Origin of the sequence: Pseudomonas sp. T8 (genome assembly GCF_024610635.1) — a bacterium.
Lineage (GTDB): Bacteria > Pseudomonadota > Gammaproteobacteria > Pseudomonadales > Pseudomonadaceae > Aquipseudomonas > Aquipseudomonas chlororaphis_I.
On sequence record NZ_CP102374.1, the window covers coordinates 2,046,560 to 2,102,319 of the forward strand.

General features: G+C 57.3%; 59 protein-coding genes (2 of these 59 running past the window's edge). 26 read left to right on the forward strand and 33 right to left on the reverse strand.

Annotated features, from left to right (window positions below; translation table 11 throughout):
• From NRG23_RS09070 to NRG23_RS09080, 3 genes are all read right to left on the reverse strand, one after another.
• On the reverse strand, window positions 1–1,601 hold the 5' portion of the coding sequence (locus tag NRG23_RS09070) for a DUF3732 domain-containing protein (protein WP_257374420.1). Its footprint begins 376 nt before the window's first position; 1,601 of the gene's 1,977 nt are visible here — the first part of the coding sequence; it begins with the start codon at window positions 1,599–1,601; its stop codon lies beyond the left edge, outside the window.
• A complete protein-coding gene (locus NRG23_RS09075; protein WP_257374421.1) occupies window positions 1,601–2,125 on the reverse strand; it encodes a three component ABC system middle component in 525 nt (174 codons plus the stop codon). The genes NRG23_RS09070 and NRG23_RS09075 overlap by 1 nt, the downstream gene beginning before the upstream one ends.
• Before the next feature lie 99 nt (window positions 2,126–2,224).
• A complete protein-coding gene (locus NRG23_RS09080) occupies window positions 2,225–3,376 on the reverse strand; it encodes an ABC-three component system protein (protein WP_257374422.1) in 1,152 nt (383 codons plus the stop codon).
• 626 nt (window positions 3,377–4,002) lie between these two features.
• Here NRG23_RS09080 and NRG23_RS09085 point away from each other — a divergent pair.
• Entirely contained in the window at window positions 4,003–4,395 is a 393-nt protein-coding gene (locus NRG23_RS09085; protein WP_257374423.1) for a hypothetical protein, read from the forward strand.
• Window positions 4,396–4,452: 57 nt separating this feature from the next.
• Window positions 4,453–4,698 (forward strand): hypothetical protein, encoded by a 246-nt coding sequence (locus tag NRG23_RS09090; RefSeq protein WP_257374424.1) that lies wholly within the window; start codon window positions 4,453–4,455, stop codon window positions 4,696–4,698.
• A gap of 159 nt (window positions 4,699–4,857) precedes the next feature.
• Here NRG23_RS09090 and NRG23_RS09095 read toward each other — a convergent pair whose 3' ends face one another.
• The 4 genes from NRG23_RS09095 to NRG23_RS09110 form a co-directional block, all read right to left on the reverse strand.
• On the reverse strand, window positions 4,858–5,241 hold the full coding sequence (locus NRG23_RS09095) for a hypothetical protein (protein WP_257374425.1): 384 nt from the start codon (window positions 5,239–5,241) through the stop codon (window positions 4,858–4,860).
• Between the two features lie 113 nt (window positions 5,242–5,354).
• Window positions 5,355–5,777: a hypothetical protein gene (locus tag NRG23_RS09100; RefSeq protein WP_257374426.1), complete on the reverse strand. Its 423-nt coding sequence runs from the start codon at window positions 5,775–5,777 to the stop codon at window positions 5,355–5,357.
• Between the two features lie 89 nt (window positions 5,778–5,866).
• The gene (locus NRG23_RS09105; RefSeq protein WP_257374427.1) at window positions 5,867–6,427 is read right to left on the reverse strand and encodes a hypothetical protein; all 561 of its coding nucleotides are present in this window, start codon (window positions 6,425–6,427) and stop codon (window positions 5,867–5,869) included.
• Between the two features lie 165 nt (window positions 6,428–6,592).
• Complete coding sequence (locus tag NRG23_RS09110; protein ID WP_257374428.1) at window positions 6,593–6,988, reverse strand: hypothetical protein; 396 nt, start codon at window positions 6,986–6,988, stop codon at window positions 6,593–6,595.
• Window positions 6,989–7,158: 170 nt separating this feature from the next.
• On the opposite strand from NRG23_RS09110, the gene NRG23_RS09115 reads away from it, so the two are divergent.
• Complete coding sequence (locus NRG23_RS09115) at window positions 7,159–7,620, forward strand: helix-turn-helix domain-containing protein (RefSeq protein WP_257374429.1); 462 nt, start codon at window positions 7,159–7,161, stop codon at window positions 7,618–7,620.
• 391 nt (window positions 7,621–8,011) lie between these two features.
• On the opposite strand, the gene NRG23_RS09120 is transcribed toward NRG23_RS09115, so the two are convergent.
• Window positions 8,012–8,527: a hypothetical protein gene (locus NRG23_RS09120; RefSeq protein WP_306674804.1), complete on the reverse strand. Its 516-nt coding sequence runs from the start codon at window positions 8,525–8,527 to the stop codon at window positions 8,012–8,014.
• Window positions 8,528–8,638: 111 nt separating this feature from the next.
• Here NRG23_RS09120 and NRG23_RS09125 point away from each other — a divergent pair, with 111 nt between their 5' ends.
• Window positions 8,639–9,019 carry a hypothetical protein gene (locus NRG23_RS09125; protein ID WP_257374430.1) on the forward strand — a complete coding sequence of 127 codons (381 nt, stop codon included), beginning with the start codon at window positions 8,639–8,641 and terminating at the stop codon, window positions 9,017–9,019.
• Window positions 9,020–9,022: 3 nt separating this feature from the next.
• On the forward strand, window positions 9,023–9,352 hold the full coding sequence (locus NRG23_RS09130) for a hypothetical protein (protein ID WP_257374431.1): 330 nt from the start codon (window positions 9,023–9,025) through the stop codon (window positions 9,350–9,352).
• A gap of 188 nt (window positions 9,353–9,540) precedes the next feature.
• Here the strand turns inward: NRG23_RS09130 and NRG23_RS09135 are convergent.
• A protein-coding gene (locus NRG23_RS09135) for an IS3 family transposase (RefSeq protein ID WP_257374432.1) occupies window positions 9,541–10,703 on the reverse strand; the annotation gives its coding sequence in 2 pieces (ribosomal slippage) (window positions 9,541–10,448 and window positions 10,448–10,703; 1,164 coding nt in all).
• Window positions 10,704–10,842: 139 nt separating this feature from the next.
• Here NRG23_RS09135 and NRG23_RS09140 point away from each other — a divergent pair.
• Together NRG23_RS09140 and NRG23_RS09145 are read left to right on the forward strand one after the other, a co-directional pair.
• On the forward strand, window positions 10,843–11,520 hold the full coding sequence (locus NRG23_RS09140; RefSeq protein ID WP_257374433.1) for a DUF4238 domain-containing protein: 678 nt from the start codon (window positions 10,843–10,845) through the stop codon (window positions 11,518–11,520).
• Between the two features lie 241 nt (window positions 11,521–11,761).
• Window positions 11,762–11,989, forward strand: coding sequence for a hypothetical protein (locus tag NRG23_RS09145; RefSeq protein WP_257374434.1), 228 nt, complete (start codon window positions 11,762–11,764; stop codon window positions 11,987–11,989).
• A gap of 255 nt (window positions 11,990–12,244) precedes the next feature.
• Here the strand turns inward: NRG23_RS09145 and NRG23_RS09150 are convergent, their stop codons facing one another.
• From NRG23_RS09150 to NRG23_RS09165, 4 genes are all read right to left on the reverse strand, one after another.
• Window positions 12,245–12,841, reverse strand: a complete 597-nt coding sequence (locus NRG23_RS09150; RefSeq protein WP_257374435.1) for a hypothetical protein — start codon at window positions 12,839–12,841, stop codon at window positions 12,245–12,247.
• A gap of 515 nt (window positions 12,842–13,356) precedes the next feature.
• Complete coding sequence (locus tag NRG23_RS09155) at window positions 13,357–14,175, reverse strand: hypothetical protein (protein WP_257375135.1); 819 nt, start codon at window positions 14,173–14,175, stop codon at window positions 13,357–13,359.
• Window positions 14,175–14,582 (reverse strand): hypothetical protein, encoded by a 408-nt coding sequence (locus NRG23_RS09160; protein ID WP_257374436.1) that lies wholly within the window; start codon window positions 14,580–14,582, stop codon window positions 14,175–14,177. Before NRG23_RS09160 ends, NRG23_RS09155 begins: the two co-directional genes overlap by 1 nt.
• 55 nt (window positions 14,583–14,637) lie before the next feature.
• Window positions 14,638–15,003 (reverse strand): histone-like nucleoid-structuring protein, MvaT/MvaU family, encoded by a 366-nt coding sequence (locus NRG23_RS09165; protein WP_257374437.1) that lies wholly within the window; start codon window positions 15,001–15,003, stop codon window positions 14,638–14,640.
• A gap of 152 nt (window positions 15,004–15,155) precedes the next feature.
• Here NRG23_RS09165 and bamE point away from each other — a divergent pair, with 152 nt between their 5' ends.
• Window positions 15,156–15,542 carry an outer membrane protein assembly factor BamE gene (bamE, locus tag NRG23_RS09170; RefSeq protein ID WP_257374438.1) on the forward strand — a complete coding sequence of 129 codons (387 nt, stop codon included), beginning with the start codon at window positions 15,156–15,158 and terminating at the stop codon, window positions 15,540–15,542.
• 128 nt (window positions 15,543–15,670) lie between these two features.
• Here bamE and NRG23_RS09175 read toward each other — a convergent pair whose 3' ends face one another.
• Window positions 15,671–16,069 carry a hypothetical protein gene (locus NRG23_RS09175; protein WP_257374439.1) on the reverse strand — a complete coding sequence of 133 codons (399 nt, stop codon included), beginning with the start codon at window positions 16,067–16,069 and terminating at the stop codon, window positions 15,671–15,673.
• 191 nt (window positions 16,070–16,260) lie between these two features.
• A complete protein-coding gene (locus NRG23_RS09180) occupies window positions 16,261–18,582 on the reverse strand; it encodes a replication protein RepA (RefSeq protein ID WP_257374440.1) in 2,322 nt (773 codons plus the stop codon).
• 493 nt (window positions 18,583–19,075) lie between these two features.
• On the opposite strand from NRG23_RS09180, the gene NRG23_RS09185 reads away from it, so the two are divergent.
• The 3 genes from NRG23_RS09185 (at window position 19,076) to NRG23_RS09195 (ending at window position 21,113) form a co-directional block, all read left to right on the forward strand.
• Window positions 19,076–20,338: a hypothetical protein gene (locus tag NRG23_RS09185; RefSeq protein WP_257374441.1), complete on the forward strand. Its 1,263-nt coding sequence runs from the start codon at window positions 19,076–19,078 to the stop codon at window positions 20,336–20,338.
• A gap of 318 nt (window positions 20,339–20,656) precedes the next feature.
• Window positions 20,657–20,878 carry a helix-turn-helix domain-containing protein gene (locus NRG23_RS09190; RefSeq protein ID WP_257374442.1) on the forward strand — a complete coding sequence of 74 codons (222 nt, stop codon included), beginning with the start codon at window positions 20,657–20,659 and terminating at the stop codon, window positions 20,876–20,878.
• A gap of 1 nt (window position 20,879) precedes the next feature.
• Window positions 20,880–21,113 (forward strand): helix-turn-helix domain-containing protein, encoded by a 234-nt coding sequence (locus NRG23_RS09195; RefSeq protein ID WP_257374443.1) that lies wholly within the window; start codon window positions 20,880–20,882, stop codon window positions 21,111–21,113.
• 37 nt (window positions 21,114–21,150) lie between these two features.
• Here the strand turns inward: NRG23_RS09195 and NRG23_RS09200 are convergent, their stop codons facing one another.
• Window positions 21,151–22,182: a site-specific integrase gene (locus tag NRG23_RS09200; protein WP_257374444.1), complete on the reverse strand. Its 1,032-nt coding sequence runs from the start codon at window positions 22,180–22,182 to the stop codon at window positions 21,151–21,153.
• Window positions 22,183–22,439: 257 nt separating this feature from the next.
• On the opposite strand from NRG23_RS09200, the gene dusA reads away from it, so the two are divergent.
• The gene (gene dusA, locus NRG23_RS09205; protein WP_257374446.1) at window positions 22,440–23,405 is read left to right on the forward strand and encodes a tRNA dihydrouridine(20/20a) synthase DusA; all 966 of its coding nucleotides are present in this window, start codon (window positions 22,440–22,442) and stop codon (window positions 23,403–23,405) included.
• A 189-nt stretch (window positions 23,406–23,594) separates the two neighbouring features.
• Complete coding sequence (gene tal / locus NRG23_RS09210) at window positions 23,595–24,521, forward strand: transaldolase (protein ID WP_028682986.1); 927 nt, start codon at window positions 23,595–23,597, stop codon at window positions 24,519–24,521.
• A gap of 74 nt (window positions 24,522–24,595) precedes the next feature.
• On the opposite strand, the gene rssC is transcribed toward tal, so the two are convergent.
• Complete coding sequence (gene rssC, locus NRG23_RS09215) at window positions 24,596–25,078, reverse strand: anti-sigma factor antagonist RssC (protein ID WP_007926970.1); 483 nt, start codon at window positions 25,076–25,078, stop codon at window positions 24,596–24,598.
• Window positions 25,078–26,259 carry a two-component system response regulator RssB gene (gene rssB, locus NRG23_RS09220; protein WP_007926968.1) on the reverse strand — a complete coding sequence of 394 codons (1,182 nt, stop codon included), beginning with the start codon at window positions 26,257–26,259 and terminating at the stop codon, window positions 25,078–25,080. Before rssB ends, rssC begins: the two co-directional genes overlap by 1 nt.
• A gap of 277 nt (window positions 26,260–26,536) precedes the next feature.
• Here rssB and NRG23_RS09225 point away from each other — a divergent pair, with 277 nt between their 5' ends.
• Window positions 26,537–26,836, forward strand: a complete 300-nt coding sequence (locus NRG23_RS09225; protein ID WP_016704930.1) for a PilZ domain-containing protein — start codon at window positions 26,537–26,539, stop codon at window positions 26,834–26,836.
• 60 nt (window positions 26,837–26,896) lie between these two features.
• On the opposite strand, the gene NRG23_RS09230 is transcribed toward NRG23_RS09225, so the two are convergent.
• Complete coding sequence (locus NRG23_RS09230; protein ID WP_009047984.1) at window positions 26,897–27,580, reverse strand: VacJ family lipoprotein; 684 nt, start codon at window positions 27,578–27,580, stop codon at window positions 26,897–26,899.
• A gap of 202 nt (window positions 27,581–27,782) precedes the next feature.
• Between NRG23_RS09230 and NRG23_RS09235 the strand changes: the two genes are divergently transcribed.
• On the forward strand, window positions 27,783–28,403 hold the full coding sequence (locus tag NRG23_RS09235) for a hypothetical protein (protein WP_009047983.1): 621 nt from the start codon (window positions 27,783–27,785) through the stop codon (window positions 28,401–28,403).
• Between the two features lie 113 nt (window positions 28,404–28,516).
• Window positions 28,517–28,780: a DUF4404 family protein gene (locus NRG23_RS09240; RefSeq protein ID WP_007926964.1), complete on the forward strand. Its 264-nt coding sequence runs from the start codon at window positions 28,517–28,519 to the stop codon at window positions 28,778–28,780.
• Between the two features lie 48 nt (window positions 28,781–28,828).
• Here NRG23_RS09240 and queF read toward each other — a convergent pair whose 3' ends face one another.
• Together queF and NRG23_RS09250 are read right to left on the reverse strand one after the other, a co-directional pair.
• Window positions 28,829–29,659, reverse strand: coding sequence for an NADPH-dependent 7-cyano-7-deazaguanine reductase QueF (gene queF, locus NRG23_RS09245; RefSeq protein ID WP_257374454.1), 831 nt, complete (start codon window positions 29,657–29,659; stop codon window positions 28,829–28,831).
• Between the two features lie 68 nt (window positions 29,660–29,727).
• Window positions 29,728–30,282, reverse strand: coding sequence for a plastocyanin/azurin family copper-binding protein (locus NRG23_RS09250; protein ID WP_016704932.1), 555 nt, complete (start codon window positions 30,280–30,282; stop codon window positions 29,728–29,730).
• Between the two features lie 155 nt (window positions 30,283–30,437).
• On the opposite strand from NRG23_RS09250, the gene NRG23_RS09255 reads away from it, so the two are divergent.
• Together NRG23_RS09255 and NRG23_RS09260 are read left to right on the forward strand one after the other, a co-directional pair.
• Window positions 30,438–31,118, forward strand: a complete 681-nt coding sequence (locus tag NRG23_RS09255; RefSeq protein ID WP_007926961.1) for a heavy metal response regulator transcription factor — start codon at window positions 30,438–30,440, stop codon at window positions 31,116–31,118.
• Complete coding sequence (locus NRG23_RS09260) at window positions 31,118–32,479, forward strand: heavy metal sensor histidine kinase (protein WP_110177232.1); 1,362 nt, start codon at window positions 31,118–31,120, stop codon at window positions 32,477–32,479. Before NRG23_RS09255 ends, NRG23_RS09260 begins: the two co-directional genes overlap by 1 nt.
• 62 nt (window positions 32,480–32,541) lie before the next feature.
• Here NRG23_RS09260 and NRG23_RS09265 read toward each other — a convergent pair whose 3' ends face one another.
• From NRG23_RS09265 to NRG23_RS09275, 3 genes are all read right to left on the reverse strand, one after another.
• A complete protein-coding gene (locus NRG23_RS09265; RefSeq protein WP_009047979.1) occupies window positions 32,542–33,786 on the reverse strand; it encodes a lipoprotein-releasing ABC transporter permease subunit in 1,245 nt (414 codons plus the stop codon).
• Window positions 33,787–33,850: 64 nt separating this feature from the next.
• Window positions 33,851–34,534, reverse strand: a complete 684-nt coding sequence (lolD, locus tag NRG23_RS09270; protein WP_164485193.1) for a lipoprotein-releasing ABC transporter ATP-binding protein LolD — start codon at window positions 34,532–34,534, stop codon at window positions 33,851–33,853.
• A gap of 7 nt (window positions 34,535–34,541) precedes the next feature.
• Window positions 34,542–35,792 carry a lipoprotein-releasing ABC transporter permease subunit gene (locus tag NRG23_RS09275; protein ID WP_016704934.1) on the reverse strand — a complete coding sequence of 417 codons (1,251 nt, stop codon included), beginning with the start codon at window positions 35,790–35,792 and terminating at the stop codon, window positions 34,542–34,544.
• A gap of 94 nt (window positions 35,793–35,886) precedes the next feature.
• On the opposite strand from NRG23_RS09275, the gene NRG23_RS09280 reads away from it, so the two are divergent.
• Together NRG23_RS09280 and NRG23_RS09285 are read left to right on the forward strand one after the other, a co-directional pair.
• Complete coding sequence (locus NRG23_RS09280) at window positions 35,887–36,474, forward strand: PilZ domain-containing protein (RefSeq protein WP_009047976.1); 588 nt, start codon at window positions 35,887–35,889, stop codon at window positions 36,472–36,474.
• Window positions 36,475–36,535: 61 nt separating this feature from the next.
• The gene (locus tag NRG23_RS09285) at window positions 36,536–37,258 is read left to right on the forward strand and encodes a glycerophosphodiester phosphodiesterase (RefSeq protein ID WP_016704935.1); all 723 of its coding nucleotides are present in this window, start codon (window positions 36,536–36,538) and stop codon (window positions 37,256–37,258) included.
• A gap of 42 nt (window positions 37,259–37,300) precedes the next feature.
• Here the strand turns inward: NRG23_RS09285 and sthA are convergent, their stop codons facing one another.
• Together sthA and NRG23_RS09295 are read right to left on the reverse strand one after the other, a co-directional pair.
• The gene (gene sthA / locus NRG23_RS09290; RefSeq protein WP_007926939.1) at window positions 37,301–38,695 is read right to left on the reverse strand and encodes a Si-specific NAD(P)(+) transhydrogenase; all 1,395 of its coding nucleotides are present in this window, start codon (window positions 38,693–38,695) and stop codon (window positions 37,301–37,303) included.
• Window positions 38,696–38,896: 201 nt separating this feature from the next.
• Complete coding sequence (locus NRG23_RS09295; RefSeq protein ID WP_009047974.1) at window positions 38,897–39,874, reverse strand: FAD:protein FMN transferase; 978 nt, start codon at window positions 39,872–39,874, stop codon at window positions 38,897–38,899.
• 373 nt (window positions 39,875–40,247) lie between these two features.
• On the opposite strand from NRG23_RS09295, the gene NRG23_RS09300 reads away from it, so the two are divergent.
• Window positions 40,248–41,546, forward strand: a complete 1,299-nt coding sequence (locus tag NRG23_RS09300) for an MFS transporter (RefSeq protein WP_009047973.1) — start codon at window positions 40,248–40,250, stop codon at window positions 41,544–41,546.
• A gap of 147 nt (window positions 41,547–41,693) precedes the next feature.
• Here the strand turns inward: NRG23_RS09300 and NRG23_RS09305 are convergent, their stop codons facing one another.
• The gene (locus tag NRG23_RS09305; protein WP_016704937.1) at window positions 41,694–43,157 is read right to left on the reverse strand and encodes a glyceraldehyde-3-phosphate dehydrogenase; all 1,464 of its coding nucleotides are present in this window, start codon (window positions 43,155–43,157) and stop codon (window positions 41,694–41,696) included.
• A 350-nt stretch (window positions 43,158–43,507) separates the two neighbouring features.
• Here NRG23_RS09305 and mfd point away from each other — a divergent pair, with 350 nt between their 5' ends.
• From mfd to NRG23_RS09320, 3 genes are read left to right on the forward strand one after another with little or no spacing between them, the layout of a single operon-like run.
• The gene (gene mfd, locus NRG23_RS09310) at window positions 43,508–46,957 is read left to right on the forward strand and encodes a transcription-repair coupling factor (RefSeq protein WP_257374465.1); all 3,450 of its coding nucleotides are present in this window, start codon (window positions 43,508–43,510) and stop codon (window positions 46,955–46,957) included.
• Between the two features lie 10 nt (window positions 46,958–46,967).
• Window positions 46,968–47,531, forward strand: a complete 564-nt coding sequence (locus tag NRG23_RS09315) for a CsiV family protein (protein ID WP_009047970.1) — start codon at window positions 46,968–46,970, stop codon at window positions 47,529–47,531.
• Window positions 47,532–47,542: 11 nt separating this feature from the next.
• Window positions 47,543–50,236, forward strand: a complete 2,694-nt coding sequence (locus tag NRG23_RS09320) for a DEAD/DEAH box helicase (RefSeq protein ID WP_028682990.1) — start codon at window positions 47,543–47,545, stop codon at window positions 50,234–50,236.
• A 104-nt stretch (window positions 50,237–50,340) separates the two neighbouring features.
• On the opposite strand, the gene NRG23_RS09325 is transcribed toward NRG23_RS09320, so the two are convergent.
• The 3 genes from NRG23_RS09325 to NRG23_RS09335 all read right to left on the reverse strand — a co-directional run bounded on the left by NRG23_RS09325 (window position 50,341) and on the right by NRG23_RS09335 (window position 53,006).
• Window positions 50,341–51,084 (reverse strand): S-methyl-5'-thioinosine phosphorylase, encoded by a 744-nt coding sequence (locus NRG23_RS09325; RefSeq protein ID WP_028682991.1) that lies wholly within the window; start codon window positions 51,082–51,084, stop codon window positions 50,341–50,343.
• 11 nt (window positions 51,085–51,095) lie between these two features.
• A complete protein-coding gene (nagZ, locus tag NRG23_RS09330; RefSeq protein WP_169915215.1) occupies window positions 51,096–52,094 on the reverse strand; it encodes a beta-N-acetylhexosaminidase in 999 nt (332 codons plus the stop codon).
• A gap of 204 nt (window positions 52,095–52,298) precedes the next feature.
• Window positions 52,299–53,006, reverse strand: coding sequence for a TetR/AcrR family transcriptional regulator (locus NRG23_RS09335; RefSeq protein ID WP_009047966.1), 708 nt, complete (start codon window positions 53,004–53,006; stop codon window positions 52,299–52,301).
• Between the two features lie 252 nt (window positions 53,007–53,258).
• Between NRG23_RS09335 and lexA the strand changes: the two genes are divergently transcribed.
• Window positions 53,259–53,867, forward strand: a complete 609-nt coding sequence (lexA, locus tag NRG23_RS09340; protein ID WP_007921301.1) for a transcriptional repressor LexA — start codon at window positions 53,259–53,261, stop codon at window positions 53,865–53,867.
• Window positions 53,868–53,877: 10 nt separating this feature from the next.
• A complete protein-coding gene (gene sulA, locus NRG23_RS09345; protein ID WP_007921302.1) occupies window positions 53,878–54,351 on the forward strand; it encodes an SOS-induced cell division inhibitor SulA in 474 nt (157 codons plus the stop codon).
• Between the two features lie 104 nt (window positions 54,352–54,455).
• On the opposite strand, the gene NRG23_RS09350 is transcribed toward sulA, so the two are convergent.
• From NRG23_RS09350 to topA, 3 genes are all read right to left on the reverse strand, one after another.
• On the reverse strand, window positions 54,456–54,689 hold the full coding sequence (locus NRG23_RS09350; RefSeq protein WP_009042980.1) for a hypothetical protein: 234 nt from the start codon (window positions 54,687–54,689) through the stop codon (window positions 54,456–54,458).
• Window positions 54,690–54,961: 272 nt separating this feature from the next.
• Complete coding sequence (locus NRG23_RS09355; protein ID WP_009047965.1) at window positions 54,962–55,486, reverse strand: DUF6586 family protein; 525 nt, start codon at window positions 55,484–55,486, stop codon at window positions 54,962–54,964.
• Window positions 55,487–55,628: 142 nt separating this feature from the next.
• Window positions 55,629–55,760, reverse strand: the 3' end of a protein-coding gene (gene topA / locus NRG23_RS09360; RefSeq protein WP_257374472.1) for a type I DNA topoisomerase. Its footprint extends 2,481 nt past the window's final position; only the last 132 of its 2,613 coding nucleotides appear in the window; the start codon falls outside the window, past its right edge — the gene reads right to left on this strand; its stop codon occupies window positions 55,629–55,631.

The following is a 55,760-nucleotide window of genomic DNA, read 5'->3' on the forward strand; positions in this document are numbered from 1 at the left end:
CCCACCTCCCAGAGGAAATCATCTCGGCCATCATGACGAACCTTGATGGCAAGGTCGGTGATCGACAGACCAATACGGGCGTCTTTCCATTCGGCATCAAGATCGGGGGTGATCTTGGCGCAGTAGTCACTGAGTGAGTTCAAGATCTTGCGGGTTTTCTCTCGTACCTGATCTATCGAAACCATCGGCGCAAGGGCAGCAATTTTGTCCTCAACTTCTTTAAGCTTTCCAGTCAAGCCGTCGTCTACCTGCGCAGCTTGGTAGTTCTTAACGGCCTCCTGAAGCCGACCGAGGTATCGGTCAACGTCAGACTGCCGGAGGGCCAGGCCTTTAGCTTGAGTATCTAGAGCCTCGATTGCTTTGATTTCCGACCTGATTGCATCGAGTTCTTCAGCATCGGTACGCACTGCATTACGTAACCTAACCAGCTCACTCTCCACAGATGCCGAGACAACCGGGGTTTGCTGGGCAAGAGTCTCGATACCATGAAGCGCCTCGCATAGCGCACTCAGCTCAGCTGACGCTGTGAGTGAATGAGACCCGAGCAGATTAGCCTTCGAAGAGATGTCATCACTCACAAGCCCCTTCAACCAGGTCGATAACGACAGCCTCTCTGTCAGGGTGTCCAGCGAACCTAAATATGCATCGGCCTCACGTTGTACTCGGGACAGCTCATTGAGCTTCTGCCGTCCGGCGAACAGGTTGGTCGCGATAACTTGCTCGCGCTTCTTCAATTCGCCGATGGTATTGATTGAGGTCTGGATTGCCTCGAATTTAGGCACAGAATCTCGCGAGCTTTTCTCCAGGATTTGATGAAGCTGTGTCAACGCCACGGCCCAGTCATCGGACAGCGATGCATCCACGGGTACCAGCCCGTACTCGCGCGCCTGGTAAAACCAGCTACGTGCCTCGGAGCGCAGTCGAGCAGAGGCATCGAAAAGTGTCTTTATCTCTGACTGCAGCTGCTTTTGCTGACGCTCGAGCTCTTTCATTTCCCAAGTGGCGATCAGGGTTTGGGAGGTCACCGCGCCGAGGATGAAGGGGAAAATGTCCTTGAGCTTTTCTCTATGTCCCGCTGTATCAGCTTTGTAGAACAGGACGTCCGGGTTGGCCACGATGTTCTGAGGCTGGAACGTGAAAGCCATGAGATCCCGAAAGCTTGGGCGTGTCTTGAATCCATAGCGCACGCCTTCTTCAAAGCCGATGTTGGGCAGACCCGAAAGCCTATTCAAAATGTCCTTTACACCGGCACGATTTGAATTTTTTTGCTCGATTCTGGTAGGAATCTCGATTTGTTCCCCTTCCAGCACAAACATGTCATCGGTAGATTTTTGGTTCCCAGGCTCCGCGCGAGCAAAAAGCTTCAAGCCTTCATCGGTATCCACCAAAAGCCCGAACCACGCACACGTATTGCGAATCGTACCTACTGGGATAGCGCATTTTTCTGAAGCCAGGCAGTAGTCAATGATTGGAATTACCGCCGACTTACCTGCTTTGGAAGAACCACTGATGACGTTGACTGCCCCCGGAGTGAATTCAACATCTCGGTATTTTCGGCCGTTCTTGGGCCACAAAATCAGTCTGAGCATTTGTAATTTCATTAGAAACCAATCCGTAGTGCAGTCTGGACTTCCTGAATGGTGAGCGAACTGCACCAAGCACCGAGTTTGTCAGCCTGCTTGGCGAGCGACCTGATTCCTTCCCGGGTTCCTCGGGGAAAGGGTTTTGAGTTGAAATCGACCAGCGCATTTGAATGATCAAGAGCGAGGAGCCCCCCTTCGATCGCGATGGATAGGCTGGATAGTGATGTGTCGCGCAACATGAGCATCCGCCGTTGGATAGCCAGCAAGGTTTCCTGACGTTGGGAGAACTTGGCTACAAACAATCGCATCCCGGAAGTGAGAAAGGTCTTGTCCAACACCGAGCGCAGGGATTCATTGAAAATCACCGGCAACACGAGAAACAAAAGTGGCATTGAGGGCAGTTTTCCACCACTAGCACGCTTATATCCCTCGACAAACTTCCACATCAAAATCGCACCCAACGCGGGGTTTTGCACCAAGTAGACTTCGTCAATGGTTTGAGATGTTGGTCTTCCGGGGCTGGAAGAATTGGGGGCGTCCATGCTTACTTACCTTTGATCTATTAGCGTTTATTGACAGCTTTATCGAAGCACCGAAATTGATTATTCAACCAGCCGGATCATTCCCAATACAACCAGCCCTTAATCATCAAGAAGCTCACGATAACGAGGATGCCAACCAACGTCTTTTGAGTTAGAACAATCTTGATAAGTACCCCTAATAAAAAACTCTGGCGAATCCACGTCGTTAAGCTTGGCGTCTACCGTCATACATTTGAGGTGCAAAAGCTGCCCTCTATCAAGCTCAGGACTAGATATAAACTGCATGCGAATTTCTTTATTCAGAAGCGACCACTTAGTCAGTAGACGTTTCTTAAAATCTTCAAACTCATTACCGTAAACCAACCCTTGCTCTGCCCAGCGTATTTTATTGGTTTTAGCTTGGAGATAGTCTGACATAGCCTCGGAGAATTTGTCCTCCTCTACTTCGATCAACTCAAGTTGCTTCATCATCGTGAGGACTTCAGATCGACTATCTTCCATCTCATCATTTGAAGGAGCTGGCAACGTGTACTTAAGGAGATAGTTGAACGAAAATCTATTATTAAAATTGGACATCCAGTCACTGAATTGGGATCGAGGTATGGCTGGATATTGCTTAGACTTGATGAGCTCATCGGAGGTGTTTTTTACCCATCCGATAGCAGCATGGCATGCGTCATCCAGAAGTATATCCGGGACGGATATCGATAAGTAATCTTTGATCCCATCGATCAGTTTATCGTTGCCAGTTTCAAGTTCAAAGGCGATGACGAGCTTAACGAGCTTGTCGGGGTCATATGCGAGGAATTTTTCAATATATTCCTTACAGCCCTCAGGCTTCTCTTTGAAGTACGCATTACGAATTTCCTCTACCGCTTCTCTAACCTTCGCCTCGGTGTGAGCGTAACTTAGATTATGTGCGTACTCGCCCTCCTTCTTTTGGAGAACATACAGGCGAAACCGAGTTTTTGACAGATCGATGGCCCCGGATTCGATAGCATCGATCCAGTTTGAAAAGGTTTTCCACAAGTCTTTGGCAAAATTCGCAATGGGATTGCTGACGAGTCCGCTTTTGGACTGTTCCACCACCGCAAAGCCATCCGGGTGTGCTACGTCTACATCGTCTAGCACTTCAAGGGCGACGACGGAGCCTCTGGGCGCCTGGCAAAGGTGCAGACACATTCTAGTGGACTGTAAGGAGTAGCCCAGGTATGAACCCGGTGCACTGGATTTTACTGGTTTGTTCTGCATCCCTGCCTCTACTCCTCGCGATCCATATGCCACATGTCCGTGTTCGATGACTTATCAAGCTCAATACTCCTTTTGACAGAAGCGGCTTGGCAAGTTTGGATATGACTGACGATCAGTTGCAAATTGCCATCATCGTAACGCAATAGATGTGCCTAGGGAATAACGATGCTACGGAAGGCTTCGGGTCTGCGCCAAATTGGCCGGTACTCCCGGTACTGCCAAGGGGGAGCAGAAAATGGTAGCGCTCATGATCGATGTCTAAAACCATAAAACTGTATATTCATACAGCAGCCACTAACAACGTCTTACGGTCGACCTCCGACGATGGATTTTCGATAGGGGGGATGGAGAGCAGATCTGATTTTGGCAGAATTTTTTGCCGAAACTGGAAGCTTGGGTACAGGCTAAATCAAATATGAATCTCAATACGTGCAGGACACTTTTCATAAAAAGCCGAAGGATTGACCAGCACTCCTCGCTTGGGCTTATAAATTTTTTAACTATTTTTTCTGCTCGAAGTTGACTTTCTGTCAACTCGCCTCTCACGCAACCCCCAAGTTATACGGAGTTATGTAAATTTAGCTGACCATACGTACAGTACGGCGCATATACAAAAATATCCATGAATGCGCTTCAGTAAATTTTCTTCAATTCTGCGCCTTGATTTTCTCATTTCATCTGTTAACAATTGGCAAATTGACGTGCTGATCCAATCAAATTATTTGAGAGCAAAGAAGCGCATGAGATACGACATTTTTTATACGTTGGTTGATACCACGGTTGATGCTTATTCAATGGCCCATCCGGACAACTTCTGTGGAATCGACTCCGCTTTTGTTGATACCGAAAATCATCCGCTGTATGCCCACTGTCGGAACATACGAGAAGTAGAAGTAGCATTTGAGCGATACCGTAATTTCCCTACAAGCGATGACGTGGTTCAGTGGCCAACCATGAAAATTAAAGTCCTCCGAGTAGACCACGCACCGGACATCAAACGAACGTCACCAACCGTATAACGAAATATCCCCATCAGCGCATGATGCCCACGATGAGTATGGAGATCTGGGCCTCATATGAAATTTTTGATCAGCTACTTGTATGTTGATACAGCTATTAGCGACAGTGAATTGCTGAGCGCGCTGGCTGATAGTCCTATCCAGCATGATGTCATTGATGCGACTGAACCTTTATATCGTCAGTGCGCGGGCCTGAAAGAGATTGAGGCTCACTATGAAGGAATTCGCAACTACCCGGATGAGGACGACGAAAGCACCTGGCCGACATTGAGGATGAAGGTACTGAAAGTGATACCGCTGTAGCTGATGAAGATACGTGAATATGGTACAGGCGCTCTTGATTGAGGATTTTGATCCGCCTTCTCAAGCGCTTGTGCCGGCTTCGTTCAGGATATCGAGTTTCACCGGTGAGCCTAAGTAGCTTCCCCGAAACGGAACCTGCCCAATCAGATGCACATCGCTCTACTGCACCGCAGGGGCCGTAAAGACATAGCGGCCCTGCCTAGCTCGCAGGAATGTCCTGAGGCTAGCCCTACCATAACCGCGCTTAAAGGATGCCACAACGTAACGCGAGTTCATCGTGGTGAGCACCCAGAACTTCCCCTCTTTTCTCGCAAAACAAATTTCTGATGTCCGCACAAAATGCCCGTCTGCAAACCGCCCAAGCTCCTCGCGCTTTTTATGGCCAAAGACCACACCGATTGCTGTACAAGAAGAAACGAACACGTCGCTCAGATAAGCTGTAACGGGCTCATCGAATGACTGAGCATCTGCTAGGACAATGCGCTTCAGATGAAAATCTGTCAGGCGTTTACCATGCAGCTCTACGTTGATCGTATTCAGCATTTATCCGCTCCCAAGTGCATATTCATTGGGGTGTAACTCGATTTATGAAACGTAACATTGGCAATGTTACAGTGGGAAAATCGTGTTACACCTTTGGGAAACCTTACTTTTTTTCAGTAAATCTTCCGAAGGTTTGTCAGAGTGCTGGCATCGAAGGTTGGATCGTGAACGTCGACGTACACTGCGCCGCTCTCAACCTCCAGTCGGGACACTGGGATCTCGTTTTTGTCATAGCCAACAGAAACCGACGTGAGCCTTTCCATCCGCCAGCTGCCGCTTTTATTGATCCAGGGCGGAGTGACGACCTGGAGCTCATCTATGACGAGGTCAGGGCCTTGCACCGAGATGAGTTCGAACAATTTGGTCTCATCATTAAGCATCTCCACCAAGGAGATAAATCGATCCTCGTAACGCTGTTTAATGCTGACGTGATACCAGTGCGTCGCCAAGCTCCGAGACACAGCGTGCCAGTGCGCAAGGCCTTCTCCGAACATTCCTGGAAGTCCCGCCATTTCATGTGTGTGAGTTCTGAACATATCGTGTCTCGGATTCAAACCATCGTCGAAGCAATGCCTAGGTATCAAGGCAGTACATAGGTTATTCAGTAAGGGTATGCCACTCCTGCTTACTTATGGAGCTTGCTAAATCGACTTGAGAGTTCAGCCGCATCGACGGTTTTCCAAGATTCTGGATCAGATGTCTTTTTCAACATATTCCAGCCAGCCCACAAAAAAAACAGCGCGGCCAGAGCTGCCTCTACCAAGGCCACGACACTTGTGTACTCCATTATCATCGGATGCTGCCCACCAATGAAGTTCATCATGGGTACAATAGAAACTAGCCAACCCAATGGAAATACTACACAGAAAGCCAAAACCGCATAAAAAACCATCAAAAGCGGAACTGTCAGCCGGATATGACTCGCGAACGTCTTTGCGCCGTTTTCTTTCTGCATGCCGTACACGATGCCAGAATTCTTTTCCTTGTGCGCAGAGTTTTTGAATAGACCGTATAGTGTTACGGTCTCTCTAGCCTCCATTTCTTCGTACATTTTTTTCGAAAGAGTTAGGTTTGGAAGAACCTGGCCGTCAATGCTTATGACGACTTTGTAGCTATCTCCGTGATCAGAGTTAACTTTGATGTAGTCGACCTTTCCCGTCACTTTTACACAATCGAATTTGAACACAAAAAACTCCTAGTTTTCGTTATGAGCGTCCTAACTCTAGACCGACAAAGATCTTAAAATTCAGACAAAGAGGCGCCATTAAGCTCGCGTGACTGCGGGCCTTGTCGATATCAATGTTGTCGCGGGTACTAATATGCCTAGTGGTTTCTCAGCCCATTGCCTCGATTAGAAAAAAGAGAAGATTGTTTTTAAGCTTGCCACCCTCTCATGGCCGTCTCCCATGAGCACGTACACAGAGTTCTTGGTTTCAAACATCACACCGTCATACGAGATAGCCATGCTGCTGCGTACCCAATCGCCGGATCGAAAGCGGCCTCGACTGTCCTCAACCACTTTGTGGGCAAACACAAAAAGCGGGAGGTGGCCGGCAGCATTGACTTTCGCAAGCTCGTCTTGGTTCAGTGCTGCTCTAAAGACTATCCAATCCTCTACCAGGCAATACGCTTTGTTCGGGAAGCGTTGAGCTACTAGGCGGAAAACGGCGTCGCGGGAAGGCGATTTTTCAAGGCTGGATGTGGGAGTTTCACTCCAGATCCCGCCATCAACAGTCCCCTCATTCATCCGCTACCTCATCCTGCGAATATTCGTTGTATCGACAGAGCACAACCTATAGCGATGAGTCGCTACGCGAAGCAGGCACATCGGACTAATTACTCACTTAAATCAATATATAGATTTGAGTGAATCTACGCAAACGCGGCATACCGTCTCCTTTTGTGGGGATACTCGAAATGTCGCTGCGTAGGCCCTATGCGGCAGTCCTCCAGCTGCTGCGCATCCGGCAAGGTCTCTCTCAGCAAGAAATTGCTGGAAAGGTTGCGCAATCTCATGTGAGTCAGCTTGAGACTCTCAAGACCACCGCTACTGTGGACGTTACAAATGAGCTGGCCTCGGCCCTCAATGTCGAAGCCACGACTTTTTTCGCATTAGTGATTGCGGCAAATCGTCAGCGGTCGGCCAGGCACGTACTGCTATCAGCTCTCGCTGAGCTCGAGGAGTTGGGGCTCGCCGATGAGATTTTGCCTCAGGAGCCTCGACAGCTCGAACCGCCTCGGGTGACTGCGGCAAGAGAGAAGTGGCAAGCGATCCAAGAGCTGAAAAGCAAGGGATATAGTCAAAGCCAAGTTGTCCTCGAACTCGGCTACTCCAAAGCTACGGTATGGCGTCTGTGGAGCAATGAGCCCGGTGTGTAACGCAGGCGGCGGGATGGGTCAGTTTTGCATCGGTACTGACAGCTAGCAGCGATTCAAGCACGCTAGCCAGGCACCTAGCGATGAACAGGGTAGCCGAGAACAGGCTGCTGGGGCGATGCCCAAAAACCATCCAAAAGCTTGATGAGTTTGTTAAGGCTCAATGAAAGCATCGACATATCCTTTCGTGAGTATCTGATAGCTGCATTGGAGAGACACGAACTTGTTGTCACATTTGACGCCTGTGCTCATGACTTCACCGGGGACGATCTGCTCAGACAGTCAACGTCGACGAATGCAGAAAAACTTTCAATATCGAAGACAGCTAGGTTCACAAGAAACACCTCTGATCCACCAGTCTCGTCTATTTCATTTGCGATGCCGACGGGAAGTATCACATCCAGTCAGCCACTAAGCCCCGCCTGACCTCAGCTAGCCTGGTCGCGCAGCCAGGCTCCCACTTTGTCGAGCCTCCCAGTTCCTGAAGCCCTGGCGTTCCTGACGCCAATAGGTCAAGAAATCGCTGCCTGTCAGGCGCTGCTGGGAACCACTCTGCGATCTCGACATTGCAGTGCTGCGAATCGCTCAAGGCCCACCTAACAACCATATCTGCAGCGGCTCTGAAGTGATCCGCCATATAAATCGTCAGGCCTTCCACTGGCCAGCCTCTCTTAACCAGGGATGGGGTGGCATCAAAGATCCCTGCATCAGCAAAAAAAACCATGGTGTCCGGATAATGGATGCCTGCAACCGACAGCTTCAGCACCCCGGAGTCACGATCAAAGTAGGCAATCGAATGCCACCCGCCTGTAGTACCACCTGATGAAGGAAAGTTGATCGCTGCTTTGCCTGTAATGTAGTGCTCACGGGTAACACGCGAAAGGTCGTGGCCGAACTGTGGCTTATTCATCAAGGCAACGTATCACCGCACGCTAGGGCCTCGCAACGTCGTTTGACTCCAAGCCTACCCCCCGCCAAGATAGCCATTGGCATAGCGCTAGCACGGGATCTGGAGGTAAGGATGCAAGACGTCGAGAGCTTTTTCCGGATAGCCATCAAGCGCGCTGGATATGCAGCCGTTGTTGATCTTCTCGGCGACTCCGTGCAGGAGATGGAGCTCGACGAGAATCACAAGGGTCTCTGGCTGAGTTTCAAGAAAGAACGCATTGTCGTTAGGCACGATTCCTCCGGCTTTGTCTGTTTCAAAGTCGATCTTGCCAAAGAGCGGCTTGCACCATTGCTTCATGAAGCCCAGATACCAACGCATTTCGTCGACTTTGAGGCTTCTGTAATCGCCCCTGATAGCTACCCTTTAGAAGTCGCTGTCGTCTTCCCTGGCGGTGAGTATCAAGCTCTCATCAAGCCTGCGAGCTACTGGGATCACTGGAGCTACGATGCTTAAGACATGCATTGCCTGAGCCGTGAGCAGTTGATCAATGAAGGCCAACCACCTTTAGCAGTCTCGCAAGGGATGAACCGCCTCTTTGACGGCAAAATCCTGTGCTCCGACAACCCAGCGGACTGCTACTGGCTGGACGTGCTGTACGAAGCTGCTGGTATTGAGCCGACCTTTACGATTCAGCCCATTGAGTCGTTTGTGGGTCGTGAAGTTGCCGGTGAGATATACAGTCGACTGCCGGTAAGGAAAGGACACCGAGCGCTTCAAGACACGCAGTCCTTTTCAGCCTCCGTTGCAGCGTACTTTTTAGATGTAGGCCAAGGCGAACAGAAATGAAAAAGGACATCCAAAGCAAGAATCACTATGTCTGGGCGCACTACCTTCGTGGCTGGTCTCACGACAGGCAAAATATCTTCTATCGCACGAAGAAGGGAAACATCCGATCTGATAGCACCACAGGGTTAGGGAGAGCCGACAAGTTCTATAAAATTACTCCTCTCAACGATTTGGACGTTGTGTGGTGGTCAACTAATCCCGGACACGACGTTAAGTTTTTCTTCGGCCCGAGCTGGCGCCAGCCCACCGTTGAATTGATGGGGTCGAATCCAGTTGTACCGATGCATCAAGAATTGGCTGATATCACGCTGGGCTTCTTGAGCCGTTCTGTAGCCCGTGGTCGGTATCCATTCTGTTTTCAAGCTGCGGAACACGCGCTCCATTGGCGCGTTGTCCCAGCAATTTCCCCGCCGGCTCATGCTCTGACGCATGCGATAACGCCACAGCCGCTGGCGAAATAAACGACTCGTATACTGCGACCCTTGATCCGAGTGAAACAGCAGGCCCTGAGGTTTGCCTCGTTGCTCGTAAGCCATATCCAGCGCCTTGATAACCAGATCGGCGTCCGGCTTTTCCGACAACGCCCAGCCCACTACCCGGCGTGTGCAAAGATCCAGCACGACAGCCAGGTAATGCCATTTCCCCTGGGCCCAGATGTAGGTGATGTCGCCGCACCACACCTGGTTGGGTGCCGGAACATCGAACTCCCGATTCAAGATGTTCGGGATATCCAACCGTTCAACTGTCGCTCGTTTATAGGCATGTGATCCGGGCTGTTTACTGACGAGGTCAAGCTCGCGCATCAGGCTGCGCACTTTGAATCGACCGAGCTGCTCACCGTCGTCACGCATCAGCGACAGGATGCTGCGGCTGCCCGCAGCACTGCGACTTTGCGAGAACAGCTGGCTCACCCGGCTGCGCAACCGAAGCCGTTCGACATCAGGTGTTCGGCGCCTAAGGCGCTGGGCGTAGTAGCACGAACGGGTGACTTCAAACACCTTGCACAGCCAATCAATCGGCTCATGGACGCTCAGCTGATTGATCAGCGCGTACGCTCGTGATCTTCCGACATCAAGAGCGCGGTAGCCTTTTTTAATATCGATTTTTCCCGTTCAAGGCGGGCGATCCGGGCTTCCAGCTCCTGGATTTTCTGCTGTTCCGGGGTCAGCGCTTTGCTCTGCGGAGTGACGCCTTGGCGCTCCTGCTGAACCTGATCAACCCAGCGGCGCAGGGCCGATTCGCCGACGCCGAGTGAACGGCTGGCTTCGATGTAGCTGTAGTTTTGCTTGAGCACGAGGTCGGCAGCCTCGCGTTTGAATTCAGCAGAACATGAACGGCGTTGTTTGGTCATCTGACACCTCGATCTGGCGAGTATTCTCACCTAAATGGGTGTCCGGTTTCATTAGACCACTACAGTTGAGTTCATCAAGTTATGGATATCCATTTGCGATCCTGCTGCGCAGAGGATTCATTATGGCTTTCTGGAAAAGATGATTATCTACTCGCGTCTGTTAAATGCACTAGACCCGGTCAAAGATAAGGCGGAATGTGACCAGATCACCTTCAATACAATTGAGCAGCTCCATACAGGTATCGAAAGCGATGTCCGGCCAGTAATAGACGCTCTCCGACAAGGTGATTTCGAATCCCTAAGGAAAGAAAATGCTCTTAACAACCTAATCAGCTATATGGGACACCAGTTCTCAAGGACGAAAGTCTTTCGCGCCATCCTTGATTCATCAGCCCAAACAAATAATGAGGCGATGAACAATCTGATTCAGAAGAACAACTGGTTTATGGCCATCCTCGTCGGCGTCAATATGGGCTACAGCACGGCCATGTACTACGAGACGAAGAATGTAGTTTGGCTGATCAACAACACTGATACTCGATTCATTACGAGTGACAATCCGGTGATCAACGTTCATCCATCAGTGCTCAATCGCAAGCCTAACGGCATACCTCCGTTACATACTGATCTATATTTCCCGATCTCTCCAACCCTTGCATACATGGTTAATGACTCAGATTACTGGGGAGATGGAAAAGTAGAAGCCACCAGCGAGACAGTCACTGCGCTCAATAGGCAAATGCTCATCAGATGTGATGAGACCGTATATGGAGATAGCATGGAAATCATAAAACAGACCAAGCTTCCAAAAGCATAAGCCCTCCAGAGCCTTTTTCTTTGCCTGTCGGTTTGACAGCAAACATATATCCCGTTTTGAGCACCACGTCTGCAATTACTTTATGAGTATCCTGCTGGTATACGTATCTGTGTTTTCAGGGGTGCCAGGGCACTATTTACCCTCATTCCTGACCGACCTCGAAAAGTGAAGAAAAAAGGTGTTGAACCGCCCAAGGCTCACTGCCATGATTTATACATAAGCACTTGTCGAGGAATAAATTATGGGCGGTTATGTAGTGGTTCATGCGGGATCAGGCACAATTAGCGAAGTATATGAGACTGAAGATCAGGCACAGCTGGCTCGACTTGAACAAATCGAAGAGCATTTAGCAGAAGCTGTCGAGCACGAGTCTGCTGACCCGACTCACACTGCTTATAGCCTCGCCGATATTGCAGATCGGATTCGTGAAGAGTGGCGCACTTTGCTCTATGTGTGCGAAGCGGAATAACGGTCATGCTTTGGCTTGCCAGACTATTCAGGAGAGATAAGCCCAAGACTACTTGGGAGCTCAAGGAACAGCAGTTCGTCTTAGCCATCAATAGTCTCAAGACCCTCCGAGTCACCGACCGTGGTGGCATGAGTATTGATCCCGATGAACTCAGAGAGCAGGTTATTCAGGAAAGGGAAAGATTGAAGTACCTGGTGCGCAGGAGCTGAGCATCAGTGGTTTGACAACAACCGTCAGCCCAAGGCATCCAATAATTCAAAATCGAATCGTAATATCGATCTGCTCAACACTGATACCAAATTTCATCGCCAATCCGGCCTTTGCCTCTTCCACTGTCAGAGCATTATTTCCTTCCACCGGCTTCTCTGGCAATGGGTCGTCGAGTTGCACTGCTTCGTAGTCGTCACCGGGCATTTCTTCAGGCTCTTTATTTTCAAGGCTGAAGCGAACGCCCAATCGAGTCCATGACAAATCTTCAAGATCATCAAATGTATGAATTCCGAAATCCGACAAATGCTTATACGCGACCGGGTTTCTATTCCCCAACCAACAATCCGGGACATTAAGCTCTGCATATTCCGAAATATTGATGATCGCTCGATCTGTGGCACCTTTTTGCGTGGATTTCGTTACGGAGCTGATCTTCCCTATCAGGAATGCGGTTTTGTGGTCAGCAGTGGCTTGGCCCCAGGTCTCGTTTCGGTTCTGTACACACACCACGTATTTCCGTTTTGAAGCTTTCGACATGTCTATTCGCCACGCCTGGCTGCCGCCTTCACGGAGAATCCGTTCTTTGCCTCGGCAGGTGAACACCGTGACACATTCCTCATTACCAATATCGTCATTTTCCATCACATGGACTCCATCACTGATTTAAGACTAGGCAGATACTAGCCAAAATCAGTTGATAGTCAAGCAATGTTTATGCAGTGTTTACGTAGTCTTTTAATTCGTAATGGCTAGTGTTTGACCTGACGAGCTGGTGGCGTCCCAAGGTCAACTGCCGATCATTCCGCCCCTCCGATCCCCCTGGACGAGCTGGTTGAGCTAATGGCGCCAATCCGACCTACCCCACAGACGATGTTCTTTTGCTAACAAACGCGGCGATGGAAGGATTGGCTGTGATCTGGCGTGATGGGTTTCGCTACAGCAAGGCAGAGATATTGCTCATGGATCTGCGTAAGCGTGGTGAGTTCACTGGTGACCTGTTCACGCCGAGCCAACCGGCCAAGACGGACGAGCTGAAGGCCATGTTGGACAGGATCAAGGGAAATTTGACAAGAACACGCTGCACTCAGCTCGGATGCCGTTGACTGCAGCGTGGGGAATGAAGCGAGAGATGATGAGCCGGAGCTATACGACGAGTATTACGCAGCTGATGCGGTTTCAGGCGCAGTGGCGTCGTCTTCTTCCAGTGGTTGTTCAATTTTGGAGTCACCTGGGGCTATCCACCGCCTGGCTTCTTCTAAAAACTCGTAAAAGCAGGACTGAAGACTTGAGCGGAAAGCGTGCACACCGCTGGCATAGTCAATAAATTCGCTGTCGTCCCGATCTACTTCGGGTGTGTTGTTCACATCGAAAACTTGCCTACTGGTGTAAACGTCACTCTCTGGCTCGTTTCCGTACTCTTCAACCAAAAGTCTAACTTTGTCCGTGATTACGAGCCATTGGAGCGTTTCTTCTGGGCCAAGCATAGCCGCAATAGTTAGCGTTTTCTGAAAGTCAGGCAGCCTGGAATGGGCAGTAAACAGCGCGCACTTGAGCTTTCCTAAGCCTGGTTTTTCATCAACCTCTTTCAGGCACTGGTCAATGCAGTCTTTGGTTAGTATTAACTCGCTGACCTGAGTGATCGCCATCGCATGGCCGAACCAATGCCTTTTGATGTATGAGTCAATGATAGATGCGACAAGAAGATTCAGTGTGCGCCTACTTAGCCTTTCTCGTTTCGTTCTTGGCACCAGGTCTATCAGTACGTAGAAGAAGTAAGCAGCAATTAGACTCGTGAGCAGATCACCAACGATGTCAAAAGCCTTTGATTGGAAAAATGAAACCCATGTGGCCCAACCTGGCACCTGCATAAAATCAGGCACTGCGAATTTAACCCTAACAATAACCAACAAGGCCAATGCTACAAATGCGCTGAAGAGCAGCCACCGCTCACGCGTATCTTTCCAAAAATCAAACATCACTCACCCTTGATTCCGTTAGAGAGCTCATACAACCGCACTTCATTCAGTGCTTCCGCATATAGATCGTCAATTATGTCCACCGCCTTGGCCATTGAGGATCTGTAAGACTCGCGGTGGTAGAGGTCTGGCATCCATGAATCGTCGGACGGGTTCGCTCGATATAAAGCGGCCATCTCCCTGACCTTTTCGTAGACCGAAAGGCAAGAAAGCAAGCGACCTGGAGGAGACTGGCTCCCTAGCTCCCCAGCGAGGCGGTAGCCAAGTAGGAATTCTCCCATCTCCACTCCGGCCTGGACGGCATCATCACGCAATACCGCTAGCTCATAAGCAGAATCAAAAAGCTCTGGATGACCAGCTAAGCTCACCAGCGCCGAAAAGCGTTCTATCTCACGACTTTCATCCATGTGACCTCCAAACAAAAAGAGCCCCGCAGGGCCCTAGTTTGTACTCAAACTGATCCTACTGAGTGCGCCAGGACTCGACAACATCTGCGCCAAACTCGTTTTTCCATTCTTTTAGCTGACGGTGATTCCCGCCCTTGGTTTCGATCAACTCGCCGGAGTTCGGGTTTTTGTAGATTTTGACGTCACGGGCCTTCCGGACACCCTTTGGAGCGGCGGCAGCTGGAGCACGGCGCGAGGCTTGGGGATCTAGCAGAGCGATGACGTTGCGCAGGCTGTAGCCGTAATCAGCAAGCAAGGCGCGCAGTTTAGTCTCAAAAGCGACTTCCTGTTTCAGGCCCTCATCGCCTTTCATCGCTTCCAAAGCGGCTAGTTGCTCGGCAAGATGTTTTTCGAGTTGACGGTATTCAGCAAGACGGGACATTTGATTCTCCAAATAAGGTTTTTGCCAGTATAGGTGAACGGCTCTAGCATGCCCATCCTGGGTGACTTTGGTTATAAAAGTCTTTACGATCAGGCCGCCGAAGGCATCACTTAGCCATCATGCGTACTAGATCGTCAAAGGGAATTAATTTTTTGAACAAAGTTAGCGTTTTCGCAGCAGCAGCTCTCTCCGTAGCACTACTCAGTGGCTGTGCAGCAGCCAAAAAGGTCACATCTGGCCTGGACTACAGCACTGGGACTTATGTGACACAGCAGCAGGTTGACTCATTCCAGAAAGGCAAAACACGTCAGGCTGACGTGATCGCTGCAATTGGCAATCCGCCGCAGAAAGCGGAAATCATGGGTAAGGAAGTATGGACTTACACTTACACCCTGATCCCCGCACTGCCGTTCCAGCCGAATAAGTTTGAGAACACTGTAGTTGAATTCGACAAAAAAGGTGTTGTGGTAAATGCCTACAAAACTGGCGGCACCCCTGGTCAAAGCGGCAATCCACTGATCAACGCTGCCGGCATGTAAGATCGAGAGGGCCTACGCAAGGCCCTCTTTTGTTTGGCTAAGAATCACTCCCAACTAAACCAACTCCACCGACAACCGATCCGAGTTATCCGCAAGACTGAAATCATTACTCAGGATGCCCCGATGCTTCATTTCGTGCAGTAAGTCCTCTTGCGATCGCCCAGAGTCCACGTCACTACGTCACCGCCGCGCTGGAACACGCGGACACGAGACACTTCCTTCTCACCCCATTGGCCGTCAGCAACAACTGCTTTCTCTTGGATACGGATCTCGATCAGACGGTCATCTTCGTCGAGCCTATAGCCCAAGATGTTGTCGCCGCTCAGGTGATAAGCGTATAGCCGGCCACCATCAACAGCTGCATCCATTGCGATGAAGGAAGAGCCGTTCCATAGGGCATCTTCGAACGTGGTGGAGCATAGGCCGGTGAGACTCGTACCTTTGCCGTCGACGGCTTTGACGTACTCGTCAGCTAAATCCTGGTGCGTTTCGCTTTTGACCACGATAGGCCTAGTGAACGGCTTCAATGCCAGGTTCTTGGCAGCCCTATCTACATAGTTGGTGAGAAAAAATCGAAGTAGTCGACGGCGGTAAGAGCCTGGAGGTTCTCCAGGTTCTTTCGGCAGGTATTGAACCTTTTGGCCATTCAATAGCAATTAGCGAAGTGGTTAAAATATTTAAGCCAGGTAAATTAGTGCGCCTTCCTAGCGCTTTGTATTCAGATGTAACGATTCATCTGAGCGAGTGAATCCGTGGTAACTACGTAGAAGAAGTTTTTTTTGCCGTCAACGTCTTTGGTGCGTTCGCGCCGTTTTACGTTAAGTCCGAACTGCGCAAATATCTTTGTGATATCAGCTTTCTTGGCCTGATCACTCTTAGCTGATCCAATTCTGATACCGGAGCTGATGACGTCGGAGCGAATTGCGTTGAGCTTGTCGAAGAGCGCCACGCTGTCATCTCCAGTCCAGTTATTCGTTCCACTCATGATTTGTACCGCTGGCTTGAGCAAAGACAGGACTTTCGGAGCACTCGACTCGACGTACTCGTCGCAATGGAAGTGATGATGGAGCTTCCGATACTTCACAATTTTTGCTTCACCCTCACCGCCCCCCCAGAGTCTGGCATCAGCTTTGTTGAAGTCGCTAACCTTCATCACTGCAACAGCCTGCCCACGGACTGCTTGCAGGTGTTCTTCCTCGTTTGCAGAACCAGACTCCACAACGCCCTGGATCAACGCCTCATTGCCTTTGGCGCTATTGATGAGCTTGGTTGCGATCTCGTTTTTAACTGCTTTCCGTGCCTGCCCGTCAGCTCGGGAGCCTGACTCGGCCTGGGCCTCGTCGTGCTCCAGAACCTCGATATTGAAGCCACGGGCGATCAGACTGGCTGGGAGCGTGTTTTGGATGTTGTCGCGCATCCACGCTTCCTGCGAACGGTGTGTGTACTCAAGGCACTGAAACTCGCCGAGCTTTCCGTTTGCAAACGCAACGGAGCGAATCTTGTCCTTGGCTTCATCGTCAATTTTGAGTCCAGCCAGGATGTCTTCCATTTTCGCTTCGTCGCTCTTGAAGGCAACCTCGACAGATTCCAGCTTGCTGTACTGAGGCTGCTTAATTCCGACTACAAAGCTCTCGGCCCTCCTGTCGCGGCGGAGCATCTGGATGGCATCGCTAGGAACGACCTGGCCCTGGAAAATACCGAAGTGCGCTTTGAAGTGGCCTGACGTAATCGAAAGCGCTGAGATAATGACTGGACTGTAAATGACGACTTTGTGCGAATCTGCGTTTGGGTTTGCAATGAACGCAGCCTGATCAGGCCAGCGAGCAGTATTAGCAGTGATCACCAGCGCTTTAGGCCCACCTTTTCTTTCAATTGCTTTAGCTAGCGCCAGGGCTTCCTTCACGACATCACAAGCGATCAGTACAGTTGTAGCAGCCAGCCCAGTAATCCCGTTCGCCGGATCAGCTTCTCTGCCAGTCGCGGCTTCTACAGCCATGGCCCTGACGTGATTGATGTCACCGGTACGCACCGTGATATTCGAGTGATCCTGGGTTTTCTTAAACAACCTGCAGTCACCCAGCATTGTCATGCAGCGGCTGTCGATGTCGGCATCGCTGAAAATTACGTTCGCTGTGTTTTTGACGACAAAATCCAGGGTGTCCCATACGGCCTGGCGATTCCTTACTTCGCCGCCCAAGACGTGGCTGATGACCTGCGAGGCTTCGTCGATCACCACAAGGTCGACACCTTTGATGAAATGCTTGAACTTGTGATTGGAGAGTGAGTTGACGACAATCTTCAAGCCTTTGGCATTTTTCAGGTCGTCGGGGTGATCACACTCGTCGTAGCTGACGATGCCTTCCATTGTGGCGGCGTTCTTATTGATCGAGCGGCGGTGAGAGATCACCAGGACTTTCTTGCCAGCATCGAGATAGTGCTGAATGACCGGGTTATTGATCCTGGACGTCTTGCCGTCGCCTGTGGGAAGGCTGATAGCGAACTTGCCGCCGTCTTGCAGGATGATTGCTGTGATTGCTTCAGGGCTCTCTGCGGCCTCGCCAGGAACAGTAAGAAGGTTTGTCTTCGCATTCATCTGCTCATTCATTTGAGCGAGCTTGCGTTGGATCAGACTGAAGCAGGCCTCGGGTACTCGGCCAGTGGCCATGGCAAGGGTGTTCACCTTTTCTTCAAGCTTCCCGGAAACGAACGCGTCACGAGCGATTTCGAAGGCGGCGCTGTCGAAAGCTTTGTCACTGCCATCGTTTTGGGCAATGAGAAGAGCGATGGACAGCTTCGACATGTTGTAGATGCACTTAGTGATCTGACCCAGAGCTTCGCTGTGCAGTCCTGAGGCGGTCTTGTAAGCCACCGAAACGGCGCGGAGGACATTGTCATCGACCGACACTAGGCGAGTCACGCTTGCGTACTCTTTAAGCTCAAGCGCCTTGTCCAGGGATTGCTCGTTGTTGTCGATAATCATGATTTCTTTTGGCTTGTTAGCGACTTCAACGCTTTTCGTGTTGCTTTTTGAGTTACTCATATTACATTCCTTTTTACGTTCTTCGCTACGCACAGCGTCGATACAACAAGTATTAAACTTGAGCCAAAGCCGACGCAATAACGCTAATACCAAATAGACAAAATAAATATACTAGCTATACAGCACTTATCTCCGACAACCCTAAAAACAGTTTTCCTGAATCAAAAGGTAGGGCCCAGGGCATAGTAGATGGGGTGCCATCCTTCCTTCTTTCTCTTAAATAAAGAGAGGGGTAGATGGGGCGGCCTGCTGCTAATAAAATCTGGTTCAGAAAAACTTGGCCGTCAACACCAGGACAAAAATAAACGCTCATAAACCAGTTACAGCACACCCAAAGCCCATTCATAACCCACTAAAAATCAATATTTATTAAAACCCATTGCACCAACACTTGCTCCTTTTTAATACTGGGAACAGATGAGCGTAAGAATCAGAAAAAGGAAATGTAAACGTGATTAAATTTTCAACGCAACCATGGGCTTCAACGAACTCCTTGACCACCGCCAGCGCCAACAACCTCCACTCTATATATGAAAGTAGCTTCGCATCGCCGTTGATATTAGCTGACAAAGAAAGAGCCCCGACATTTGTACCGGCTATATTCCGGGAGCCAGTCCGACTTGCTGAGCATGTGATTTCATCGAGCATCATCGTATTCGACATCGACCAAAAACTGGGCGAAGGCTACGACGGGGACATGATCCAGCTCGAAGACGTCGAAGATGCTCTGATCGACTTGGGACTTGAGCACTTTGTTTATACGAGTCACTCGCACACGCTTGAAGCACCGCGTTTTCGCATCGTCATCACTCCGTCCAGGCAGGTCTATCCAACTGAGCACGACCAAGTGTATGCCGCCATACTTGAGCAAATCGATGACTTCCTGGGCGGTCGCATGCTCCGCGCCCTCGACCACTGCTGGAAGAGTCTCTCTCATTGCTTCTACGTCTACACCGCGCACCCAGATCGCAAGGCGTTTGCAATCAGCTTCTACAACCCTGGCCACCCGGCAGACGTGGACGAATACAAGCTCCACCAGTCCAGCTATGGCCTCGAAACTGAATACAAGCCCGGAGCCTCGCGTAAAGCCTCAGGTGGCACAGGTGCAAGAGGAAGGTCTTATCAGCTCAATCGCATCGTCGGAGGCATGATCACATCATCAACAGAGGACGAGATCGCAAAGCGCTTGTTCGAGTTCGATAATACTGAGCACGCAGGAGACGAATACTTCCGCGACATGCAATACAGCCGAAACAGGCCTCGCCCAGGCGAATCGACTGAAGCCGCAGCTAGGCGTTCATGCAAGATATTCGCTAAATCGCACATCAACTCGTTAAAGCGTAAGCTCCGCAAACAAGACGACATCAAGATCGTCAACGCGAAAGCGCAGTCAAAGGAGCCGATGCCGACACATGACGCGATGATTAAGTTTCGCTCGGTTAAGAACCAGCCAACTAAAAAAGGCGGTCAATCAGCACTGATGGAGCTTCAGGTGATGTCGGGAGAGCACGCAGGTAGGCATTTTTGGCACCGATTCTATGGTGATGGCAATCACCCCACTGCGATCAAAATCAGTAAATCAATCCAAGAGAAAATATCGAAAGCCACTAATACAGAAATGCAGAGCTTAATGGACTTAATCAACGCCGAAGGCCATATAGTTCACGCTAGAATTAAACTAAACCAGGAAAATAACGGATTCCCATCTCAAAACGAAATTGGTGATTTACATTTGACAACAAACCGCACACATTAAAACATGTGGTACAACAACCAATGCATTGAAGTTTACTTCCTTTTTCTTCTTTGCATAATAAGCGTCACCTGCAGCCCCACTCGGTCGCCCACCAGAGGGGCTTTTTTTTGCCTGCGATCAGCCTATCAGAGTATGTTTTCTGCATACCCTTAGTTAACGGTATGCTCTCAGGATCTCGTAAAAGAAGTACATTTTCTACTTGATTTTCGATCAAAAAACATTTCTCATGTATTGCCAAACCGCAGGTACGAGACCGGGCTCAAAAAGTTTCAGGGAGCGCTGACGGTCATGATGGCGGGTGCTTCCAGGGCAAGTTGTATGCACAAAGGGATCATGCAGGAAATGGGCTTTCTGACCGAGGACGATGTAGCTAATCTGTTTAATGTCGCTCGGCCAACCCTGGAAAATTGGCGCAGGCATGGGACAGGCCCAGCAAATGCGCATGCAGGCAACCTGTTCTTCTTCCCGGTCAAAGGTGTCAGTGCTTTTTTGATGTCGAGAGTTAAAGGCTTTGGTATCACTCAAGGTGGGGCTGCTTGATATGAGTGATATCAGAAGAAGGATCGCTGACGAGATCAACTGCTACACAGCCGAGGACATCAGCGAGCTTGCCAAGGTAAAGATGGAAACCCTGGAATACTGGAGAAAGAAAGGTAAGGGCCCAAAGGCTATACATTTTGGTAGCGCATATCTTTATCCGAAAGCCTCGGTTATGGAGTTTATCGCTGAACTGACGAAGGGGCCTAGCGACGACTTTATCAGACGCTGTATCTAAACGATGACGATACAGAAAGGGCCGCCCAGGCCCTTTTTTATTTGCCGCTGATTGCTAGCAACTCTGCTATCTGTGCAGCCATAACGCTCATGTTCTCATTAATGCTCTTCGTATCTTCCATCTTATCGCTGAGTGCTCCATGCGCAACGTGTACATCTGAAGGTTTGACGTGCGTGTACCGCTTCAACGTCTGCCAATCTTTATGTCCGCTCATCAGTGCTACCTGAGGAACGTTAAGGCCCATGGCGAAGAAGTCCGAAATAGCCTTGTGACGAATATCGTGAAATCTTGTAGGCCTTTTTATGCCTGCTGTCTGCCGCGCCCTAGTGTAAGAAGTGCTAACAGACTTCGGATTGTATGGAAATATAAATCCTGAGATCCTACCTGCAACAACCCTTTCGACAATTGCCCATGCTTTAGGCAATAGCGGCACAGTCTCGTCGTTGTATTCCTTTTCTGTCGGATGCTTCCGCTGACGAATGAGAACCGTTTTTGCTTCGTGATTAAGGTCTTCTATTTCTAGTCTGCAAATCTCAGACTGTCGCATAGATGTTGCCAGCGCGAACTCAATGATAGTTGGCATATCGATCTCCTGGCGTTTCCTACCATCGTATTGACTGATGATCGCATCAAGCTCCGACTGTGTTGGTACGCACTCGACTTCCCGACTTTTGATTCGCAGCTTGTGTTCTGTCTTGATCGACTTGCGCGACATGTCTGCTAGATCGGGGTCAATGTTAAGATATCTTGTCTCAGAGCAATGACGTAGCACACTCGACAGCATCGACAGATCTCCCGCGATTGTTACGCCCTGAACACCTTCGCGCTTGCGATCTTCGATGAAGGCTGACAAGTGATGCTTTGATAGCTTCTCAATACGAATTTTTCCAAATCGCGCTTTGAGGGACTTGTAGATGAACAGAGCGCTTCTTTGCAGCGTTCGTCCATTTTGTATGTATTCCAGATAGTCATCGATATAATGAGCGACAGTCGTACCGTCCGGCGCCACCATTTTTCCTGTCGCCCGGATCTCTTCTAGCTGGCGCTCCTTTTCCTCTGCAAAGTCCATTGCGAGCCTTTTTGTCGAAAACGTACCGCTGACAGGCCTGTGACCTTTGACTCGTATCAGTGCTCGCCAGCTGCCGCTAGGAAGCTTTTGTATTGATGCCATTCGTGTTCACTCAGTGTTCATTTGGGCGTACCCGAAGCATACCTTTCCTGTACACGCCGTGTACACCACATGTACCTAAACCACCTTTTTCAGTATGATTTTGAACACGAAACTATGCAAAATATTCCACTCAAACCCTTATAAATCAGTAACTTATGAATAGAACATTTTCTGTAGCACCCATGATGGACTGGACTGACCGCCATTGCCGCTTCTTCCTGCGCCTGCTGTCCAAGCAGGCCCTGCTCTACACCGAGATGGTCACCACCGGTGCGTTGCTCAATGGCGATCATGAGCGTTTTCTGCGTCATGACGAGTCCGAGCATCCCCTGGCGTTGCAGTTGGGTGGCAGTACGCCGGCGGATCTGGCGGCGTGTGCGCGGATGGCGCAGGAGCATGGTTACGACGAGGTGAACCTCAACGTCGGCTGCCCGAGCGATCGGGTGCAGAACAATATGATCGGTGCCTGTCTGATGGGGCATCCGGGGTTGGTGGCCGATTGCGTGAAGGCAATGCGCGATGCGGTGAGCATTCCGGTGACGGTCAAGCATCGGATCGGCATCAATGGCCGCGACAGTTATGAAGAGTTGTGCGACTTCGTCGGCCAGGTGCGCGAGGCCGGCTGCACCAGCTTTACCGTGCATGCGCGGATCGCGATTCTTGAAGGACTATCGCCGAAGGAAAACCGTGACATTCCTCCGCTGCGTTATGACGTGGCGGCACGACTGAAGGCGGACTTCCCCGAGCTGGAGATCATCCTCAACGGCGGCATCAAGACCCTGGAAGCCTGCCATGAGCACTTGCAGACTTTCGACGGGGTGATGCTGGGCCGCGAGGCTTATCACAATCCTTACCTGCTGGCGGAGGTGGATCAACAGTTGTTCGCCAGCACGGCGCCGGTGATTTCCCGGGCCGAAGCGCTGGCACAGTTGCGGCCCTATATCGCCAGGCACCTGGCCACAGGTGGCGCCATGCACCACATCACTCGCCATGTACTGGGGCTGGGCACCGGTTTTCCGGGGGCGCGCAAGTTCCGCCAACTGCTCTCGGTGGACATCCACAAGGCCAAGGATCCGCTGGCGCTGCTGGATCAGGCGGGGCAGTTGCTCGAAGGTCGCTAACGGTCGCGCGGGTTGAACCTGACGGGTGTTTTGGCATCGTAGTAAACGGATAGCGCCCCAGCATTCAAACACCTGTTTTTCAGGTTGTTGCCCTTGGGGCTTGTTTAGGCCTCCGCTTACCTCTTCACGCCCTTGAGCGGCTGTCAGCGCTCGGGTAATGTCAACAGACCCACAGGACAGAGCACACTCATGACTTCCAAGCTGGAACAACTCAAGCAGTTCACCACCGTGGTTGCCGACACCGGCGACTTCGACGCTATCGCCCGGGTCAAACCGGTAGACGCCACCACCAACCCTTCCCTGTTGCTCAAGGCCGCGGCCATTCCGGGTTACGCCGAGCTGCTGAATGCCTGCGTCAGCGACGTCAAGGGCGATGTCGGCCTGGCCAGCGACCGCTTTGGCGTCGCGGTGGGTAAAGAAATCCTCAAACTGATCCCGGGCCGTATTTCCACCGAAGTGGATGCACGCCTGTCGTTCGACACCGACGCCATGCTCAAGCGCGCCCATCGCCTGATCGAGCTGTACGACAAGGCTGGCATCGGCCGTGATCGTGTACTGATCAAGATCGCCTCCACCTGGGAAGGCATCCGCGCTGCCGAGCAACTGGAACGCGAAGGCATCCAGACCAACCTGACCCTGCTGTTCTCCTTCGCCCAGGCGATCGCCTGCGCCGAGGCCGGCGTGTTCCTGATCTCGCCGTTCGTGGGCCGTATCTACGACTGGTACAAAAAGGCCAGCGGCAACGACTACACCGGCGCCGACGATCCGGGCGTGCAATCGGTGACCCGCATCTACAACTACTACAAGGCCAATGACTACAAGACCGTGGTCATGGGTGCAAGCTTCCGTAACCTGAACCAGATCGAGCAACTGGCCGGCTGCGACCGCCTGACCATCAGCCCCGACCTGATCGAGAAGCTGGCCGCCGATACCGGCAAGCTGGAGCGCAAACTGATGCCGGGCCATGCTGGCGAAGCCCGCCAGAGCCTGAACGAAGCGCAGTTCCGCTGGGCCTCCAATGAAGACGCGATGGCTACCGAGAAACTGGCCGAAGGTATTCGTCAGTTCGCCCGCGACCAGGAAAAACTCGAGGCACTGCTGGCCGCCAAGCTCTGATCGAGCGAGCGCCAACGCAAAAGGGCGAACCCTCGTGGGTTCGCCCTTTTTTATGCGCTGCCGCTTTTATCGGATCAGTTACGTTCCAGGGCATTCACCAGATCGTGGAACGCCTCGCGATTGGAGTCGTTCAAGCCCATGAGGATCTTGTGCGCTTCCAGCACCTTGAGCCGCACCACCTCTTCCGACTGGTCCTGGGATGGCAGGTCGGTCAGGCATTCCGGGCATGGGATCGGACGGTCAACGATGTTGAACACCTGATCGAAGCCCATGGACTGCAGCAGCCGAGTGATGTCTTCGTGGGTGGTGACGACAGTCGGCAACAGGCCGACCTTTTGCCGCGACAGGATCGACAGCTTGGCCAGCAGGCCCAGGGTGGTGCTGTCGATGCTACGGGTTTCGGTCAGGTCGATCACGATCGCCGAGAAATTCAGCGCCGTGAAGATCCGCTCAATAGTCGCATCCAGCGCCGAACACAGGGTCAGGCGCACTTCACCGATAAACTTCAGGACAAAGGTGCCGTCCTGCTCGGCGAACTGGATTCTACCGGTACTCATTAAAGATTCCTGCTCAACACCAACAGGGCGATATCATCCGGCATCTCCCCTAGCGTGGCCAATCCAAAAACTTGCCGCAGACCATCCAGGCTGCCGCCTGCCGTTCTCACCCGTTCAGGTAAGGCGGCCTCTTTCTCTTTGAGTGTGGGTTCCGGCAAAAGGTCCAGAATGCCATCAGACATCAGCGTCAAGCTGAAGCTCGGAGGCAGTTCCAGAATGTGATCTTCATAGGTGGCTTCATTGAACAAGCCTACCGGCAGACCGCGCCCTTCCAGGTAACGCACACTGTCTGGCGTGTACAACACAGGCAATGGCAGGTGTCCGCCAATGCTATAGGTCAACAAGCCCGTCTCCTCGTCGATGACGCCACCGACCATTGTCACGTGTTTGCCCAGCTTACAGCTGATCAGACCACGGTTGATATGGCCAAGAACTTCCGACGGCTTGAATTCCGGCAAAGTGCCATTGCGCTTGGACTCGAACAGCAAGCGCGTGGTCATGAACTTGAGCAGCACCGTGACAAAGGCCGATGACGCGCCATGTCCGGAAACATCCGCCAGGTAAAAGGCTACGCGGCGCTCGTCGACACGAAAGTAATCGACGAAATCACCGGACAGGTACAACGACGGGATGATCTGGTGCGCGAACTTGAACTCATCGATGGTCCAGGGGCTCACCGGCAGCATGTTCATCTGCACCTGGCGCCCGGCGTTCTGATCCTCCTGCAACAGGCTCAGGCTGGCTTCGAGCTCACGGTTGGCGGCTTCCAGCTTCTCTCGGTAGCGCTGGTTTTCCAGCAGCAGGCGCGCACGATCCAGGGCCCGGCGCACCGAGTGCTCCAGCACCGCGAGGTCTTCCAGCGGCTTGATCAGATAGTCCGCTGCGCCCAGGCGCAGGGCCTCGACGGCATCGTTCATCACACCGGCACCGGAAACCACGATGACCGGGGTTTGCGGCTCGATGTCGGTTACCTGACGGATTAGTTCGAGGCCGCCCATCTGCGGCATGCGCAGATCGCAGATCACCAAGTCGGGCTTTTCCTGCTCGAACACCTGAAGTCCCTGCTGGCCGTTACTGGCCTGCAGGACGCTGAAGCCACTGTCTTCCAAATAGGCCGCGAGGCTCGCGCGCACTACTTCGTCGTCATCGATTATCAGCAGCGTGGCACTGGTTTTTGGCATGTGGGCAAACGGCGCCAGAATTAGGTTGGCGTAGGTGGCTGGGCACGAGGCCTGGACACACACTACTGGATTCGCTTTCTAGCCACTCTGGAAACGGAGCCAGGGCCCGTAGCCCTGCACGCTCGACCATCAGAGGTGCCCTTCTAAGGCGCAGACGGTACTCCCATCCGCGGGGCGTTTCAAGCTCATGCCGATGGTCGCTGGACGTCTTTACACCTCAAATCACCGGGAGTTATAAGAACAGACAAATCCGCAACTTAAACGCAGGATGGAGCCTATGAGCCCAAACGATCGTGACTACAGTGAAAAGCGCGATTACATCCGTATGCGGGTGGATGCAGAGGTCACGCTGATCCATCAGGGCCAGGTGATTCCAGCCGTCTGTATCGACCTTTCCAGCAGTGGCATGCAGGTCCGGGCACCACGCTCATTCAAGGTTGGCGACCAGCTCAGCGTGCGTATCGATTCCGACCATGCTGCCCTCAGGGGACTGGAAGCGGACACCGAAGTGGTCTGGGTCACCGAACTGGAAGGCAACGGCCAGAAACTTGGCCTTACAATCCTGAAGATGAACTGATTCTGAAACCCATGAAAAAAGGCGGCCTCGAGGCCGCCTTTTTCATGACTGGGTCAAAGCTTAAAAATCGTCTTCGACCTTGCCGTCCTTGACCTTGAACTCGCGGTTCTGCAGGTAGGCATTGCGAATGAAGGTGTACTTGTCGCCACTGATCAGCTTCTCGCTCGACAGCAGACTGGCGCGAGTGTCGACGACCTCCAGGGCAAACACGCTGTTACGCACCGGCACGTCGTTCACATAACGGTAACCGTCGGTAAAGCTGTCCACATACTTGGCCGGCGCGTCGCGCAGGGTGCTCGGACCGAAGAACGGCAGCATCACGTAAGGACCGCTGCCGACCCCCCAGTAACCCAGGGTCTGGCCGAAGTCTTCATCGTTACGCTGCAAACCCATCTTGGTGCTCACATCGAAAAAGCCCGCTACGCCGATGGTGGTGTTCATCAACAGCCGCGCAGTGTCGACGGCAGCGGCATGGGGCTTGGCCTGCAGGATATCGTTGGCCAGGTTGCCGACATCACCGATGTTACGGAAGAAGTTGTGAATGCCGTCTTCGAGAAATTGCGGCGTTACGGCCTGATAACCTTTTGCCAAGGGTTTCAGCGCATAGGTATCGATGGTGTCGTTGAAGGTGAAGATCGGACGGTTGATGCTTTCCCACGGATCGTCTTCCGCAGCGTGGGCCAAAACCGGCACCAGCAGCATGCCGGCACACATAAGCTGAGCGAGACGATTGCTCCAGCGCATAGCAGAAACTCCTTGGATTGTACTGTCGCGGGCGCTATGCCCTGGCGGTAAGCGCGCTAGTATAAGTCGGATATATCCATTTATGCAGCACTGGCGCAGCGCTTAGCCCTCTCCCCCCTCGTTTGCATGGCCTGTTCACGAGGCTGTCACCCAACGGTCATCTGCCGTCGATACGCTTGCAAGGTATTTCAGGGACGTCACGATGCCTCACGCCGAAGCCTTGCCTGTATCCGCCCCCACCTTGACCGCCGTGCTCTTTGGCCTCAGCGGTTGCCTGGTGGATTTCGGCGCGCGGATGCGCCTGCACAGCGCCGATCACCCGGTCCTGGAACAGGCCCACGCCACCCACGGCGCCCTGGACATCCTGCACAGCCTGCAACAACAAGGCGTACCTTGCGCCTGGCTCGACGAATTGCCCGACAGTCTCAGCCAGCGCCTGGCGAGTTCACTACCCGACTGGGTCATCGCCTCCCCCAACACAGGCTCCCGCTGGCCTGCTCCCGATGCCTGCTGGCAGGCGCTGATGGCCCTGAATGCCAGCCGGCTGGACGGCTGCGTGCTGGTCAGCGGCGAACCGCGCCTGCTGCAATCGGGCCTCAACGCCGGCCTGTGGACCATCGGCCTGGCGTCCTGCGGTTCGCTCTGTGGCATGAGCCCGGCGCAATGGCAGGCGCTGAGTCAGCAGGAACGCGAGCTCAAGCGTGGCAAGGCGACCCTGCATCTATTCAGCCTCGGCGTGCACTCGGTGATCGACCATCTGGGAGAGCTGCCGACCTGCCTCGCCGACATCGGCCAGCGTCGCCTGAAGGGTGAAAAACCCTGACTTGATCAAGATCATGCACATTGCCCGCGAGTGGATTACGCTAAGGTTCAGACATGGACCTTTAGCGAATCGGCGCGGTCCATGGCTGTGCCTATCAATGAAGGGAGAACGCCATGCCTGCCCGCGAACTGCAAGAACAGCTCAATACCCTGCGCGAGCAATTGGAGCAGAACCCACCGCTTTCGGAAGCAGAACGCGCCAATCTGCAGGAATTGATGCAACAGATCGAGCTCGAGCTCAAACTGGAAAACGCCACCCAGGACACCAGCCTGGCCGACGGGGTCAACCTCGCCGTCGAACGCTTCGAGCTTGAGCACCCCGCCATTGCCGGCACCTTGCGCAACATCGTGCAAACCCTCGGCAACATGGGGATTTAACCCCCTTACAAACAAAAAAAGCCCCGCTACCAGAGCGGGGCTTTTTCATTACTGGCGAACCAGTCGGAAGTTGGCGAAACTCGCGGTTTCGGTGCTGCGATACGGGTTGATGTCCAGGCCGCCACGACGCACATAACGCGCATACACCGTGAGCTTCTCCGGCTGCAGCAAACGCTGCAGGTCGAGGAAAATCCGCTCCACGCATTGCTCATGGAAGTCCGAGTGCTGGCGGAAGCTCACCAGGTAGGCCAGCAGGCTGGCGTGGTCCAGCGCCGGGCCACGGTACTCCACCACCACGCTGCCCCAGTCCGGCTGGCTGGTGACCGGGCAATTGGATTTGAGCAGATGACTGTGCACGCTCTCCTCGACAATCCGCGACCTGTCGCACTGCAGCAGCTCCGGACGTGGATGTTCATAGCTGCTGACGTTGATATCCAGCTCGTCGATGCAGGTCCCCGGCAAGGCCACCACACCTTCCGCCTCCACTTCGCCCAGGCTGCGGATCCGCACGCCCACCGGCTTGCCGGCCGCCGCCGAGAGGTCGACACGCAAGGTTTCTTCCAGGCTCTGGCGATCCGCGAAAGGGGTCTGGTTCAGCGAGTTGAGGTACAGCTTGAACGACTTCGACTCGATGATGTTCGGTGAGTCCGCCGGAATGCTGAACTCGGCGATGGCCACCACCGGCTTGCCGGAAGGCAGCAGCCAGGACAGCTCGAAGCAGTTCCAGAAGTCCACGCCTTTATAAGGCAGGGTGTCGGCGCTCAGGCCCAGCTCGGCCCATTTCGCCGCCCGCGGGATCGGGAACAGCAAGGACGGTGTGTAGGTGGAGACGTATTCACTGGACTTGCCCAGCGGCGAATGTTCGGCTGCGGGATGCATGGCGGAAACCTGACTGAAGAATCAGGCGATTCTATCAGTCTTTGCCTCCGCCTTTGAGCCCCAGGCGCTTACTGGCTGACGGTCAGCTTGCCGACCATGCCCGCCTGATAGTGCCCCGGGATATTGCAGGCGAACTCCAGGCTGCCGGCCTTGCTGAAGGTCCAGGTCAGCTCAGCGGTCTTGCCCGGCTCCACCAGCACGCTGTTCGGATCGTCGTGCTTCATGCCGGGCATCGCGCCATGCCCCATGGCGGCGTGATCCATGGCCCCGGCGGGCATACTCTTCATCGCGGTAGGTGTCAGCATGCCGCTCTGCTGCATCTTCAGCATTTCCTGCTGGTGCTCGGCATGCATGGCCGCGGTACCGAGATTGAGCTCATGCAGCAAATGGCCCTTGTTGATCAAGACGAAACGCACGGTCTCGCCAGCCTTGATGTCCAGGCTCTTGGGGGTGTAGGACATGTCGTTCATGACCACTTCCACCGTACGCGTGGCCTTGGCCGCCGAGGCCGCCTGACCGAAATCGTAGGTCTGCGCCGGCGATGCCCAGGCCGGTGCACCCAATGCCAGCAAACACGCGGCCAGCGTCAACGAACGAGGTAAAACACTCTTGGGTAAAAACATAGTCGTACTCCAATAAGATGAGGTTCAGCGTGTGTGAAACTCTAAGGCCGCACCGCTGCCAGCTGGCTGACTGCTAAATTACAACTTTGTCAGCTTGTGCCATGCGGCCGTTGCCCACGGTATAAAGCCCGCGTTCCATTTGCCATGAGTCGCCCATGAAATTGCTGATCGTCGAAGACCAACCGAAAACCGGCCACTACCTGCGCCAGGGCCTGAGCGAGGCCGGCTTCAATGCCGAGCTGGTGGCCGATGGCACCACCGGCCAACACCTGGCGCTGACCGGCGACTATTCCCTGTTGATTCTCGACGTGATGCTGCCGGGCCGCGATGGCTGGCAGATCCTGCAAGCCGTGCGCGGCGCCGGGCTGGAGATACCGGTACTGTTCCTGACCGCGCGCGATGCGGTGGAAGACCGGGTTCACGGCCTGGAGCTGGGCGCCGACGATTACCTGGTCAAGCCTTTCGCCTTCTCCGAACTCCTGGCCCGGGTTCGCAGCCTGCTGCGCCGCGGCAGCTCCACGCCCCAGGAAACCACCCTGCAACTGGCGGACCTGCGCCTGGACCTGATTCGCCGACGGGTCGAACGCAACGGCCAACGCATCGACCTCACCGCCAAGGAGTTCTCGCTGCTGGAAATGCTCCTGCGACGCCAGGGCGAAGTATTGCCCAAGACGTTGATCGCCTCTCAGGTCTGGGACATGAACTTCGACAGCGACACCAATGTCATCGAAGTGGCGATCCGCCGCCTGCGCCTGAAGATCGATGACGATTACCCCAACAAGCTGATCCACACCGTGCGCGGCATGGGCTACGTGCTCGAAGAGCGCCAGGCCTGATGCGCCGCTTGACCCTGAGTGGGCGCCTGGCCCTGTTGTTCGCCGGCTGCACCGCAGTGGTTTCGTTGCTCGCCGGGGTGCTGTTCAGCCGCGCCAGCGAGGCGCACTTCATCGAACTCGACCAGCAACTGCTGGAAGGCAAGCTGATCGCCATGCGCAGTGCGCTGCAGGGCGCCGCCGACCCGCAACGCTTTGCCGAACGCAAGGCGCAGTTGCAGGATGAACTCAGCCATCAACCGGACCTGACGCTGCGGGTCACAGGCGCGGATGGCGCCGTCTGGTTCGACAGCGCCAAGGGGTTGCCGGCCACTGCGGCCCAGCCGACCGGACTGCACAGTCTGCAACACGACGGTACCGCCTACCGCATCTACAGTGCAGCCCTGGAGCCCGGCCAGGCCGGCTCGCCAGAGCTGACCCTGATGCTCGATATCACCCACCACCAGCACTTCCTGCAACGCATGCAGCACCTGATCTGGCTGACCGTCGGCCTTTCGGCACTGGCCACTGCGCTGCTCGGGGCCTGGGCGGCGCGCAGCGGCCTGCGTCCGTTACGGCGGATGAGCGAGGTCGCCGCGGGTGTTTCAGCCAGCTCGCTGACCCAGCGCTTGCCGGAGCAGCAGATGCCCGGCGAACTGGCCGAACTGGCCCAGGCCTTCAATGCCATGCTCGGGCGCCTGGACGACTCCTTCCAGCGTCTCTCCGCGTTCTCGGCGGACATCGCCCATGAACTGCGCACCCCACTGTCGAACCTGCTGACCCACACCCAGGTCACCCTCACCCGCCCACGGGCGCTGGAAGACTATCGCGAAGCGCTGCACAGCAACCTCGAAGAGCTGCAGTGGATGGCCCAACTGGTCAACGACATGCTCTACCTGGCCAAGGCCGACCATGGCCTGCTGACGCCAAAGCGCGAAGCCCTGGAGCTGGGTGACGAAACCGACATGCTGCTGGAGTTCTATTCGCCGCTGGCCGAAGACGCCGGCATCGCCCTGGGGCGCGAAGGCAGTGCGAAGATCCAGGGCGACCGCAGCATGTTGCGTCGCGCCCTTTCCAACCTGCTGGACAACGCCCTGCGCTTCACCCCGGCTGGCGGTGAAGTGCGGGTGCGGCTTGGCGAGACCGCCAAGGCTTCATACCTGCGAGTGGAAAACACCGGCGAAGGTATTCCGCCTGAACGCTTGCCACGGCTGTTCGACCGCTTCTACCGCGCCGACCCGGCGCGCCATGAAGGCAGCAGTGAACATGCAGGCTTGGGGCTGGCCATCACTCAATCGATCATCCGCGCCCATGGCGGGCAGATTCGTTGCGAATCGGCGCAGGGCCGGACGAGCTTTGTGATTGAGTTGCCGAGGCAGGACTAGCGCAGGGGTTGCGAGCAAGCTCCCCGGAGGAGTGAGCTTGCTCGCGATAGCGGGCTTGGGCCTTAGGAGTAACGCAACGCCGTCGCCGGCTCGACCTTCGCCGCGCGCCAGGCTGGATACAGGGTCGCCAGGAAACTCAGGACAAAACCCGCGGTGCAGATCAGGGCCACGTCGCCGCCCTGCAGCTCGGAAGGCAGGTTGCTGACGAAGTACACGTCGGAACTGAAGATGTGCTGGCCGCTGACCCGTTCCAGCCAACCCACCAGCGCACTGACGTTCAACGCCGCGATCACCCCCAGCACGCCACCGATCAAGGTGCCGACGATGCCGATCACCGTGCCCTGGACCATGAAGATCGCCATGATCTGCCGTGGCGTGGCGCCGATGGTGCGCAGGATCGCGATGTCCGCGCCCTTGTCGTTCACCACCATGATCAGCGTGGCGATGATGTTGAACGCGGCCACGGCGACGATCATCAGCAGCAACAGGCCGATCATGGTCTTTTCCATCTTCATCGCGCTGAACAGGCTGCCCTGGGTGTGGGTCCAGTCATCGGCCTTGAAGCCAGCGCCCAGGCTGGCCGCGATGTCGCTGGAAACCTTGGGCGCGGCGTACAGGTCCTTGACCGCCAGGCGCACGCTCTGCACCTGGTTCGGCTGCCAGTGCTGCATTTCGGCGGCATCGGCCACATGGATCAAGCCCATGGAACCGTCGAGTTCGGCCCCGACCTTGAACACCCCGACCACGTTCAAACGCTGCATGCGCGGGGTGATGCCGCCCGGCGCAGAGCTGATTTCCGGCACGATCAGGGTCAGCTTGTCGCCGACATTCAGGCGGAAGCGGCGTGCCGTGATCTCACCGATCACCACCCCGAACTCGCCCGGTTTCAAGGCATCCAGACGGCCCTGCACGATGTGCTGGGCAACGATGGAGACCTTGCCTTCCTGGGCCGGGTCGATGCCGCTGATCTGAATCGGCTGCATCGAGCCCTTGTAGGAGAGCATGCCCTCCATCTCGGTGAACGGCACCGCGGCCGTCACCTCGGGATTTTTCATCGCCGCGGCGGCCACCGGCTGCCAGTCGTCGATCGGCTTGACGCCGACGATGGTGGCGTGGGGCACCATGCCGAGGATGCGCGAGCTCATTTCGCGCTGGAAACCGTTCATCACCGACAACACCACGATCATCGCCAGCACGCCCAGGGCGAGGCCGATCATCGAGGTCATGGAGATGAAGGAAACAAAGCGATTGCGGCGCTTGGCGCGGGTATAGCGCGTGCCGATAAAGATCGATAACGGTCTGAACATTCGCTGGGGCACCGTATGGAAATTAAAGACCCGGCGCCTGTTTCAGGCGCCGGGTTGCAGCCAGTCAGATGGGCGTCAGGCAACCTTCCTGCAGGTGCAGGACGCGATCCATCTGGCGAGCCAGGTTCATGTCGTGGGTCACCACCAGGAACGCGGTACGCATCGAGGTGCTGAGTTCCAGCATCAAGTCCTGAATGCCTTGCGCGGTGTGGGAATCGAGGTTGCCGGTCGGCTCGTCGAGCATCACCAGCCCTGGCTTGTTGACCAGGGCGCGAGCGATGGCCACACGCTGGCGTTCGCCACCGGACAGCTCGGCCGGCTTGTGCTCCAGGCGATGGGCCAGCCCGACCCGCTCCAGCAAGGCCGTGGCCCGCTGACGGGCTTCCGGGATCGCGGTCTTGCCGATCAGCAGCGGCATGCAGACGTTTTCCAGGGCGGTGAATTCCGGCAGCAAATGGTGGAACTGGTAGACGAAACCGAGGGAGCGGTTGCGCAACAGGCCGCGGCCCTTCTCGCTCAGTGCCGAAAGCTCTTCACCGTCGAGCCAGACGCTGCCCTTGGTTGGCGTGTCGAGGCCGCCCAGCAGGTTGAGCAAGGTACTTTTGCCCGAACCGGAGGTACCGACGATCGCCACCCGTTCGCCCGGGTGCAACTCCAGTTGCAGGCCGGACAACACCACCACCGACTCCGGACCTTCCTCGTAGGACTTGCCCAGGTCGCGGCAGCTCAGAATTGCTTTTTCACTCATGCCCAACTCACTCATAACGTAGCGCCTCCGCAGGCTGGGTGCGCGCGGCACGCCAGGCTGGATACAGGGTGGCGAGGAAACTCAGGACCAGTGCCGCACCGCAGACCATCAACACGTCTTCGGCCATCAGTTGCGATGGCAGGTAGTCGATGAAGTACACGTCGGCATTGAGGAATTTGTGCCCGATCAGGCCTTCGAGGGCCGAGATCGCCGCGCTGACGTTCAACGCCGCGAACATCCCGACCACGGCGCCGATCAAGGTACCGATCACACCGATCACCGTGCCCTGGACCATGAAGGTCGCCATGATGCTGGCCGGCGTCGCCCCCAGGGTGCGCAGGATCGCGATATCGCCCTTCTTGTCGTTCACCACCATCACCAGGGTGGAAATGATGTTGAAGGCGGCCACGGCGACGATCAGCAGCAACAGCAGGCCAATCATGGCTTTTTCCATGCGGATGGCCTGGTACAGGTTGCCGTGGGTACGGGTCCAGTCACGGGCGTAGTACTGGTTCTCGCCCAGATGCTCGGCAATTTCCCAGGCGGTGCGTGGCGCCTGGAACAGGTCGTCGAACTTCAGGCGCAGGCCCTGGACCTGATCCGGCTTCCAGCGGTGCAGGCGGCCCAGGTCGTCGAGGTTGGTCAGGCCCAGATAGCCGTCCAGCTCACCGGCGCCGACATGGAAGATGCCGACCACGGTAAAACGCTTCATGCGCGGGAACATCCCGGCCGGGGTCACCGTGACCTCGGGCGCGACGAAAGTCAGCTTGTCGCCCAGGCCAACCCCCAGCTTGGTCGCTGCCTTGTCGCCGATCACGATGCCGAAGCTGCCGGGCGCCAGGTCGTCCAGCTTGCCCTGCTTCATGAAGTTATCGATGATCGAAACCTGGCGTTCCTTGGCCGGATCGATGGCGTTGAGCAGGACTTTCTGCACCTGGCCGTTATTGGTCAGCAACCCCTGCATCTGGGTGAAGGGCGCAACCGCCAGCACCTTGGGGTTCTGCTGGACCTTGTCGGCCAGGCCTTGCCAGTCGCTGATCGGCTCACCGGACTCGATGGTCGCGTGGGGCACCATGCCCAGCACGCGGGTGCGCATCTCATGGTCGAAGCCATTCATCACCGACAGCACGACGATCATCACGACCACGCCCAGGGCGAGTCCGATCATCGAGGTCAGGGAAATGAATGACACGAAATGATTGCGACGCTTTGCACGGGTATAACGCGTGCCAATAAATACGAAGAGAGGTCTGAACATGTCGGGGCTTGTTCGGAGGAAAAGAAGACGTCCTTGTGGCGGGTCCAGGTAAGCAGCTTTACACTCAGACCACCGCCGCTACCATGGGTTCGCCATGTCGACATTAGATGAAGAAGATCGCCGCGAATACTACCGTATCGAGGACACGATCGCACTGGAAATTAGCCCCTTGTCCGCCCACGAAGCGGCGAGCAAGGAAGTGTTGCAGGATGCGTCACCGCTGTTCAACCTGCTCAGCGAGCTGCATCTGAGCGAATTCGAATCGCAGCACCTGCTGCGCCAGGTCAGCGAGCGCGACCGGACCCTGGCCAACTACCTCAAGACCATGAACAAGCGCATCGACCTGCTCAGCCAGGTGGTGGCGCAGACCGTGCTCGGCAAGTTCGGCGAACCGCAGCGGGTGATTCTCTCCGAAGGCGGCATCGAGTTCGAACATCACCTGTCCTACCCGGCCGGCACCCACCTGGCGGTCAAGCTGCTGCTGATGCCCCAGGCCTTGGGCCTGTTGTTGCGGGCCAAGGTCACCCACTGTGAAACCCGCAGTTTCGGCACGTTCGAAATCGGTACCGAGTTCGAATCATTGACCGACGCCCAACGCCAGTTGCTGGCGCGCTATATCCTGCAGAAGCAAGCCCAGGAACGTCGCCAGGCCCGAGAGCAGAACGACCCGGCCGCCGACTGACCTGTGGCCCCATCGCGCAGCACTGACCATCTAATGGAAAAATTTCCGTGAAGGAGCAATCGTGACCCTGATTTATGGCCACCGCGGCGCTAAAGGCGAAGCACCGGAAAACACCCTGACCAGCTTCCAGCAGTGCCTCAAGCATGGCGTACGCCGTTGCGAACTGGACCTGCACCTGTCCATGGACGGCGAGCTGATGGTGATCCACGACCCCACCCTCAAGCGCACCACCGACCGCCGCGGCAAGGTGGTCGAACACAGCGCCGAAGAACTGGTGACCTACGACGCCCGCAAGGGTGGCCCGGGCTGGGTCACGCCCTGCCCGATCCCGCGCCTGGAAGAGCTGTTCGAAAAGTGCGACTTCGAGCACTGGCAGCTGGAGGTCAAGAGCGCCTCGCGCACCCGTGCCGCCACCACGGTGTTGGCGATTCGCGAAATGGCCCAGCGTTTCGGCCTGCTGGACAAGGTCACCGTCACCTCCAGTTCACGGGAAGTGCTCAAGGCGGCTGTCGAATTGACCCCGGATCTGTCGCGCGGGCTGGTCGCCGAATACGCCTGGCTCGACCCGTTGAAGGTCGCGCAAAGCTACGGCTGCGAGATTCTGGCGTTGAACTGGACACTCTGTACCCCGGAGCGGCTGCAACGGGCGCAGCGTCAGGGTTTGCATGTGTCGGTGTGGACAGTCAACGAGCCTGCACTGATGCGCAGGCTCGCCGACTTCGGCGTAGACAGCCTGATTACAGACTTTCCCGGTTTGGCCAGCGCCACGCTCGAGAGTTACTGAAATCGGTCTCCCCGGCCGGCTCAGGCCACCGGCCGGAGTCGCTCAAAAAAGCCGGTTGAGGCCGTCGTAAGCTGCGACCCGATAGGCTTCGGCCATGGTCGGGTAGTTGAACGTGGTGTTGACGAAGTACTTCAGGGTATTGAGCTCGCCCGGCTGGTTCATGATCGCCTGGCCGATATGCACGATCTCCGAAGCCTGGTAGCCGAAGCAGTGCACGCCCAGGACTTCCAGGGTTTCGCGGTGGAACAGGATCTTCAGCATGCCTTGCGGCTCACCGGCGATCTGCGCGCGGGCCATGCTCTTGAAGAAGGCCTTGCCCACTTCGTACGGCACCTTGGCCTGGGTCAGTTCCTGCTCGTTCTTGCCGATCGAGCTGATCTCCGGAATGGTGTAGATCCCGGTCGGTACATCGTTGACGAAGCGCCAGCTGCCGTTGTCGACGATGCTGCCGGCGGCCGAACGACCCTGGTCATGGGCGGCACTGGCCAGGCTCGGCCAGCCGATCACGTCACCGGCGCCGTAGATGTTCGGCACGCAGGTGCGGTAGTTCTCGTCCACTTCGATCTGGCCACGGCTGTTGACCTTGACCCCGATGTTTTCCATGCCCAGCCGGTCGGTGTTGCCGGTCCGGCCATTGCACCAGAGCAAGGCGTCGGCCTTGATCTTCTTGCCCGACTTGAGGTGCAGGATCACGCCGTTGTCGAGGCCTTCGACGCGGTCGTATTCCTCGTTGTGGCGCACGGTGATGTTGTTGTTACTGAAGTGGTAGCTCAGCGCCTGGGAGATCTCGGAGTCCAGGAAGCTCAGCAACTGGCCGCGGTTGTCCACCAGCTCGACCAGTACCCCCAGGCCACTGAAGATCGACGCATATTCACAACCGATCACACCGGCGCCGTAAACGATGAGTTTGCGCGGGGTGTGGCCGAGGCTGAGGATGGTGTCGCTATCGTAGATACGCGGGTGGTGGAAATCGATATCGGCCGGGCGATACGGGCGCGAGCCGGTGGCGATGATGATGTGCTTGGCCACCAGCTTCTCGACCACACCGTTGGCGCAGACCACTTCGATGGTCTGCTCGTCGGCGAAGCTGCCGGTGCCGAAGAACACGTCGACCCGGTTACGCGCGTAGTAGCCGGTGCGCGAGGCGACCTGCTTGGAGATGACCTTCTCGGCGCTTTTCAGTACGTCGGGGAACGAGAACCAGCGCGGCTCGCCAATGGCCCGGAACATCGGGTTGGTGTTGAACTGCATGATCTGCCGGACCGAGTGACGCAAGGCCTTGGACGGGATGGTGCCCAGGTGGGTGCAGTTACCGCCGACCTGGCGACGGCTATCGACCATCGCTACCTTGCGTCCTGCTTTCGCGGCGTTCATTGCCGCACCTTCTCCAGCGGGGCCTGAACCCAGCACCACTACGTCGTAGTTGTAGACAGCCATGCGTACTCCTCAGAACAGGCCGCGGCACCCGATGTGGCGCCTGCGGCTAAATCATGTCGCGGCCAGCGGCATGAAGGATCAATTTGGCTCGGTTACGAACCCGGGCACAGTCTATAGAAGCGTCAACGCCGCGCACATTAACCCTTGGTCGCGTCGCCGGCTACTTTTGCCTGCGACATCGCGCCGCGGCGCTGCGCAAGATTACTGCTTTTGTCCGGCAAACAGGCGATCAAACGCGCGGTTGCTGCGTGTGACGAAGCCTGTATCGGCGCGAATCACAAAAAATGCGGCGATATCGTGTTTTTCTGCGTAATCCCAGCCGCGCTCGGGACCGAGGATCAGCAACAGGGTCGACAACCCATCGGCCATCACGGCCGCGGGATGGATCACCGTGACCGAGGCCAGCCCATGCTCGACAGGTCTGCCGGTGCGGGCGTCGAAGGTGTGGGAGTAACGCTGCCCGTCGCGCTGGAAATAATTGCGGTAGTCGCCGGAAGTCGAAACCCCATAACCATCGACGGCTATGACCCGCTCGGCCACCTGTCGATCGTCCCGAGGTTCCTCCAAAGCAATGCGCCACGCCGAACCGTCGGGTTTCCTGCCGACCGCCTTGAGTTCGCCCGTGGCTTCGACCAGGTAACTGTCGATGCCCATTTCCGCGAGCCTGGCGGCAATCCGGTCCACCGCATAACCGGCGGCGATGCTGTTGAAATCCACCTCGACCGCGGCGTCCTTGCACAGCCGGTCGCCCTCGATACGCAGATGGGTATAGCCGACCCGCTGCCGCGCTTGCGCCAGCGCCTCATCACTGGGCACCGCCTCTCCGCGCCCCTGCGGGCCGAAGCCCCAGAGGTTGAGCAACGGCTCGACCGTCAGATCGAAGGAGCCCTGGCTGTCCCGCGATAACTGCTGGCCCACCTCGACCAAGCGCAGGACCGCCGCCGGCATCGCCTGGCAGCTGTTGGCCGGCAGATCGTTGAAGCGTTCGATGTCCGAGTCGCTGCGATAGGTCGACATCTGCCGGTCGACCTGCGCGAGTATCTGCTCGACCTGGGCCTGCACCTCATTCGGCGCGGCCAGGCCTGCCCGCCTCACGTACTTGATCGAGTAGGTACTGCCCATGGTCGGGCCGCCGAAGCTTTCCAGCGAATCGCCCCGATCACATCCAGCCAGGGCCATGAGCAAAACGACAGGAAGCCATCCTCGCACCCAAGATCCAACCAACAAGACTTCGCCTCCCGACACTCGATTTCCCTCTCGGCAGTCGCCGATCAGGGCGGGCCATTATGCGGCAGCCAGCGCGGATTTGATCCAGGCCGAACCCAGCTCATCGCAAGCTCGCTCTTGCGGGTTTATTCAGCGAGTTGGCTGGCAATAAATCCCAAGCCTTCCATCTACTTAGCAAGCAAGCTAAGAGTTTTTGTTGCCTCGGCAGACTCATACACATATTGTTACAAACTGTCTGACCTGCGGCTTAGCCGCCCCAGACCGTGCAACCAGGACGGGTAACGACCAGGGATCGCTAACAAAATAGCCAAAGTGAGTGAATAAAATGTCCACGACCACGGGCAAAGGCAAGGCGATCTTTCGCGTTGTCAGCGGCAACTTTCTGGAGATGTTCGACTTCATGGTCTACGGCTTCTACGCCACGGCCATCGCCAAGACCTTCTTCCCTGCCGACAGTGCTTTCGCGTCACTGATGCTGTCGCTGGCGACCTTCGGCGCCGGCTTCCTGATGCGCCCGCTGGGCGCGATCTTTCTCGGTGCCTATATCGACCGCCATGGCCGCCGCCGGGGCCTGATCATCACCCTGCTGCTCATGGCCGCGGGCACAGTACTGATCGCCTGCGTCCCGGGTTATGCCACCCTCGGCGTCGCTGCGCCGTTGCTGGTGCTGCTCGGCCGCTTGCTGCAGGGTTTCTCTGCCGGGGTGGAGCTGGGTGGCGTCTCGGTTTACCTGGCGGAAATCTCCACCCCGGGTCGCAAGGGCTTCTTCGTCAGCTGGCAATCGGCGAGCCAACAGGCCGCCGTGGTATTCGCCGGCCTGCTGGGTGTGGGCCTGAATCACTGGCTGAGCCCGGAGCAAATGGGCGACTGGGGCTGGCGCGTGCCGTTCCTGGTGGGCTGCATGATAGTGCCGGCGATCTTCATGATCCGTCGCTCGCTGGAAGAAACCCCGGAGTTCCAGGCACGCAAGCACCGCCCTACCCTGCAGGAAATCATCCGCTCCATTGGCCAGAACTTCGGCATCGTCCTGGCCGGCATGGCGCTGGTGGTGATGACCACCGTGTCCTTCTACCTGATCACCGCCTACACCCCGACCTTCGGCAAGGCCGAGCTGCAGCTGTCGGACCTGGACGCGCTGCTGGTCACCGTGTGCATCGGCCTGTCGAACTTCTTCTGGCTGCCGGTGATGGGCGCCGTCTCGGACAAGGTCGGGCGCAAGCCGCTGCTGCTGGCGGCGACCGTCCTGGCAATCCTGACGGCGTACCCGGCACTGTCCTGGCTGGTGGCCAACCCGAGTTTCAGCCACCTGCTGATCGTCGAGTTGTGGCTGTCCTTCCTCTATGGCTCGTACAACGGCGCCATGGTGGTAGCCCTCACCGAGATCATGCCGGTTGAAGTACGCACCACCGGCTTCTCCCTGGCCTACAGCCTGGCGACCGCCACCTTTGGCGGCTTCACGCCGGCAGCCTGCACCTACCTGATCCATGTGCTGGACAACAAGGCGGCGCCGGGTATCTGGCTCAGCGGCGCGGCGGTGTTGGGCCTGATCGCGACCCTGGTGCTGTTCCGCGGCAATCGTCATGAACTGCGCAGCGCACAGGCAGCGATAGCCGATGGCGCCTGACAGGACGCTATCGCGAGCAAGCCCAACGCTTCTGTAGGAGCGAAGCTTGCCCGCGATAACGCCCGAGCAGATACAAGTGCATCGCAAGCAAACGCCACAAACAAAAACGCCCCGACAAGTCGGGGCGTTTTCATGTGCGGCTAAGGTTTAGCGCGGGAACGCAGGCGGGTTCACACCAGCCATGTCTTCCATCACGCGAACCACCTGGCAGCTGTAGCCGAATTCGTTGTCGTACCAGACGTACAGCACAACGCGGTTGTCCTGGGTGATGGTCGCTTCAGCGTCCACCACACCGGCGTGGCGCGAGCCAACGAAGTCGGTGGAAACCACTTCCTGGGAATTGACGAAGTCGATTTGCTTGTGCAGATCGGAGTGCAGCGCCATGTAGCGCAGGTACTCGTTCATCTCTTCACGGGTAGCGGCTTTCTCGAGGTTCAGGTTGAGAATGGCCATCGACACGTTTGGCGTCGGAACGCGGATCGCGTTACCGGTCAGCTTGCCGGCCAGCTCAGGCAGGGCCTTGGCAGCAGCGGTGGCAGCACCAGTCTCGGTGATCACCATGTTCAACGCGGCGCTACGGCCACGACGATCGCCCTTGTGGAAGTTGTCGATCAGGTTCTGGTCGTTGGTGTACGAGTGAACGGTTTCGACGTGCCCGTTGACGATGCCGAACTTGTCGTTCACGGCCTTGAGCACCGGCACGATGGCGTTGGTGGTGCAGGAAGCGGCGGAAACGATCTTGTCGTCAGCGGTGATGTCGGTGTGGTTGATACCGTGAACGATGTTCTTCAGCTTGCCTTTGCCAGGCGCGGTCAGAACGACGCGGTCGATACCCGGACAGGCCAGGTGCTGGCCCAGGCCATCGGCGTCGCGCCATACACCGGTGTTGTCCACCAGCAGCGCGTCTTTGATGCCGTACTGGGTGTAGTCCACCTCGGTCGGGTTCTTCGCGTAGATAACCTGGATCAGGTTGCCGTTGGCGGTGATGGTGTTGTTGGCTTCGTCGATGGTGATGGTGCCGTTGAACGAACCGTGTACCGAGTCGCGACGCAGCAGGCTGGCGCGCTTGGTCAGGTCGTTTTCGGCGCCTTTGCGCACCACGATGGCGCGCAGGCGCAGGCCGTCGCCACCACCGGTTTTCTCGATCAGGATGCGCGCCAGCAGACGGCCGATACGACCGAAGCCGTACAGGACCACGTCGGTGCCTTTGCGGGGCGAAGCATTTTGCTGGCCAACCACGTCAGCCAGCTCTTCGCGAACGAATTGCTCGGCGGTGCGGCCGTTGCCTTCGTTGCGGAATTTGAACGCCAACTTGCCCAGGTCCACCGAGGCAGCGCCGAGCTTGAGCTCGCTCATGGCCTTGAGCAGTGGGAATGTTTCGTGGACGGAGAGTTCGCTATCGTCGGAAGAACGATGGCGAGCAAAGCGGTGAGCTTTGAGAATCGCGATGACAGACTGGTTGATCAGGCTGCGGCCATAGATCGAACTCACCACATTGTTATTGCGGTAGAGCTGACCGATAAGCGGAATCATCGCTTCTGCGAGCGCTTCACGGTCGATCCATTCACCAAGACACTGGTCGGGCTTCTGAGTCACGGGAACCTTCCACATGTAGGGGCTGAAAAAAGGGGCTACATTATGCAGCCGAGTCCCCTGCGTAGCAATGCGCGCCTGTCGCGCAGAACGTAACAAAACCTCATCCGGAAAAATCACGCCCCGCTCCAGCCCAGTAAATACGCGGGTTTCAGAAAGGCCTCATTTTGCGCGGTAACCCAGCGTTGTCTGTAACCCTCCGTAACACCGCCCCAATTCGGCACTACATTTCCTGCCAAAAAACGCGTTTTTTTGTCATAACCACTACATTTTCCGCAACCGCGTAATAGACACATCAGCAACTGACAGCCGGTATGCCGGACCGCTACAATTACCGACTTTGTCGCAACGCTGGAGCTCAACCTTCCGTGCCCGTTCTGCGTCTACCGCAACTCCCTGCCGCCGCCGGCAAACAGCACTGGGGCAATCTGCCCGGTGCCGCCCTCAGCCTGGCCATTGCCGAGGCTGCCAGCGCCGCCAAGCGCTTCACCCTGCTGCTGACCGCCGATAGCCAAAGTGCCGAACGGCTGGAGCAGGAGCTGAGTTTCTTCGCCCCGGATTTGCCCGTGCTGCATTTCCCGGACTGGGAAACCCTGCCCTACGACCTGTTCTCGCCGCACCAGGACATCATCTCCCAGCGGATCGCCAGCCTGTACCGGCTACCGGAGCTGGAGCACGGTGTGCTGGTGGTGCCGATCACCACCGCCCTGCATCGCCTGGCGCCGACCAAGTTCCTGCTCGGCAGTAGCCTGGTGCTGGACATCGGCCAGAAGCTGGATGTCGAACAGATGCGTACCCGCCTGGAAGCCAGCGGCTATCGCTGTGTCGATACGGTGTACGAGCACGGCGAGTTCGCAGTGCGCGGCGCCCTGATCGACCTGTTCCCGATGGGCAGCAAACTGCCTTATCGCATCGACCTGTTCGACGATGAAATCGAAACCCTGCGCACCTTCGATCCGGAAAACCAGCGCTCCATCGACAAGGTCGATTCGGTACGCCTGCTGCCGGCGAAGGAATTCCCGCTGCAGAAAGAAGCCGTCACCCGCTTCAAGGCCCGTTTCCGCGAGCGCTTCGACGTCGACTTCCGCCGCTGCCCGATCTTCCAGGACCTGAGCAGCGGGATTACCCCGGCCGGCATCGAGTATTACCTGCCGCTGTTCTTCGAAGACACCTCGACCCTGTTCGACTACCTGCCCCAGGACACCCAGGTGTTCTCCCTGCCAGGCATCGAACAGGCGGCCGAGAACTTCTGGAACGACGTGCGCAACCGTTACGAAGAACGCCGCGTCGATCCGTCCCGTCCTTTATTGCCGCCCGCCGAATTGTTCCTACCGGTGGAAGACTGCTTCGCCCGCCTGAAAAGCTGGCCGCGGGTAGTCGCCAGCCAGCAGGACATCGAGGCCGGTGGCGGCCGCGAGCGCTTCCCGGCGCAGACCCTGCCCAACCTCGCCATCGAAGCCAAGGCCAACCAGCCGCTGGCGGCCCTGGCGAACTTCCTCGACGAGTTCTCCGGACGCGTGCTGTTCACCGCCGAATCCGCCGGGCGCCGCGAGGTACTGCTGGAGTTGCTGGAGCGCCTGAAGCTGCGGCCAAAGACCGTCGACAGCTGGCCGGACTTCGTTGCCGGCAAGGACCGCCTGGCGATCACCATCGCGCCGCTGGACGAAGGCTTGCTGCTGGACGATCCAGCCCTGGCGCTGGTGGCCGAAAGCCCGCTGTTCGGCCAGCGCGTGATGCAGCGCCGGCGCCGGGAAAAACGCGCCGATGCCAACAACGATGCAGTGATCAAGAACCTCACCGAGCTGCGCGAAGGCGCGCCGGTGGTGCATATCGATCACGGCGTGGGCCGCTACCTGGGCCTGGCCACCCTGGAAATCGACAACCAGGCCGCCGAATTCCTCACCCTGGAATACGCCGAGGGCGCCAAGCTCTATGTGCCGGTGGCCAACCTGCACCTGATCGCCCGCTACACCGGTAGCGATGACGCCCTGGCGCCGCTGCACCGCCTGGGTTCGGAAACCTGGCAGAAGGCCAAGCGCAAGGCCGCCGAGCAGGTGCGCGATGTCGCCGCCGAGCTGCTGGACATCTACGCTCGCCGCGCGGCCCGCGAAGGTTATGCCTTCGCCGACCCGAAAGCCGACTACGCCACTTTCAGCGCCGGCTTCCCGTTCGAAGAAACCCCCGACCAGCAAACCACCATCGAAGCGGTGCGCGAGGACATGCTCGCGGCCAAGCCGATGGATCGCCTGGTCTGCGGCGACGTTGGCTTCGGCAAGACCGAAGTGGCGATGCGCGCGGCCTTCATCGCCGTGCACGGTGGCAAGCAAGTGGCGATCCTGGTGCCCACCACCCTGCTCGCCCAGCAGCACTACAACAGCTTCCGCGATCGCTTCGCCGACTGGCCGGTGACCGTGGAAGTGATGAGCCGCTTCAAGTCCGCCAAGGAAGTGAATGCCGCGGTGGCCGACCTGGCCGAAGGCAAGATCGACATCGTCATCGGCACCCACAAGCTGTTGCAGGACGATGTGAAGATCAAGAACCTCGGGCTGGTGATCATCGACGAAGAACACCGTTTCGGCGTGCGCCAGAAAGAGCAGCTCAAGGCCCTGCGCAGCGAGGTCGACATCCTGACCCTGACCGCCACGCCGATTCCGCGCACGCTGAACATGGCGGTCTCGGGCATGCGCGACCTGTCGATCATCGCCACGCCGCCAGCCCGACGCCTGTCGGTGCGCACTTTCGTCATGGAGCAGAACAAGAGCACGGTCAAAGAGGCCCTGCTGCGCGAGCTGCTGCGCGGCGGCCAGGTCTACTACCTGCACAACGATGTGAAGACCATCGAGAAATGCGCCGCCGACCTCGCCGAACTGGTGCCGGAAGCGCGCATCGGCATCGGCCACGGGCAGATGCGCGAACGCGAACTCGAACAGGTGATGAGCGACTTCTACCACAAGCGCTTCAACGTGCTGATCGCCTCGACCATCATCGAGACCGGCATCGACGTGCCGAGCGCCAACACCATCATCATCGAGCGCGCCGACAAGTTCGGCCTGGCCCAGCTGCACCAGTTGCGCGGCCGGGTCGGTCGCAGCCACCACCAGGCCTACGCCTACCTGCTGACGCCAGCGCGCCAGCAGATCACCCCGGACGCGGAAAAGCGCCTGGAGGCGATCGCCAATACCCAGGACCTGGGGGCCGGCTTCGTGCTCGCCACCAACGACCTGGAAATCCGCGGCGCTGGCGAACTGCTGGGCGATGGCCAAAGCGGCCAGATCCAGGCGGTGGGCTTCACCCTTTATATGGAAATGCTCGAGCGCGCGGTGAAAGCCATCCGCAAGGGCGAGCAGCCGAACCTCGACCAGCCGCTGGGCGGCGGTCCGGAAATCAACCTGCGCCTGCCGGCGCTGATTCCCGAAGACTACCTGCCGGATGTGCACGCGCGGCTGATCCTCTACAAGCGCATTGCCTCGGCCACCGACGAGGACGGCCTGAAAGACCTGCAAGTGGAGATGATCGACCGCTTCGGCCTGTTGCCGGAACCGACCAAGAACCTGGTGCGCCTGACCCTGCTGAAACTGCAGGCCGAGCAACTGGGCATCAAGAAGGTCGACGGCGGCCCGCAGGGCGGTCGTCTCGAGTTCGCCGCCGATACCCCGGTGGACCCGCTGGCATTGATCAAACTCATCCAGAGCCAACCCAATCGCTACAAATTTGAAGGCGCCACGCTGTTCAAATTCATGGTGCCAATGGAACGCCCGGAAGAACGCTTCAACACATTGGAGGCGCTGTTCGAGCGCCTCACCCCGAAAACTGCTTGAAGGACGCCCCATGCGCCTGTTTCGCTCACTGACCTTGCTCCTGACCCTGGTCGCTCCCTCGGCGTTTGCCGACATGTATCAGGTCGAAATGATTCTGGTCCGGCAGAACGCGGTTCCCGCCATCGTCAGCCGCGCCGCCCCCGAAGACTGGGCCGCTGGCGCCCAACACCTGGGCGCCGACAGCCAGCGCACCCCGGCGCTGGGCAGCGTGGTCGAGAAACTCACCGCCAGCGGCGACTACAGCGTGCTGATGCACAAGGCCTGGCAGCAGGCGCTGGACGAAAACCCGGTGAAAATCGCCGTCAGCGAGGGCCAGGAACAGTTCGGCCAGTTCCCGATCGAGGGCACCCTGACCCTCAAGCTCGGGCGCTTCACCGATGTGGATGCGCAGTTCTGGGTCAACCAGATCGACAGCAATGGCCTGGTGACCGCCAGCGAACGCCTGAAGCAGGAAAGCCACACCAAGAACGGCCAGCTCAACTACCTCGACAACGGTCACCTGGCCCTGCTGATCAAGATCACCTCGCTGTCGGCCCCCGCGCCGCGCGAGGCGCCTCCTGAAATCGTGGACTGACAGAAGTCCCTATGCCCCCGACCCTGACCAAACCCCTGGCGCCTTCCTGGGTCAGCCGATTCAAGGAACAAGCCCTGGAGCGTGGCCGCCGCTACGCCCTGGAGAACCGCGTCAGGATCGTCCAGGCCGGCGACAGCGTCATCACCGCCAGTTGCGAAGGTTCGGGGGGCAACGTCTATCGACAGACCATCAGCCTGCGCGAGTCGGCCAAGAACACCTTGCTGATGGTCGAAGCCTCCTGCACCTGCCCGGTGCGCAGCAATTGCAAACACATCGCCGCGGTGCTGCTGAAAATCGAGGAAACCCTGGCCTACCCGGCAGCGGCGAAAGACGCCGAGCTGCTGGAAAAACTCCAGGCTGTGCTGGAGAACCGCAGCCCCGCCCCGCTGCCGCAACAGATCGTCGACAACGTGCAGCCAATACCCCGGCTGTGGCTGGCCAGCATCGAGTTCAGCGCCTTCGAACCGCGCAACGGCAAGATGCAGCGCTACATCCAGCACCGTGCCGCGCTGTCGTTCAGCTACCTGGAGGAATACGTCAGCGGGCAGAAAAACGCCGACGTGCTGATTCGCCAGGAACACCAGACCCTGCGCATCAAGCGCCAGCCGGAAGTCGAACAACGCTATCGCGAACAGTTGCGGGCCTTGGGTTTCAAGATCGCCACCCGGCAGAGCAAGGCCCTGCCGGAAAGCGCTGGCGAGCTGTATGAAATGGTCAACGACAGCGCCTGGCTGACCTTCACCCTCAACGAATTGCCCAAGCTGCGCACCCAGGGCTGGGAGCTGCAGATCGACGACGACTTCGGCTTCGACCTGACCGCCGTGGACGACTGGTACGCCACGGTGGACGAAGCGCCGGGGCGCGACTGGTTCGACCTGGAACTGGGCATCATCGTCAACGGCGAGCGCCTGAGCCTGCTGCCGATCCTGCTCAACCTGATGCGCTCCCACACCGAAATCCTCAACCCGGAACGCCTGGCCAAACGCCGGGATGACGAACTGATCCTGGTAAATATTCCCGGGCGTCCCAACTCGCCCAACGGTCCCCTGCAAGTGGCGCTGCCCTACGGCCGGCTGAAGCCGGTGCTGGCCACCCTCGGTGAGTTCTATCTGCAGGAGCCCGGCGAAACTACATTGCGCCTGAGCAGTGCCGACGCGACCCGCCTCAATCCGCTGGAGGACCTGCCCCTGCTCTGGGAGGGCGGCGAACATATCCGCTCCTTCGCCCAACGGCTGCGGGATATCAAGGATTACTCGGCCCCCGCGCCAGAAGGCCTGAACGCCACCCTGCGCCCCTATCAACTCGAAGGCCTGAGCTGGATGCAGTCCCTGCGCCAGCTGGAAGTCGGCGGCATCCTGGCCGACGACATGGGCCTGGGCAAAACCCTGCAGACCCTGGCCCACGTGCTCAGCGAAAAGAACGCCGGGCGCCTGGACCGGCCGTGCATGGTGGTGATGCCCACCAGCCTGATCCCCAACTGGCTCGACGAGGCGGCGCACTTCACGCCGCAGCTCAAGGTCCTGGCCCTGTATGGCGCCGGCCGCAAGAAGCACTTCGCCCGACTGGCCGACTACGACCTGATCCTCACCACCTACGCGCTGCTGCCCAAGGATGTCGAGCAGCTCGCCGCCCTGCCCCTGCATGTCCTGGTGCTGGATGAGGCGCAATACATCAAGAACCCGTCGAGCAAGGCGGCCCAGGCCGCGCGCGCGCTCAACGCCCGGCAGCGCCTGTGCCTGAGCGGCACGCCCCTGGAGAATCACCTGGGCGAGCTGTGGTCGCTGTTCCACTTCCTGCTGCCCGGCTGGCTGGGAGACGTGAAGAGCTTCAATCGCGACTACCGCGTGCCGATCGAAAAGCACGCCAGCGAAGTGCGCCTGCAGCACCTCAATGGACGGATCAAGCCCTTCCTGCTGCGCCGCACCAAGGAACAGGTGGCCACCGAGCTGCCGCCCAAGACCGAGATCATCCATTGGGTGGAACTCAATGAAGCCCAGCGCGATGTGTACGAAACCATGCGCCTGGCCATGGACAAGAAAGTCCGCGACGAGATCACCCGCAAGGGTGTGGCCCGCAGCCAGATCATCATTCTTGAAGCGCTGCTGAAACTGCGCCAGGTGTGTTGCGACCTGCGCCTGGTCAACGAGGATGCGGTGCCGACGCGAGGCAGTTCCTCCGGCAAGCTCGACAGCCTGATGGAAATGCTCGAGGAGCTGTTCGACGAGGGCCGGCGCATCCTGCTGTTCTCGCAATTCACCTCGATGCTGAGCCTGATCGAGGCCGAGCTGAAGCGGCGCAACGTCGCCTATGCCCTGCTGACCGGGCAGACCCGCGACCGCCGCACGCCGGTCAGGGACTTCCAGAGCGGCAAGCTGCAGATCTTCCTGATCAGCCTGAAAGCCGGCGGCGTCGGCCTCAACCTGACCGAAGCCGATACCGTGATCCACTACGACCCCTGGTGGAACCCGGCCACGGAAAACCAGGCCACCGACCGCGCCTATCGGATCGGCCAGGAGAAGCCGGTGTTCGTCTACAAGTTGATTGCCCGCGGCACGGTGGAAGAGAAAATCCAGCACCTGCAACAGGAGAAGTCCGACCTGGCGGCGGGCGTGCTGGATGGGCGCAAGGCCGGCGACTGGAAGCTGCAGAGCGAAGACATCGAAGCCCTCTTCGCCCCGCTGCCCGACAAGAAAGGCGGACGCTGATCTGTAGCCGCTGGCGCAGCCTGTGATCGGCTGCGCAGCAGGCGTGAATACGCGGATTCAGGTTTTGCGAGCGCTACGCGCTCGATCGCAGCCTTTACCAGCGGCTACAGGTTTGCCGCGAGGACCCGCGCCAGCGTCGACTTCACCTTGCCCATGCCGCCCTGCAATGCCTGTTCGATCTCGGCCATGGTAATCACCGCAGCGGACTTGCCCGCCGCCGGGTTCACCACCAGCGCCAGGCAGGCGTAGTCCAGCTCCAGCTCACGGGCCAGCGCCGCTTCCGGCATGCCGGTCATGCCGACGATGTCGCAGCCGTCACGCTCCAGGCGGGCGATCTCCGCCACGGTCTCCAGGCGCGGGCCCTGGGTGCAGGCGTACACACCCTGGCTGCTGAATTCACAGCCCTCGGCCTCCAGCGCGACAATCAACTGCTGGCGCAGCGACTCGCTGTAGGGATAGCTGAAGTCGATGTGGGTGACCTGCTCCAGGTCGTCGGCAAAGTAGGTGTGCTCGCGACCGCTGGTGTAGTCGATCAGTTGATGCGGCACGCAGAAATGCCCGGAGCCCATCGCCGGATGAATGCCACCCACCGCGTTGACCGCCAGGACCGCCTCGGCACCAGCCTGCTTCAACGCCCAGAGGTTGGCCCGATAGTTCACCTGATGCGGCGGCAAGCGATGCGGATGACCGTGGCGCGCCAGAAACAACACCTCGCGCCCGGCGTATTCACCCTTCTGGATATCCGCCGACGGAGCGCCATAAGGCGTGTCCAGGGGCAAGGATTGGTGAATGCTCAAGCCTTCGAGCCGGGTCAGGCCGGTACCGCCGATAATCGCGTAAACCGTCATCGCAAAAGTCCTTAATCGATCAGCTGGGCATCCTTGAGTGCGCCGAGCGCCGCCAGCCAGCGCGGATCCTGGCGATAGTCGGTGCAAGCGAACGCCTGGCCGCGCATCCGCGCAATACGCGCCGACGGTGTCACTTTCAGACGCTGGGCCGCGCTCAAGGCCAGCTCGGCCGCCGCCCGGTCGTTACACACCAAGCCCATGTCGCAACCGGCCGACAGCGCCGCTTCGATCCGGCTCGCGGCATCGCCAACCACGTGCGCACCGGCCATCGACAGGTCGTCACTGAAGATGACGCCGTCGAATTGCAATTCACCGCGCAGGATCTCTTGCAGCCAACGGCGGGAGAACCCGGCCGGCTGGGCATCGACCTGAGGGTAGATAACGTGGGCCGGCATCACCGCCGCCAATTGCTTGCTCAGGCGCGCGAAAGGCACCAGATCCTTGGCGCGAATCTCGTCGAGGCTGCGCTCGTCGTTGGGGATCGCCACGTGGGAGTCCGCCTCGGCCCAGCCGTGCCCGGGGAAATGCTTGCCCGTGGCCGCCATGCCGGCACTGTTCATGCCACGGATAAAGGCACCCGCCAGCAACGCGGCGCGCTCGGGGTCGCCCTCGAAGGAACGAGTACCCACCACAGCGCTGCGCTGATGATCGAGGTCCAGCACCGGCGCGAAGCTCAGGTCCAGGCCGACGGCCAGCACTTCGGTGGCCATGATCCAGCCGCACTGCTCGGCCAGGTATTCGGCATTCGGGTTGTCGGCGATGGCACGCATGGCCGGCAGCCGCACGAAGCCCTGGCGCAGGCGCTGCACGCGGCCGCCTTCCTGGTCCACCGCCAGCAGCAGGTCCGGGCGAATCGCCCGAATGGACGCGCTCAGCTCACGCACCTGCCGCGGATGCTCGATATTGCGGGCAAAGATGATCAACCCACCCACTTCGGGCTGGCGCAGGAGCTGGCGATCTTCAGCTGTCAGCCAGGTACCGGCGACATCCACCATCAAGGAGCCTTGCAGGCCTGTGGTCATAGCAATTCCTTAGTAACGAAGTGCGCGCACGGCATCGCAAAGGGTGCTGGCGTGGCGCGGACGCACGAGTCCATTGCCGGCGGCAAAGCCCGGCAAGCGACGATCGGCGAAAGATGTGAAAGGAGGTAGGAAACGAGAGTCGACATGGGCGGCTAGCTTAGCGGATGTAAGCTGCCGCGCCCACCCGGACGGTCAGGCCTTGGCGACCGCCGGAGTCGATTTGCTGCGCGGCTTGAGTTGCGCCGCAGCCATGGCATCGTCGGTGACGCCGGTTTCAGCGCGCATGCCGGCCGCGAGGAATGGCACCATCAGGCGCATTACCTGCTCGATCGAGGTATTGACCCCGAAGTCGGTCTCGGCAATCGCCCGCAACGCCTTGATCCCCGACATGCTGAACGCCGCCGCTCCGAGCATGAAGTGCACACGCCAGAACAGTTCGATCGGAGGGATGCGCGGCGCAGCTTCGTTGACCAGCAGCATGTAGCGGCGGAAGACCTTGCCGTACATGTCTTCCAGATAACGCCGCAGGTGCCCCTGGCTCTGGCTGAAGGCCAGGCCCAGAAGACGCATGAAGATGGACAGATCGTTGCCGCTGCGAGGCTGGACCACCAGGGCCTGCTCGACGAGGATTTCCAGCAGCTCTTCGAGGCTTGGCTTGCTGTCCGGCTTGGCCGAACGCCGCTCCAGCTCACGGTCGAGGCTGATGCAGAACGGCCCGAGGAAGCGCGAGAACACTGCCTGGATCAGGGCCTTCTTGGAACCGAAATGATAATTCACCGCCGCCAGGTTGACCCCGGCCTTGCTGGTGATCAGCCGCAATGAGGTTTCGGCAAAACCTTTTTCCGCGAACAACTGCTCGGCAGCATCGAGAATGCGTTCAACGGTTTCCGACTGGGCCATGGCTACTCCGCCTGACAAACACTTGTTTGAAACATACGTTTCAGCCCCAGTCTTGTCAAGCCTGCCTGTCCGTTTTGCGGCCGGTCAGTCAGCTATTTAACCATACCTGCCGCGTCCTGTAGCCAGCCACGCGACACCAGGCATACGCAGCGGCGACCCGACCGTCCAGCGGCGACTGGAAAAAGGAGGATTGCCAAGCGCCATTCACTGTATATAATTCCAGTCACTGTATAAAAAGACAGAGCGATCGATATGCTAAAACTGACGCCACGCCAAGCTGAGATTCTGGCTTTTATCAAACGTTGCCTCGAAGACAACGGCTACCCACCGACCCGCGCGGAAATCGCCCAGGAACTGGGTTTCAAGTCGCCCAACGCCGCCGAAGAACACCTCAAGGCGCTGGCCCGCAAGGGTGCGATCGAAATGACTCCAGGCGCCTCTCGCGGCATTCGCATCCCGGGGTTCGAAGCCAAGCCCGACGACTCCAGCCTGCCCATCATCGGCCGGGTTGCCGCCGGCGCGCCGATCCTCGCCGAGCAGCACATCGAAGAGTCCTGCAATATCAACCCGGCCTTCTTCCATCCACGCGCGGACTACCTGCTGCGGGTTCACGGCATGAGCATGAAGGACATCGGCATCTTCGATGGCGACCTGCTGGCCGTGCACACCACTCGCGAGGCCCGCAATGGCCAGGTCGTCGTCGCCCGCATTGGCGACGAAGTCACCGTGAAACGCTTCAAGCGCGAAGGCAGCAAAGTCTGGCTGATCGCCGAAAACCCTGAGTTCGCCCCTATCGAAGTCAACCTGAAAGATCAGGACCTGGTGATCGAAGGCTTGAGTGTCGGCGTCATTCGCCGCTAAAGGAGGCTCTATGCAGTTCCCTCACACACCACAGCATGCACAACTGCCGCTGTTCGAAGCCTTCATGGCCCAGCCTCTGGCGCCTATCCTCAAAGAGGTAGTCGAATCGCCCTGGAGCAACGAACCGGAAGCCTTCAGTGAACTGTCGTTACGCGGTGCCGCCGGGAATTGCCTGAGCCTGCTCGCGCCTATCCTCAGGGAACTGAGCCAGGACCAGGACGCGCGCTGGCTGACATTGATTGCCCCGCCGGCAAGCCTGACCCAGGCCTGGTTGCGGGATGCCGGCCTGAACCGCGAACGGATCCTGCTGCTGCACCCGCGCGGCGCCCAAAGCGCGCAACAACTGGCTTGCGAGGCTCTGCGCCTGGGACGCAGCCACACCGTCGTCAGCTGGCTCAATCCATTGAACAGCAGCGCCCGTCAGCAACTTATCAGCGCAGCCCGCACGGGCGACGCACAAAGCCTGAATATTCGTCTGGGCTGACCGCTAGAAGCGTCGATGGACACGCTTGAATGACACAAGGCTTCTCCAGGATTGAGAAGCCGAAAGGAGGCGACGAACGACAGCAAAAAAACCGACAAACGGACTCAGTGAAGAATCCGTGGTCCCTCTTCTTTCTCCAATTCGCCTTCAACCAGGCGACCCGCCATCTGCACACCCACGCTCAACATGGCCTTGGCCACCTCGACATGCTGGCCTTGCAAGAAGGCTTTGGCATCCTCTGAAAAGTCCAGAGTGACCAGAGAACCCTCGTCCTCAGCCCTGCGCAGCTCGATACGACCGTCTGGCAATTCGACAATTTCTAGAAAGGACGTTGGCATAAAGGTCTGTTCTCCACGAAAGGCCGGGATTATATCAGTCATCACCCCGACCTCGCGCGGGCCCAAGCGGTTTTCTTTATTTGCCCGGGGTTACGAGCAGGCATTTGTCACAGAAATTCGATTTGCAATCAGAACTGGCAACGGCTTCCTAAGCGGAAAAACCGCGTAATGACCTGTTTCTTGTTGATGGCGCGCTGACCATCGAGCTTGGGAGCATCTGGACGTCGCTGTTGAACGCCTACTCATCCTTGAATGGTGAGTCGTACCGCAGCTCAACACTCATTCAGACCGTCACGGAAGCGTATAGCCAAAGCCTTGAGGTTCTGACGCCATTGCTCCAGCTCTTCCCGGCTCAGCTCCGGCGCCTGCTCTTCTTCATCGAGGTTCACTGCGACGATCAGCGGCTGGGTGACATCGCCCTTGGGTTTATGCGGTACCCGCGGTGGCTGGAACATCGCCGAATGGGCAGCCAGCAGCTTCGCCAGCCAGGTTTCCGGGTTATGGGCCAGCTCCACCAACTCGGCCAGCTCGGGGATGGCGATGCTTTCCAGCACCTCGCGGGTCAGCAGCAGCTCCGCGCGAGGCGCATTGGCCTGCGGGAGGCGATAGAAGCCAGCAATCTCGTGACACAAGCCAAGCAGCGCGCCGTACAGATGAAACAACACCGATTCTCGCCCGGCCTGCACCAGCGCCTGAGCATTCATTGCCCCGCCCGCTTCGGCTCGCGCCAAGGCTTCCAGCGACAGGCCGGCGAAGTAAATTTTCTGGTTGGTACGGGTATAGAGTTCGTGGGCCATGACAGCAATCTCCACAACGAATAGATAACAGCGGGCTGGCCGTACAGTGTCGTGGAACACTCCAGCCCACCGCAAGCCCAAAAAGAAAGGCCGCGTACCCTTAGAAGTTTACGCGGCCTGTCAGAAGCGTCCGATGCGGACCTTAACGCTTGTCTTCGACTTTCCAGCTACCACCGTCGTAGAACGCACGCCAGCCGGTCGGCTTGCCGTCGACTTCGGTCTGCACGTACTGCTCCTTGGTCTTGCGGCTGTAGCGGATCACCGCCGGACGACC

Coding starts and splice junctions, on each gene's coding strand:
- NRG23_RS09075 (WP_257374421.1), bottom strand. CDS start 2,125: ATGGACGCCCCCAATTCTTCCAGCCCCGGAAGACCAACATCTCAAACC.
- NRG23_RS09080 (WP_257374422.1), bottom strand. CDS start 3,376: ATGCAGAACAAACCAGTAAAATCCAGTGCACCGGGTTCATACCTGGGC.
- NRG23_RS09085 (WP_257374423.1), top strand. CDS start 4,003: ATGCGCTTCAGTAAATTTTCTTCAATTCTGCGCCTTGATTTTCTCATT.
- NRG23_RS09090 (WP_257374424.1), top strand. CDS start 4,453: ATGAAATTTTTGATCAGCTACTTGTATGTTGATACAGCTATTAGCGAC.
- NRG23_RS09095 (WP_257374425.1), bottom strand. CDS start 5,241: ATGCTGAATACGATCAACGTAGAGCTGCATGGTAAACGCCTGACAGAT.
- NRG23_RS09100 (WP_257374426.1), bottom strand. CDS start 5,777: ATGTTCAGAACTCACACACATGAAATGGCGGGACTTCCAGGAATGTTC.
- NRG23_RS09110 (WP_257374428.1), bottom strand. CDS start 6,988: ATGAATGAGGGGACTGTTGATGGCGGGATCTGGAGTGAAACTCCCACA.
- NRG23_RS09115 (WP_257374429.1), top strand. CDS start 7,159: ATGTCGCTGCGTAGGCCCTATGCGGCAGTCCTCCAGCTGCTGCGCATC.
- NRG23_RS09120 (WP_306674804.1), bottom strand. CDS start 8,527: ATGAATAAGCCACAGTTCGGCCACGACCTTTCGCGTGTTACCCGTGAG.
- NRG23_RS09125 (WP_257374430.1), top strand. CDS start 8,639: ATGCAAGACGTCGAGAGCTTTTTCCGGATAGCCATCAAGCGCGCTGGA.
- NRG23_RS09130 (WP_257374431.1), top strand. CDS start 9,023: ATGCATTGCCTGAGCCGTGAGCAGTTGATCAATGAAGGCCAACCACCT.
- NRG23_RS09140 (WP_257374433.1), top strand. CDS start 10,843: ATGATTATCTACTCGCGTCTGTTAAATGCACTAGACCCGGTCAAAGAT.
- NRG23_RS09145 (WP_257374434.1), top strand. CDS start 11,762: ATGGGCGGTTATGTAGTGGTTCATGCGGGATCAGGCACAATTAGCGAA.
- NRG23_RS09150 (WP_257374435.1), bottom strand. CDS start 12,841: ATGGAAAATGACGATATTGGTAATGAGGAATGTGTCACGGTGTTCACC.
- NRG23_RS09155 (WP_257375135.1), bottom strand. CDS start 14,175: ATGTTTGATTTTTGGAAAGATACGCGTGAGCGGTGGCTGCTCTTCAGC.
- NRG23_RS09160 (WP_257374436.1), bottom strand. CDS start 14,582: ATGGATGAAAGTCGTGAGATAGAACGCTTTTCGGCGCTGGTGAGCTTA.
- NRG23_RS09165 (WP_257374437.1), bottom strand. CDS start 15,003: ATGTCCCGTCTTGCTGAATACCGTCAACTCGAAAAACATCTTGCCGAG.
- NRG23_RS09180 (WP_257374440.1), bottom strand. CDS start 18,582: ATGAGTAACTCAAAAAGCAACACGAAAAGCGTTGAAGTCGCTAACAAG.
- NRG23_RS09190 (WP_257374442.1), top strand. CDS start 20,657: ATGCACAAAGGGATCATGCAGGAAATGGGCTTTCTGACCGAGGACGAT.
- NRG23_RS09195 (WP_257374443.1), top strand. CDS start 20,880: ATGAGTGATATCAGAAGAAGGATCGCTGACGAGATCAACTGCTACACA.
- NRG23_RS09200 (WP_257374444.1), bottom strand. CDS start 22,182: ATGGACTTTGCAGAGGAAAAGGAGCGCCAGCTAGAAGAGATCCGGGCG.
- dusA (WP_257374446.1), top strand. CDS start 22,440: ATGAATAGAACATTTTCTGTAGCACCCATGATGGACTGGACTGACCGC.
- tal (WP_028682986.1), top strand. CDS start 23,595: ATGACTTCCAAGCTGGAACAACTCAAGCAGTTCACCACCGTGGTTGCC.
- rssC (WP_007926970.1), bottom strand. CDS start 25,078: ATGAGTACCGGTAGAATCCAGTTCGCCGAGCAGGACGGCACCTTTGTC.
- rssB (WP_007926968.1), bottom strand. CDS start 26,259: ATGCCAAAAACCAGTGCCACGCTGCTGATAATCGATGACGACGAAGTA.
- NRG23_RS09225 (WP_016704930.1), top strand. CDS start 26,537: ATGAGCCCAAACGATCGTGACTACAGTGAAAAGCGCGATTACATCCGT.
- NRG23_RS09230 (WP_009047984.1), bottom strand. CDS start 27,580: ATGCGCTGGAGCAATCGTCTCGCTCAGCTTATGTGTGCCGGCATGCTG.
- NRG23_RS09235 (WP_009047983.1), top strand. CDS start 27,783: ATGCCTCACGCCGAAGCCTTGCCTGTATCCGCCCCCACCTTGACCGCC.
- NRG23_RS09240 (WP_007926964.1), top strand. CDS start 28,517: ATGCCTGCCCGCGAACTGCAAGAACAGCTCAATACCCTGCGCGAGCAA.
- queF (WP_257374454.1), bottom strand. CDS start 29,659: ATGCATCCCGCAGCCGAACATTCGCCGCTGGGCAAGTCCAGTGAATAC.
- NRG23_RS09250 (WP_016704932.1), bottom strand. CDS start 30,282: ATGTTTTTACCCAAGAGTGTTTTACCTCGTTCGTTGACGCTGGCCGCG.
- NRG23_RS09255 (WP_007926961.1), top strand. CDS start 30,438: ATGAAATTGCTGATCGTCGAAGACCAACCGAAAACCGGCCACTACCTG.
- NRG23_RS09260 (WP_110177232.1), top strand. CDS start 31,118: ATGCGCCGCTTGACCCTGAGTGGGCGCCTGGCCCTGTTGTTCGCCGGC.
- NRG23_RS09265 (WP_009047979.1), bottom strand. CDS start 33,786: ATGTTCAGACCGTTATCGATCTTTATCGGCACGCGCTATACCCGCGCC.
- lolD (WP_164485193.1), bottom strand. CDS start 34,534: ATGAGTGAAAAAGCAATTCTGAGCTGCCGCGACCTGGGCAAGTCCTAC.
- NRG23_RS09275 (WP_016704934.1), bottom strand. CDS start 35,792: ATGTTCAGACCTCTCTTCGTATTTATTGGCACGCGTTATACCCGTGCA.
- NRG23_RS09280 (WP_009047976.1), top strand. CDS start 35,887: ATGTCGACATTAGATGAAGAAGATCGCCGCGAATACTACCGTATCGAG.
- sthA (WP_007926939.1), bottom strand. CDS start 38,695: ATGGCTGTCTACAACTACGACGTAGTGGTGCTGGGTTCAGGCCCCGCT.
- NRG23_RS09295 (WP_009047974.1), bottom strand. CDS start 39,874: ATGGCCCTGGCTGGATGTGATCGGGGCGATTCGCTGGAAAGCTTCGGC.
- NRG23_RS09300 (WP_009047973.1), top strand. CDS start 40,248: ATGTCCACGACCACGGGCAAAGGCAAGGCGATCTTTCGCGTTGTCAGC.
- NRG23_RS09305 (WP_016704937.1), bottom strand. CDS start 43,157: ATGTGGAAGGTTCCCGTGACTCAGAAGCCCGACCAGTGTCTTGGTGAA.
- NRG23_RS09315 (WP_009047970.1), top strand. CDS start 46,968: ATGCGCCTGTTTCGCTCACTGACCTTGCTCCTGACCCTGGTCGCTCCC.
- NRG23_RS09320 (WP_028682990.1), top strand. CDS start 47,543: ATGCCCCCGACCCTGACCAAACCCCTGGCGCCTTCCTGGGTCAGCCGA.
- NRG23_RS09325 (WP_028682991.1), bottom strand. CDS start 51,084: ATGACGGTTTACGCGATTATCGGCGGTACCGGCCTGACCCGGCTCGAA.
- NRG23_RS09335 (WP_009047966.1), bottom strand. CDS start 53,006: ATGGCCCAGTCGGAAACCGTTGAACGCATTCTCGATGCTGCCGAGCAG.
- lexA (WP_007921301.1), top strand. CDS start 53,259: ATGCTAAAACTGACGCCACGCCAAGCTGAGATTCTGGCTTTTATCAAA.
- sulA (WP_007921302.1), top strand. CDS start 53,878: ATGCAGTTCCCTCACACACCACAGCATGCACAACTGCCGCTGTTCGAA.
- NRG23_RS09350 (WP_009042980.1), bottom strand. CDS start 54,689: ATGCCAACGTCCTTTCTAGAAATTGTCGAATTGCCAGACGGTCGTATC.
- NRG23_RS09355 (WP_009047965.1), bottom strand. CDS start 55,486: ATGGCCCACGAACTCTATACCCGTACCAACCAGAAAATTTACTTCGCC.